The 56461-nt window shown below is 72.4% G+C and carries 52 protein-coding genes (1 of these 52 cut by a window edge); 27 read left to right on the top strand and 25 right to left on the bottom strand.

The window, feature by feature from the left end:
• Positions 1-934 carry the 3' portion of a xylose isomerase gene (xylA, locus tag FXF60_RS11385; RefSeq protein WP_151526088.1) on the top strand. 254 nt of this gene lie to the left of the window's left edge, so only the last 934 of its 1188 coding nucleotides appear in the window; its start codon lies beyond the left edge, outside the window; its stop codon occupies positions 932-934.
• 25 nt (positions 935-959) lie between these two features.
• Here xylA and FXF60_RS11380 read toward each other — a convergent pair whose 3' ends face one another.
• Positions 960-1727, bottom strand: a complete 768-nt coding sequence (locus FXF60_RS11380) for a sugar nucleotide-binding protein (protein ID WP_151526087.1) — start codon at positions 1725-1727, stop codon at positions 960-962.
• 80 nt (positions 1728-1807) lie between these two features.
• Here FXF60_RS11380 and FXF60_RS11375 point away from each other — a divergent pair, with 80 nt between their 5' ends.
• The gene (locus FXF60_RS11375) at positions 1808-3151 is read left to right on the top strand and encodes an MFS transporter (protein ID WP_151526086.1); all 1344 of its coding nucleotides are present in this window, start codon (positions 1808-1810) and stop codon (positions 3149-3151) included.
• A complete protein-coding gene (locus FXF60_RS11370) occupies positions 3148-4578 on the top strand; it encodes a pyridoxal phosphate-dependent decarboxylase family protein (RefSeq protein ID WP_151526085.1) in 1431 nt (476 codons plus the stop codon). The genes FXF60_RS11375 and FXF60_RS11370 overlap by 4 nt, the downstream gene beginning before the upstream one ends.
• 36 nt (positions 4579-4614) lie before the next feature.
• On the opposite strand, the gene FXF60_RS11365 is transcribed toward FXF60_RS11370, so the two are convergent.
• Positions 4615-6063, bottom strand: coding sequence for an MFS transporter (locus FXF60_RS11365; RefSeq protein WP_202879620.1), 1449 nt, complete (start codon positions 6061-6063; stop codon positions 4615-4617).
• 120 nt (positions 6064-6183) lie between these two features.
• Here FXF60_RS11365 and FXF60_RS11360 point away from each other — a divergent pair, with 120 nt between their 5' ends.
• Positions 6184-6570, top strand: coding sequence for a hypothetical protein (locus tag FXF60_RS11360; RefSeq protein WP_151526084.1), 387 nt, complete (start codon positions 6184-6186; stop codon positions 6568-6570).
• 47 nt (positions 6571-6617) lie between these two features.
• Here the strand turns inward: FXF60_RS11360 and FXF60_RS11355 are convergent, their stop codons facing one another.
• The gene (locus FXF60_RS11355; RefSeq protein WP_151526083.1) at positions 6618-6884 is read right to left on the bottom strand and encodes a helix-turn-helix domain-containing protein; all 267 of its coding nucleotides are present in this window, start codon (positions 6882-6884) and stop codon (positions 6618-6620) included.
• Between the two features lie 46 nt (positions 6885-6930).
• Here FXF60_RS11355 and map point away from each other — a divergent pair, with 46 nt between their 5' ends.
• The 13 genes from map to FXF60_RS11290 all read left to right on the top strand — a co-directional run bounded on the left by map (position 6931) and on the right by FXF60_RS11290 (position 18703).
• Positions 6931-7710, top strand: a complete 780-nt coding sequence (gene map / locus FXF60_RS11350) for a type I methionyl aminopeptidase (protein WP_151526082.1) — start codon at positions 6931-6933, stop codon at positions 7708-7710.
• Positions 7711-7901: 191 nt separating this feature from the next.
• On the top strand, positions 7902-9263 hold the full coding sequence (locus FXF60_RS11345; protein ID WP_151526081.1) for a recombinase family protein: 1362 nt from the start codon (positions 7902-7904) through the stop codon (positions 9261-9263).
• A gap of 250 nt (positions 9264-9513) precedes the next feature.
• Positions 9514-9843: a helix-turn-helix domain-containing protein gene (locus tag FXF60_RS11340; protein ID WP_192796709.1), complete on the top strand. Its 330-nt coding sequence runs from the start codon at positions 9514-9516 to the stop codon at positions 9841-9843.
• The gene (locus FXF60_RS11335) at positions 9840-12248 is read left to right on the top strand and encodes a hypothetical protein (protein ID WP_151526079.1); all 2409 of its coding nucleotides are present in this window, start codon (positions 9840-9842) and stop codon (positions 12246-12248) included. Before FXF60_RS11340 ends, FXF60_RS11335 begins: the two co-directional genes overlap by 4 nt.
• Positions 12249-12303: 55 nt before the next feature.
• Positions 12304-12918, top strand: a complete 615-nt coding sequence (locus FXF60_RS11330; protein WP_151526078.1) for a hypothetical protein — start codon at positions 12304-12306, stop codon at positions 12916-12918.
• A complete protein-coding gene (locus FXF60_RS11325; protein WP_151526077.1) occupies positions 12915-13187 on the top strand; it encodes a hypothetical protein in 273 nt (90 codons plus the stop codon). The genes FXF60_RS11330 and FXF60_RS11325 overlap by 4 nt, the downstream gene beginning before the upstream one ends.
• Before the next feature lie 63 nt (positions 13188-13250).
• Positions 13251-14291 (top strand): hypothetical protein, encoded by a 1041-nt coding sequence (locus FXF60_RS11320; protein ID WP_202879619.1) that lies wholly within the window; start codon positions 13251-13253, stop codon positions 14289-14291.
• Between the two features lie 236 nt (positions 14292-14527).
• Positions 14528-14941 (top strand): hypothetical protein, encoded by a 414-nt coding sequence (locus FXF60_RS11315; RefSeq protein WP_151526075.1) that lies wholly within the window; start codon positions 14528-14530, stop codon positions 14939-14941.
• On the top strand, positions 14941-15249 hold the full coding sequence (locus FXF60_RS11310) for a hypothetical protein (RefSeq protein WP_151526074.1): 309 nt from the start codon (positions 14941-14943) through the stop codon (positions 15247-15249). The genes FXF60_RS11315 and FXF60_RS11310 overlap by 1 nt, the downstream gene beginning before the upstream one ends.
• A complete protein-coding gene (locus FXF60_RS11305; protein ID WP_151526073.1) occupies positions 15246-16145 on the top strand; it encodes a WhiB family transcriptional regulator in 900 nt (299 codons plus the stop codon). The genes FXF60_RS11310 and FXF60_RS11305 overlap by 4 nt, the downstream gene beginning before the upstream one ends.
• Positions 16142-17086: a hypothetical protein gene (locus FXF60_RS11300; protein WP_151526072.1), complete on the top strand. Its 945-nt coding sequence runs from the start codon at positions 16142-16144 to the stop codon at positions 17084-17086. The genes FXF60_RS11305 and FXF60_RS11300 overlap by 4 nt, the downstream gene beginning before the upstream one ends.
• A 133-nt stretch (positions 17087-17219) precedes the next feature.
• Positions 17220-18047 (top strand): HipA domain-containing protein, encoded by an 828-nt coding sequence (locus FXF60_RS11295; RefSeq protein ID WP_151526071.1) that lies wholly within the window; start codon positions 17220-17222, stop codon positions 18045-18047.
• Entirely contained in the window at positions 18044-18703 is a 660-nt protein-coding gene (locus tag FXF60_RS11290; protein ID WP_151526070.1) for an HIRAN domain-containing protein, read from the top strand. The genes FXF60_RS11295 and FXF60_RS11290 overlap by 4 nt, the downstream gene beginning before the upstream one ends.
• A 334-nt stretch (positions 18704-19037) precedes the next feature.
• Here FXF60_RS11290 and FXF60_RS11285 read toward each other — a convergent pair whose 3' ends face one another.
• Positions 19038-19661, bottom strand: coding sequence for a hypothetical protein (locus FXF60_RS11285; RefSeq protein ID WP_151526069.1), 624 nt, complete (start codon positions 19659-19661; stop codon positions 19038-19040).
• On the bottom strand, positions 19658-20764 hold the full coding sequence (gene ychF, locus FXF60_RS11280; protein ID WP_151526068.1) for a redox-regulated ATPase YchF: 1107 nt from the start codon (positions 20762-20764) through the stop codon (positions 19658-19660). Before ychF ends, FXF60_RS11285 begins: the two co-directional genes overlap by 4 nt.
• 44 nt (positions 20765-20808) lie before the next feature.
• Between ychF and pdxY the strand changes: the two genes are divergently transcribed.
• Complete coding sequence (gene pdxY, locus FXF60_RS11275; RefSeq protein WP_151526067.1) at positions 20809-21675, top strand: pyridoxal kinase PdxY; 867 nt, start codon at positions 20809-20811, stop codon at positions 21673-21675.
• 16 nt (positions 21676-21691) lie between these two features.
• On the opposite strand, the gene FXF60_RS11270 is transcribed toward pdxY, so the two are convergent.
• Genes FXF60_RS11270 through FXF60_RS11225 form a run of 10 tightly spaced genes read right to left on the bottom strand, consistent with a single transcriptional unit; the run spans position 21692 to position 31828 of the window.
• Complete coding sequence (locus FXF60_RS11270) at positions 21692-23179, bottom strand: GntP family permease (protein WP_151526066.1); 1488 nt, start codon at positions 23177-23179, stop codon at positions 21692-21694.
• The gene (locus FXF60_RS11265) at positions 23176-24108 is read right to left on the bottom strand and encodes an alpha/beta fold hydrolase (protein WP_238335823.1); all 933 of its coding nucleotides are present in this window, start codon (positions 24106-24108) and stop codon (positions 23176-23178) included. The genes FXF60_RS11270 and FXF60_RS11265 overlap by 4 nt, the downstream gene beginning before the upstream one ends.
• Positions 24105-24839: a 3-hydroxybutyrate dehydrogenase gene (locus tag FXF60_RS11260; RefSeq protein ID WP_151526065.1), complete on the bottom strand. Its 735-nt coding sequence runs from the start codon at positions 24837-24839 to the stop codon at positions 24105-24107. The genes FXF60_RS11265 and FXF60_RS11260 overlap by 4 nt, the downstream gene beginning before the upstream one ends.
• The gene (locus FXF60_RS11255; protein ID WP_151526064.1) at positions 24836-25468 is read right to left on the bottom strand and encodes a TetR/AcrR family transcriptional regulator; all 633 of its coding nucleotides are present in this window, start codon (positions 25466-25468) and stop codon (positions 24836-24838) included. Before FXF60_RS11255 ends, FXF60_RS11260 begins: the two co-directional genes overlap by 4 nt.
• Positions 25465-27030 (bottom strand): class I adenylate-forming enzyme family protein, encoded by a 1566-nt coding sequence (locus FXF60_RS11250; protein WP_151526063.1) that lies wholly within the window; start codon positions 27028-27030, stop codon positions 25465-25467. The genes FXF60_RS11255 and FXF60_RS11250 overlap by 4 nt, the downstream gene beginning before the upstream one ends.
• Positions 27027-28169 (bottom strand): branched-chain amino acid ABC transporter permease, encoded by a 1143-nt coding sequence (locus tag FXF60_RS11245; RefSeq protein ID WP_151526062.1) that lies wholly within the window; start codon positions 28167-28169, stop codon positions 27027-27029. The genes FXF60_RS11250 and FXF60_RS11245 overlap by 4 nt, the downstream gene beginning before the upstream one ends.
• Positions 28166-29041 carry a branched-chain amino acid ABC transporter permease gene (locus FXF60_RS11240; RefSeq protein ID WP_151526061.1) on the bottom strand — a complete coding sequence of 292 codons (876 nt, stop codon included), beginning with the start codon at positions 29039-29041 and terminating at the stop codon, positions 28166-28168. The genes FXF60_RS11245 and FXF60_RS11240 overlap by 4 nt, the downstream gene beginning before the upstream one ends.
• On the bottom strand, positions 29038-29844 hold the full coding sequence (locus tag FXF60_RS11235; protein WP_151526060.1) for an ABC transporter ATP-binding protein: 807 nt from the start codon (positions 29842-29844) through the stop codon (positions 29038-29040). The genes FXF60_RS11240 and FXF60_RS11235 overlap by 4 nt, the downstream gene beginning before the upstream one ends.
• Positions 29841-30644 (bottom strand): ABC transporter ATP-binding protein, encoded by an 804-nt coding sequence (locus tag FXF60_RS11230; RefSeq protein ID WP_437440860.1) that lies wholly within the window; start codon positions 30642-30644, stop codon positions 29841-29843. The genes FXF60_RS11235 and FXF60_RS11230 overlap by 4 nt, the downstream gene beginning before the upstream one ends.
• The gene (locus FXF60_RS11225; RefSeq protein ID WP_151526149.1) at positions 30641-31828 is read right to left on the bottom strand and encodes a substrate-binding domain-containing protein; all 1188 of its coding nucleotides are present in this window, start codon (positions 31826-31828) and stop codon (positions 30641-30643) included. The genes FXF60_RS11230 and FXF60_RS11225 overlap by 4 nt, the downstream gene beginning before the upstream one ends.
• A gap of 199 nt (positions 31829-32027) precedes the next feature.
• Between FXF60_RS11225 and FXF60_RS11220 the strand changes: the two genes are divergently transcribed.
• A complete protein-coding gene (locus tag FXF60_RS11220; protein ID WP_151526059.1) occupies positions 32028-33290 on the top strand; it encodes a DNA recombination protein RmuC in 1263 nt (420 codons plus the stop codon).
• Positions 33291-33296: 6 nt separating this feature from the next.
• Here FXF60_RS11220 and FXF60_RS11215 read toward each other — a convergent pair whose 3' ends face one another.
• Both FXF60_RS11215 and FXF60_RS11210 read right to left on the bottom strand, forming a co-directional pair.
• Positions 33297-34337, bottom strand: coding sequence for a 4-hydroxy-3-methylbut-2-enyl diphosphate reductase (locus FXF60_RS11215; RefSeq protein WP_151526148.1), 1041 nt, complete (start codon positions 34335-34337; stop codon positions 33297-33299).
• A 123-nt stretch (positions 34338-34460) separates the two neighbouring features.
• Positions 34461-35183: an alpha/beta fold hydrolase gene (locus FXF60_RS11210; protein WP_151526058.1), complete on the bottom strand. Its 723-nt coding sequence runs from the start codon at positions 35181-35183 to the stop codon at positions 34461-34463.
• A 49-nt stretch (positions 35184-35232) separates the two neighbouring features.
• Between FXF60_RS11210 and xseA the strand changes: the two genes are divergently transcribed.
• Positions 35233-36468: an exodeoxyribonuclease VII large subunit gene (gene xseA, locus FXF60_RS11205; protein WP_151526057.1), complete on the top strand. Its 1236-nt coding sequence runs from the start codon at positions 35233-35235 to the stop codon at positions 36466-36468.
• 35 nt (positions 36469-36503) lie between these two features.
• Here xseA and FXF60_RS11200 read toward each other — a convergent pair whose 3' ends face one another.
• Positions 36504-37016 carry an antitoxin gene (locus FXF60_RS11200; protein ID WP_151526056.1) on the bottom strand — a complete coding sequence of 171 codons (513 nt, stop codon included), beginning with the start codon at positions 37014-37016 and terminating at the stop codon, positions 36504-36506.
• Between the two features lie 101 nt (positions 37017-37117).
• Here FXF60_RS11200 and FXF60_RS11195 point away from each other — a divergent pair, with 101 nt between their 5' ends.
• Entirely contained in the window at positions 37118-37444 is a 327-nt protein-coding gene (locus FXF60_RS11195) for an exodeoxyribonuclease VII small subunit (protein ID WP_151526055.1), read from the top strand.
• 10 nt (positions 37445-37454) lie between these two features.
• On the opposite strand, the gene FXF60_RS11190 is transcribed toward FXF60_RS11195, so the two are convergent.
• Entirely contained in the window at positions 37455-38060 is a 606-nt protein-coding gene (locus tag FXF60_RS11190; RefSeq protein ID WP_192796708.1) for a DUF4245 domain-containing protein, read from the bottom strand.
• Between the two features lie 91 nt (positions 38061-38151).
• Between FXF60_RS11190 and glpX the strand changes: the two genes are divergently transcribed.
• The 4 genes from glpX to FXF60_RS11170 are packed head-to-tail and all read left to right on the top strand — an operon-like array spanning position 38152 to position 41592.
• On the top strand, positions 38152-39174 hold the full coding sequence (gene glpX / locus FXF60_RS11185; protein WP_151526053.1) for a class II fructose-bisphosphatase: 1023 nt from the start codon (positions 38152-38154) through the stop codon (positions 39172-39174).
• The gene (locus FXF60_RS11180; RefSeq protein ID WP_151526052.1) at positions 39174-40100 is read left to right on the top strand and encodes a carbohydrate kinase family protein; all 927 of its coding nucleotides are present in this window, start codon (positions 39174-39176) and stop codon (positions 40098-40100) included. The genes glpX and FXF60_RS11180 overlap by 1 nt, the downstream gene beginning before the upstream one ends.
• 27 nt (positions 40101-40127) lie before the next feature.
• On the top strand, positions 40128-40637 hold the full coding sequence (locus FXF60_RS11175) for a beta-class carbonic anhydrase (RefSeq protein ID WP_151526051.1): 510 nt from the start codon (positions 40128-40130) through the stop codon (positions 40635-40637).
• A gap of 10 nt (positions 40638-40647) precedes the next feature.
• Positions 40648-41592, top strand: a complete 945-nt coding sequence (locus FXF60_RS11170; protein WP_151526050.1) for a MauE/DoxX family redox-associated membrane protein — start codon at positions 40648-40650, stop codon at positions 41590-41592.
• Here the strand turns inward: FXF60_RS11170 and glmM are convergent.
• The 3 genes from glmM to rplM all read right to left on the bottom strand — a co-directional run bounded on the left by glmM (position 41562) and on the right by rplM (position 44070).
• Positions 41562-42908, bottom strand: coding sequence for a phosphoglucosamine mutase (gene glmM / locus FXF60_RS11165; protein WP_151526049.1), 1347 nt, complete (start codon positions 42906-42908; stop codon positions 41562-41564). The genes FXF60_RS11170 and glmM overlap by 31 nt on opposite strands.
• 195 nt (positions 42909-43103) lie before the next feature.
• Positions 43104-43610: a 30S ribosomal protein S9 gene (rpsI, locus tag FXF60_RS11160; RefSeq protein ID WP_151526048.1), complete on the bottom strand. Its 507-nt coding sequence runs from the start codon at positions 43608-43610 to the stop codon at positions 43104-43106.
• Between the two features lie 16 nt (positions 43611-43626).
• A complete protein-coding gene (gene rplM, locus FXF60_RS11155) occupies positions 43627-44070 on the bottom strand; it encodes a 50S ribosomal protein L13 (RefSeq protein WP_151526047.1) in 444 nt (147 codons plus the stop codon).
• A 208-nt stretch (positions 44071-44278) separates the two neighbouring features.
• Between rplM and FXF60_RS11150 the strand changes: the two genes are divergently transcribed.
• Together FXF60_RS11150 and FXF60_RS11145 are read left to right on the top strand one after the other, a co-directional pair.
• Positions 44279-45460, top strand: a complete 1182-nt coding sequence (locus FXF60_RS11150; RefSeq protein WP_151526046.1) for an AI-2E family transporter — start codon at positions 44279-44281, stop codon at positions 45458-45460.
• Positions 45461-45462: 2 nt separating this feature from the next.
• Positions 45463-46026, top strand: a complete 564-nt coding sequence (locus FXF60_RS11145) for an ArsR/SmtB family transcription factor (protein ID WP_151526045.1) — start codon at positions 45463-45465, stop codon at positions 46024-46026.
• Here the strand turns inward: FXF60_RS11145 and pulA (FXF60_RS11140) are convergent.
• The 3 genes from pulA (FXF60_RS11140) to FXF60_RS11130 form a co-directional block, all read right to left on the bottom strand.
• Positions 45972-48704 carry a pullulanase-type alpha-1,6-glucosidase gene (pulA, locus tag FXF60_RS11140; RefSeq protein ID WP_151526044.1) on the bottom strand — a complete coding sequence of 911 codons (2733 nt, stop codon included), beginning with the start codon at positions 48702-48704 and terminating at the stop codon, positions 45972-45974. The genes FXF60_RS11145 and pulA (FXF60_RS11140) overlap by 55 nt on opposite strands.
• Positions 48705-48726: 22 nt before the next feature.
• On the bottom strand, positions 48727-54441 hold the full coding sequence (gene pulA, locus FXF60_RS11135) for a pullulanase-type alpha-1,6-glucosidase (RefSeq protein WP_151526043.1): 5715 nt from the start codon (positions 54439-54441) through the stop codon (positions 48727-48729).
• Between the two features lie 110 nt (positions 54442-54551).
• Positions 54552-56315, bottom strand: coding sequence for a stealth family protein (locus tag FXF60_RS11130; RefSeq protein WP_238335822.1), 1764 nt, complete (start codon positions 56313-56315; stop codon positions 54552-54554).
• Positions 56316-56461 lie beyond the last annotated feature (146 nt).

Genomic DNA, 56461 nt, shown 5'->3' with positions numbered 1-56461 from the left:
GCCCATGGTCACCACGAACACCTTCGCCCACCCCGTCTTCAAGGACGGCGCCCTGACGAGCAACGACCGGGAGGTGCGCCGGCTGGCCCTGCGCAAGGTGCTGCGCCAGGTCGACCTCGGTGCCGAGCTGGGGGCCGAGACCTTCGTCATGTGGGGCGGCCGGGAGGGTGCCGAGTACGACGGCGCCAAGGACTACGGCGCCGCGCACGAGCGGTACCGCGAGGGCCTGGACGCGGTCGCCGGCTACATCAAGGAGCAGGGCTACGGTCTGCGCATCGCCCTGGAGCCCAAGCCGAACGAACCGCGGGGCGACATCATGCTGCCCACGGTCGGGCACGCCTTGGCGCTCATCGCCCAGCTGGAGCACGGCGACATCGTCGGGGTCAACCCCGAGGTCGGGCACGAGCAGATGGCCGGACTCAACTTCACCGTCGGCATCGCCCAGGCCTTGTGGGCCGGCAAGCTCTTCCACATCGATCTCAACGGCCAGCACGGCCCGAAGTTCGACCAGGACCTCGTCTTCGGCCACGGCGACCTGCTCTCGGCCTTCTTCACCGTCGACCTCCTGGAGAACGGCTTCCCCTCCGGCGGCCCGCGCTACGAGGGCCCGCGCCACTTCGACTACAAGCCGTCCCGCACCGAGGACCTGGACGGGGTCTGGGCCTCGGCGGCCGCCAACATGGCCACCTACCGCCTGCTGGCCGAGCGGGCAGCAGCCTTCCGCGCCGACCCCGAGGTGCAGGAGGCCATGTCCGCCTCCGGCATCCCGGAGCTGGCCCGACCCACCCTGGACGAGGGTGAGACCGCGGCCTCCCTGCTGGAGGGCTACGACTTCGACGGGCTGGCGGCCGAGTCCGACCGCCTGGCCGAGCGCGGCTACGGCTTCGTGCGCCTCAACCAGCTCGCCGTCGAGCACGTGCTCGGCGCCCGCTGACCGCGGGCCTAGCGGGTCGGCTCGGTCACGGGCGGGCGGAGAGCGGTGCGATCAGGTCCTCGTCGCCGATGAGGCGGGTGTCGTGGTCCAGCTCCTCGTGCTCCTCCACCGTCCACGCGTGACCCGTGTGCCGGGCGACGTACCGGACGATCTCCGGGAAGGTCCAGCCGTCGGCGGCGTTGCTGTCGAGGTGCACGGTGCCGGAGCGATCGGACGCCGCCAGGGCCACCAGCGCGGCCGCCGTGTCCGCCATCCACGATGTCGCGGGTCGCCACAGCCTGCTGGCCCGGACGAGTCCGCCCGCGGCATCGGCCTGCGCGGCGAGCTGCGCCACCATGTTGTTGCCCAGGCCCTCGGGGTCGGCCTGCCACCCGATCCGCGCGACGACCGCCTCCGGGTGGGCCTCGCGCACCGCCGTCTCGCAGCGCGCCTTGTAGCTGCCGTAGTCGTCCCGCGCGGTCGGCGCGTCGTCCGGGCGGAACGGGCCGTCGGGATCGTCCGGCGCGTCGCCGAAGACGGACACCGAGCTGGTGACCACGATGGGCACGGCGTGGTCCCGTGCATACCCCGCCAGCCGCCCCGCCCACGCCTCGGCACCCATGCCGAGGTGGAAGATGCCGGCCGGGCGGACCGCCGCGAGGTAGGCCTCACCCGCGGCCACGTCGTCCGGTGGCACGGCGCCCCGGTCCCATCCGACGACGTCGCCGCCGAGCTGGACCAGCCGCTCGGCGACCTTCGGCGCCACCGTGCCGTTCAGTCCGGTGATCAGCCAGGTCCCGTCCATCCGCCTCATGGGGCCGAAGGCTAGCGGGCGGGTCCGCCCCCCGGCCACGTCGGCAGGACCTGCCGAGGGCACCGCTAGGCTGACGCGCCATGCAGCGTCGTGTCCCCCGCCCGGCCGTGCTCGGGTATGCCGCGGGCAGTGTCGGCACCGGCGGGTTCAGCACGCTGCCCGGCCTGGTCCTGGCCTACTACCTCACCGACACGCTCGCCGTCCCCGCGCTGCTGGCCACGCTGGTCGTCATCGTCCCGAAGGTGTGGGATGTCCTCATCGACCCGGTCGTGGGGGCCCGCAGCGACCGGCAGGCGGCGTCGAGGGCGGGCCGGACCCGGCTGATGCTGCTGGGGGCGCTCACCCTCCCCCTCGGGTTCGTGGGCATGTTCGCCACCCCGGAGGGTCTCGGTCCGGTCGCCGCCGGCCTCTGGGTGCTCGTCTTCTTCGTGCTGGCGACGACGTCCTTCTCCTGCTTCCAGGTCCCCTACATCGCGCTCCCGGCCGACCTGACCAGCGACTACGCCGAGCGCACCCGCGTCCTGGCGTGGCGGATCGCGACGCTGGCGCTGGCGATCCTGCTCGTCGGCGCCGGTGGTCCGGCCATCCGCGACGCGGCCGGCGGCGGCCACGCCGGCTACCTCTGGATGGCGCTCGGGATCGCGGTGCTGCTGCTCGCCGGCATGCTGGCCACCATCGTGGGCACCCGCCGCCACCTCTCCGGCACGACCGGGACGCAGGCCACCACCGCCCTGTCCGGCTACCGGGCCGGGCTGGTCGTCTGGCGCGAGGAGCAGGCCTACCGGACCCTGCTCACGGTCTTCGTGCTGCAGGCGCTCGCAACCGGCGTGATGCTCGCCGCGGCCCAGTACGTCGCGACCTACACCCTCGGCGACCAGGCCGCGCTGACCTTCCTCTTCGTCGCGCTCGTGGCGCCGGCGCTGCTGGTCATGCCGCTGTGGACGAGGTATGCCGCCGGTCGCGGCAAGCCCGCCGCGCTGCGGGCCGCCTCGCTCGTCTTCGCCGCCGCGACGGCCTGCCTGGCGGGGCTGGTCTGGGCCCCGGGGTGGTGGGTCTACCTGGCCGTGGGGGTGGCGGGCGTGGCCTACGCCGGCATGCAGCTCTTCCTGCTCGCCATGCTCCCCGACGTCATCAGCGCCGCGGGTCGCGAGCGCGGCGGGGCGATGAGCGGGCTGTGGACCGCCGGCGAGACGACGGGTCTGGCCCTCGGCCCGGTGGTCATGCTCGTCCTGCTGGGGCTCACCGGCTTCCGCTCCAGCACCGCCGGGGAGCAGCTGACCCAGCCCGAGGCCGCCTCCACCGCGATCGTGCTCGCCTTCTCCCTCCTCCCGGCCGCGCTGGTCGCCCTGAGCCTCGTCGCGCTGCGGCGCTACGTCGATCCGGCACCCGTGACCCCCGCCGTCGTGACGGAAGGCAGCCCGTGACCCAGCCCACCCCGGACCAGGTGCTCGCCCAGCTGGCGGCCTACCGCGAGCACGACGCGCCCACGCACGGCGGCCGGGTGCTCAGCTACGTCTACGACAGCGGCCTGGCCGAGCTGGACGAGCTGGCCGGCGCGGCCGCCGCCCAGGTGCAGGCCGTCAACGCGCTGGACCCGACGACGTTCGGCTCGGTGGCGCTGATGCAGGCGGACCTGGTGACCTTCGCCCGGGACGTGCTGGGTGGAGGGCCGGGCACCGTCGGGGCGGTCACCTCAGGCGGCACCGAGAGCATCCTGCTGGCGGTGCTGGCCGCGCGGGAGCGCTGGCGCGAGCGTCATCCGGGCAGTCGCGCGACCCCGCGCATCGTCGCCCCCAGCACGGCGCACGCCGCCTTCCACAAGGCCGCGCACTACCTGGGGCTCGAGGTGACCGCCGTCCCGGTGGACCCCGCGAGCGGCACCCTCCCGGCAGCGCGGCTGGTGGAGCACCTGGACGACGCGACGGCGCTGGTCGTCGCGAGCGCACCGGCCTACCCGCACGGCGTGCTGGACCCGGTCGCCGAGATCGCGGCGGCTGCGACCGCCCGCGACCTCCCGTGCCACGTGGACGCCTGCGTCGGTGGCTTCGTGCTGCCGTGGTGGCCGGGGGCGGAGGCGTGGGACCTGTCCGTCCCCGGCGTCACGAGCATCTCGGCCGACCTGCACAAGTTCGGCTACGCCCCCAAGGGCGCGTCGGTGCTGCTCTTCACCGACCCGGACCTGGACCGGGCGCGCTACTACGCGCTCACCGACTGGCCGGGATACCCGGTCGTCAACCCGACGGCCCTGGGCTCCCGCTCGGCGATGTCGCTCGCGGCGGCGTGGGCGGTGGTGACCCGGCTCGGGCCGCAGGGGTATGCCGGTCTCACCGCGTCGGTCGTCGAGGCGACGGCGTCGGTGCGCCAGGTGCTCGACCGGGTCCGCGGGCTGCGTCTGGTCGGGGAGCCGGTCGGTCCGTTGCTCGCGGTCACGACGGACCCGGGCCTCCCGGAGGCCGAGCGGGTCGACCCGCACGCCTGGGCCACCGCGGTCGCGCGGCGCGGCTTCGTCCTGCAGGGGCAGCCGGCCCTGACCCAGGCCGACGGCACGACGATCCCCCGGTCCACGCACCTGACCATCACCCCGGTGACGACCCGCGTGCTGGCCGAGCTCGGCCGGGCCCTGACCGACGGCGCCGACGACGTGCGCGGGCGGCCCCCCGGCCCGGCGGCCGCGGAGGGTCCGCCCGGTGCAGGCGCCCTTCCCGACCCGGTGGCCCTGGCGCACGCCGCCCGGGAGAGCGGGGAGCTGGACCTCGCCGCGGTGCTGGCGCTGATCGAGGGCCTCCCGCGCGAGCAGAGCGCCGGGCTGCTGGTCGACTTCCTCGCCGCGTTCACCGCGCCGCGCGCCTGAGCGGCGGGCGTGCCACGGCCCGTGGCCGGGTCCGGGTCAGCTGCGGCGTGCGCGCCGCCGCCACCCGTCCCAGACGGCTGCGCCGAGGGCCGCGAGCAGCAGCGCCAGCGCCGTCGCGATCGCCGCGCGGAGCCCGGCACCCGGGTCCTGGTCCGAGCCCGCACCGAGCTGGTAGGCCGTGATGAGCACGGCGGCACCGATGGCCGAGCCGACCCGCTGACCGGTCTGCAGCGCACCACCGGCCGCGCCGCCCATCCGCGGCGGCACCTGCGCCAGGGTCAGGGTGAAGTTCGGTGAGACGACGGCTCCGCCGCCCAGTCCGGCGAGCAGCAGCGGCAGCGCGAGAGCGGCCCAGAGCCAGGGCCGGTCCTGCGCCCAGCCGGCCAGGAGCGCCAGCAGCACCAGCCCGGTCATCATGACCACGAGGGCCCAGACGACCAGCGGACGACCCACCCGGGAGACGGCCCGGCCGGCCCACGGCGAGGACACGGCCGACCCGACGGCGAAGGGGGTGAGCAGCAGCCCGGTCGCCAGGGTCGAGTAGCCCAGACCGTCCTGCAGGTAGACCGAGAGCACGAGGAAGACGCCGGTGAAGCCGGTGAAGTAGAGCGAGCCGACCACGATGCCGTTGCCGTAGCCGGGGGTGCGGCGCAGCAGCGCGACGTCCAGCAGGGGCGCCCCGCCGCCGCGGCTGAGCCGCCGCTCCCAGACGACGAACGCCCAGCCGAAGGCCGGCACCCCGGCGAGCAGCACGAGCAGCCGGGTCTCCCCCGACTCGAGGGCCACCACCGGCAGCAGCAGGCACAGCACCGCGAGGCCGAGCAGCACGGCGCCGACGAGGTCCAGCCGTGCGTCCGCCGCCTCACCCTCGGCGCGCGTGTCCGGCACCATCCGGGCGATCGCCACGAGCAGCACCACCCCGATGGGCACGTTGACCAGGAAGATCCAGCGCCAGCCCCCGTCGTCGCCGGCGAGCGCGATGATGACGCCGCCGAGCACCGGGCCGACCGCGGAGGCCACCGAGACCACGAGGCCGAAGAGCCCGAAGGCCCTGCCGCGCTCCGCGCCGGAGAAGAGCTCCTGGATGAGGCCGGTGTTCTGCGGCGCCAGCAGACCGGCGGAGATGCCCTGGACCAGGCGCGCGGCCACCAGCACGCCGGCCGTGGGGGCCAGGCCGCAGGCCGCGCTGGCGAGGACGAACCCGGCGAGTCCGACGAGCATGAGCCGTCGCCGGCCCCAGGCGTCCCCGAGCCGTCCACCGGTGACCAGCATCAGGCCGAAGCTCAGGGCATACCCCGAGACGACCCACTGGATGGTGGCGGCGGAGGTGTCCAGGCCGCTGCGCATCGAGGGGATCGCGACGTTGACGATCGTCACGTCGAGCAGGGACATGAAGCCCACCGCGAGCGTGACGGCGAGGATCCGCCAGCGTGCCGGGTCCGGCTCGGGTGCGGTGTCGGTCTCGGTCTCCGGCTCAGCCGTCACGTCGCACCCTGGTCACCCGAGCATGCTAGGCGGCGGCACCGACATCCGCCTGCCGTCCGGGCCCGACGCTCGCCGCTTGGCTACGCTTAGACCTCAGCCGGGACACCGAGAAGGAGCACCATGCAGAACTCGTCCATGCCGCGCACCACCGTCACCCTGGGCGTCCTGCTCGTCGCGGTGGGGGTGATCGGCTGGATCGCCGCCGGCATGTCCAGCTGGACGGCCCTCATCCCGGCCATCCTGGGTGTGGTGCTGGCGGTCTGCGGCGTGCTGGGACGCAGCAACCCCAAGGTCTGGATCCACGCGGCCCTGGTGGTCGCCGTGGTCGGAGCCCTCGGGACGCTGCGCAACGTCATGGGTCTGGGCGACCTGGTCGCGGGCGAGGCCGAGCGGCCGCTGGCCGTCATCTCCGGCACCGTCACCTTCGTGCTGCTGGTGGGGTATGTCGTGCTCGGCGTCCGCTCGTTCGTCGCGGTGCGCCGCGAGCGCCGGTCCGCCGTCGGCTGAGCCCCAGCCACGGCGCCGATGACGCCGACGGCCTGACAGGTGTGCTGTCAGACCCGGGAGACGTCGTCCGCGGGAGCGGTCACCTGCGCCCACACCTCGTCCAGGGAGAGTCCGAGCACGCCCGTGACGGCAGCGACCGTCGAGAACGCCGGCGTGGCCACCCGGCCCGTCTCGATCTTGCGCAGCGTCTCGGGCGACACGCGGGCGTCGAGCGCGACGTCGAGGATCGAGCGCGGGCCACGGGCCAGCCGGAGCAGGGCGCCGAGGCGCTTGCCGCGTTCGATCTCCTCCGGCGCGAGCGGAAGTCTCACCATGTCCGGGATTCTAGTACCGGGATGATCTGGACGGTATAGTTATTGGGTGATCGAGATCCTCACCCCGACCCAGGTGGACCAGGCACGCCGGACCGGACGCCTCGTCGGCGAGATCCTCCGGACCGTCAAGGAGCGCACCCAGGTCGGCACGAACCTGCTCGACATCGACCGGTGGGCCCAGGAGATGATCCTCGAGGCCGGGGCGCAGTCCTGCTACGTGGACTATGCGCCCTCCTTCGGCGACGGCCCGTTCGGGCACTGGATCTGCACCTCCGTCAACGACGCCGTCCTGCACGGGCTGCCGCACGACGACCGGCTGGCCGACGGGGACCTGCTCTCCCTCGACCTCGCGGTCAGTCTCCACGGCGTCGCCGCCGACGCGGCCATCAGCTTCGTCGTCGGCCGGCCCCGCTCCCCCGAGGACCAGCGGATGATCGACACCACCGAGCGTGCGCTCACCGCCGGCATCGCCGCCGCGCGACCGGGAGCCCGCATCGGTGATCTCTCCCACGCGATCGGCACCGTGCTCTCCGACGCCGGCTACCCGATCAACCTCGAGTTCGGCGGGCACGGCATCGGGACGACCATGCACCAGGACCCGCACGTGGCCAACACCGGGCGACCCGGCCGCGGCTACCGGCTGCGCCCGGGTCTGATGCTCGCGCTGGAGCCCTGGGTCATGGCCGACACCGACCGGCTCGTCGTCGACGCCGACGGGTGGACGCTGCGCAGCGCGACCGGTGCCCGGACCGCGCACAGCGAGCACACCATCGCCATCACCCACGACGGTGCCGAGGTGCTCACCGCACCCGCTCTTCGTCGCTGAGCCCCCTCCCCGACCGGCCCCTCACGTGCCGACGGACGTGCACGATGCCGTGCGCGGCATACCCCACCGCAGGTCAGCGCCGAGTGATCGACATCGTGCACGTCGGGCGGCACGCCGAGCCATCGCCCGCGACCGCGTCAGGAGCTACACGTTGAAGCGGAACTCCACCTCGTTACGCTATCGTACAACATATGACCACACGCACCGCCATCTACCTCCGCGTCTCCCTGGACGCCACGGGGGAACGCCTGGCCGTCGCTCGGCAGCGCGAGGACTGCGAGCGCATCGCGGCGGATCGAGGGTGGGAGGTGGTCGAGACCTACACCGACAACTCGGTCAGCGCGAGCAAGCGCACCGTCGCCCGCCCTGCCTACGAGCGCATGGTGCAGGACTACGCCGCGGGCCGCTTCGACGCCCTCGTGTGCTGGGACCTAGACCGGCTCACCCGCCAGCCGCGCCAGCTCGAGGACTGGATAGACGCGGCCGAGGAGCGCGGCCTCATGCTGGTGACCGCCAACGGTGAGGCAGACCTGTCGACCGACGGTGGTCGACTGTTCGCCCGCATCAAGGCGTCGGTCGCCCGCGCCGAGGTGGAGCGCAAGTCCGCCCGCCAGAAGCGCGCCGCTGCCCAGAGGGCCGACCGGGGCAAGCCACCCGCGGGGGTCCGACTGACCGGCTACACGGTGGCCGGTGACGTCGTGCCCGACGAGGCCGAGACCGTCCGCGCCATCTTCGCCCGCTTCGACGCTGGGGACTCCCTACGAGGGATCACGGTGTGGCTCGCCGAGCAGGGCCACACCACGCGGCGAGGCGCGGCCTGGAATCCGTCGACGGTCCGCACGATCCTCACGAATCCCCGGTATGCAGGCCGCGCCGTCTACCGTGGCGAGGTGACCGGCCAGGCGGGCACCTGGCAGGCGATCGTGGACGAAGCCACCTTCGACAGCGTGCAGGCACGCCTCACCGACCCGCGGCGGATCACCAACCGCGCCGGGACCGACCGGAAGCACCTCGGCTCGGGCCTGTATCGGTGCGGCGTGTGCGGTGGTCGGGTGCGCTCGCACTCCGGAGGCCGCTACCGCTGCCCCGAGGGCGGGCACATCACGAGGATGGGTGCGAGCATCGACGCCTACGTCACGGCCGTGATCCGCGCCCGACTCAAGCGTCCCGACGCAGCCGAGGCCCTGGCGCCGCACAAGGACGAAGGCCGGGCAGCGCAGGCCGCGAGCGACGTTGCCCGCCTCCGCTCCCGGCTCGCGCAGGTCGAAGCCGACTACGACGCCGGCCACATCGACGGCCGCCGCTTCGCCGTCGCCAGCGAGAAGGTACGGGCCGAGCTCAGCGCAGCCGAGGCCGCTCGCGCCGCCCTGACAGGCCCCAGCCTGGCCGCCCTACTGACCGCCCCAGCTCCCGGTGAGGCATTCGACGCCCTCCCCCTCGGCAGCAGGCGCGAGGTGGTCGACCTGCTCGCCGCCGTCACCCTCAACCCCGCCGAGCGTGGGCGGAAGTTCCGCCCGAATGACGGGACCGTCGATATTGAATGGCGCTCCTGACCTGCAGACTCACTATTCGTGAGCATTCTTAGTGGGTTAGATCCCTTTTGACTCGCGATGACGCTGCTTGACATTCTTGCGAGCGCCGTGCATGCTTTGTATCAGCCGAATGGTCGAGGGCGAGATGCCTTCCCTTTCGGTCAGCGGCCCAAGTAGCCGCGAGGGTCAGGCGCGAGATGCGACCTCCCCGCACCGCCGGTAGCGAGATGCCGGGACGCGGTGCAGGAAGTCCGCATCGAGAGGCGCCATCGTGGCCCCGCAGACCGCTACATCACCCCCTCAGCTCGCCGAGCTAGAACTGGATCGTCACACCGGCGCGGCCCTGGCCGGCGTGTCCCTCCGCACGTTCGATCGCTTCGTCTCCGCTGGTCAGCTCCCCGCCTACAAGGTCGGAGGGCGCACCCGCTTCCGCCGCCGCGAGGACGTCGAAGCCCTCGTCCGACCAGTTGCCCGCGACGTCGACCCGATCGACGAGCACGTCGCCGCCCTGGTCGACGCCGCCCCCGTGCTGACTCCAGCCCAGCGTGACCGGCTCGCCGCCATCTTCGCCTCTGGCGCCAAGGCGGTGCAGTCGACGTGACCGCCAGCGACAAGGGCCGCGCCCTGGCAGGTAGCGCGGCCCTCATCTCCTCCGAAATACAGTCCCAGAATACCAGCCCGATAGCCGCCTGGAATGCAGCGCGTGGGATTCTTCCCAGCGAGACAGTCGCCATTGCCACGCTCGACGACGCCGGCCGATTCATCGCCACCACGCGGACGGCCGAGGTCGCCGACAAGGGCATCGCCGCCACGATGGCAGAGGCTGACTGCTGGGTCAGTGCCAACCCAGTCCGCGCCGGACTCCCGGAGGGCCGCAAGGGCACCGCTGGCGACGTCGTGCGGCTCGCCTGCATCTACGCCGACCTCGACGTCAAGCCCGGCGCCCTGCCGACCTGGACCGCGGCTGAGAACATCATCGCCGACCTGACGATGATGCTCGGAGTGGCTCCCGCGGCCGTCGTGATGACCGGCCACGGGCTGCAGCCGGTCTGGCGTATCGAGCAGGAGCCGGGCCGCACCGACTGGCCTGACGGCTCCTCATCGGAGCCCTTCCGCGCCGCCCAGGCCCTCACGCGCCGCTGGGGCCGCCTGGTCGCGCACGTCGCCTCGATGCACGGCGGCGAGGTCGACCCGGTATGGAACCTCGACCGGGTGCTCAGGGCACCTGGCACGACCAACCGGAAGGGGCAGCCGATCCCGACCGAGCTGCGCTCGACGAGCACAGACGTGCTCACCCTCACCCGGCTCGCCGAGACTCTCGACGAGTACGCCGTGCCCGAGGTCACGGAAGACACGATCGCCCTCGATGAGGTGCTGTGCCCCGCCGAGCACTGGCCCACCCCGGCCCGGTCCTGCTCCTACGCCGCAACGATGGTCAAGGGTTGGGCCAAGGACAAGCCCACCAGCGGCGGCCGGCACGGATGGTTGGTCGCGCAGGCGACCCGGCTCGCCGCCGCTCAGCGCTCCGGCTGCCTCTCGCTCGAGGATGCCCGGTCCGCGCAGGCCGCGCTGGTCGAGCGGTTCACGACCCGCCTCAACGTCGGCGCGAAGCGTGATCCCGCGCCCGGCGAGATTGCCGGCGCGCTCGCCTGGGGTCGGAACCGTGCCGCCGCGATGACGCACGACCGTGCCCGCGCTGAGCTGGGAGGGCACACACACCCCGACGAGCACCCCGTCGAGTCCTACGCGCCCGCGCCCCTGGCCGCAGTGGAGGAGCTGACCGCACAGTGGTTCGGACCCGGCTACGACCTCGACGTCATGCGCGCCACCCTCGCTGTGGCGGCAGGCTCGCTCTACCTCGATGACGCGCCGGCGTGGCTGCTCATCTGCTCCGGCTCCGGCGCCACGAAGTCAGAGACGATGGCGCCCCTGGCCGACCTCGGAGCCGTGTCCGCATCGACCCTCACGGGTGAGGCGGCGCTCCTGTCCGCGACGCCCGCCAATGAGCGGGCCGCCGATGCTACCGGCGGTCTGCTCGACGAGCTCGGTCCCCGCGGGCTGCTCCTGCTCAAAGACGTGACCAGCATCCTCTCGATGAACCGAGAGCGTCGTGCCGAGGTGCTGGCCGCGCTGCGAGAGATTCACGACGGCTCCTGGACCCGCACCGTCGGCGCCGAGGGCGGCCGCCGTGTCTCCTGGAAGGGCCGGGCGACCGTCATCGGCGCAGTGACGACCGCATGGGACGCCGCGCACTCCGTCGTCTCCCGGTACGGCGACCGCTTCCTCATCGTCCGCCCCAACGTGGAGGAGTCCGAGGAGCTGGCCGCGGCGGCGCTACGTGCGGCAGCAGCCGAGGGAGGCCTGGCCCGTATGCGGGCTGAGCTGACAGCCGCCGTTGGGGGGTTGCTGCAGAACGTGCAGCCTCGACATGTCGAGCTCGACGAGGGTCGGGAGGCACGGCTCCTGGCCGTGGCCGACCTAGTGGCCCTCTCCCGCACCGCCGTCGAGACCGACTACCGGGGCGACCCGACCGAGGCCCACGACCGGGAGGTGCATACCCGCCTGATCGTGCAGCTGCTCCAGCTCTATCAGGGAGCGGTCCTCATCGGGATGACGCCAGCGGATGCCGAGCGTCTGTGCATCCGCGTCGCCGCCGACACGATGCCACCGAGCCGCGCTCGCGTTCTCGACGCACTGCTAGCAGGTGGGGAGTCAGCCGGCCGCACCAGCTACGCCCTCGCTCGCCGGCTGGGGGAAGACCCCCGCACCGTTGACCGCATCCTTCACGCCCTCCGGCTGCTGCGCATGGTCAACGACAGCGACGACGGCACGCGCTCCTGGCACCTAACGCTCAGCACTGCCCGCCAGCGTGCGCTAGCCGTCATGGCGCAGGCGCGCGGTTATGTCCAGATGCCCGCCCAAGTGCTCGAAATGCTCCAAGTGCCTACCACTTCTAGCGAATCAAGAACGTTATCGGACGTTTCCGCGCGTCCTCGCTACCCCTAGAGCAAGCCCCACCGCTCGCAAGCCCGTGCACCACCTCACAGAGAAGGAACGACAGATGACCACACCGCAGAGCCTCATCCCCGCCCCGAACGGATGGCAGGTGGTCGAGACCTACACCGAGGACGGCCAGACCCTCCGGCACGACTACTCCCCTCTCGTCGGGTGGGTCGCCGTCACCGACGACGAGGGCCGCACCGAGCACTACCCCGCGTGGGTGGCTCCCGACTCCACCGACGGCGGCCTGGACGACACCCGCCACGGCGGCCTGGAGAACGTCGCCTACACCGTCCTCGCGCCCGGCCAGCAGCTCGACACCCGGCAGCAGCGGGAGAGCCTCGCGTCCCGGCTCCGGATAGCCGAGCACCGGCGCGCCGCACTCACCGTCGGCAGCGTCCTCGGTCCCGCAGTCAAGGGTGCGTATCAGGCTGGTGTCATCCGCCTCGCCCTCACCGGCCGGGATGGCGACACCCTCCGGCCGACCGAAGTCGCCATCATCACCGGCCACGGTCAGCAGACCGAACGAGTCATCCGCTCCGCCCAACACGCGCAGCGCATCGCCCAGGCCATCGCCGAGCACCACGGCACCAGGTGGCCGACGCTCGTCCGCGCGCTCGACACCGCCGACTACGCCGAGGAGTCCGGCGTCGACTTCGAAGGGCCCCGCTCATGAGCGCCACGACCGAACCGCCCGCCGCACCCCTGGTAGGCGCCACCTGGAGCGAGGACCGGCGCGGTTGGTACTTCGCCATCGAGTGCCCAGCGTGCCGGCGGCGTCACACCCACGGTGGCGGGCGCCACCTGCTCGGAGCGGACCGACTGCTCGGGCACCGCGTCGCCCACTGCGCCGACCCGCTCGGCTACGTCCTCACCGACCCGGCCGGTCTCATCGAGGCAGAAGTCCGCCGCGTCACCACCGAGAGGGCCGACGCCCTCGCATAGACCCACCCAGTCGCCGCCGGCCGCCCGGCCGTTGGCATCACCCCCGAAGGAAGGAACACCACAATGTCACTCCCCACCAACCGCCCCCAGCGCCATCCCGGCAGTCTTTCCGACGACGGCTGGAGCACGGCCGAGTCTGACGTCGTGGGCCGCCCCGAGCAGGCGGCCGACGACCTCGGCAGTCCTCTCGCCGGCATGACGACAGACACCGGCGAGGCCGACGCCATCTTCACCGACGGCCGTAACGTCGAGCAGGGCGGCCTCGGTGTCCGCGCCGGGACCAGCAGCCGGCGCACCGACCCCCTCACCGACGGCTCCACCAAGCGGCTGCTGCAAGGTCTGCTCGGCCGGCCGGCCTCGCAGCAGCTCGCCACGCCGGCCGCGCTGCGCAAGGCGTGGACCGCGGTCGAGGAAGCCGTCGAGGCTTCCCTGGCTGCCATCGAGGCTGTCCGCGGAGTCGACCGTGAGGAGTCGACCGCCCGATCGTCCTACGAGGGCGCCGTGAGGTCGTCGGCGGCGTCTGGCGAGCCGATGCCCGAGGCTCCAGCCCCGGTCAATTGGGAGGCCCGCCGGGCAGAGCGCCGGGCCTACGCCCGCGGCCTCGTGGACCGTGCCCAGCGCGCCCGGCGCGACTACGACAGGGCTGCCGAGGCCCTGTCCGGTGAGGACCGCACCAAGGCACTCTATGCGGCCTTGGCCGAAGCGCATGAGGCTGCCCTGGCCGCCATCGCCGAGGCTCGCGCCCAGGCCGCGACAGCAGCAACGGCCCTCGATGCCTACGTGGCCTCTGCTCCCGGCGACCGCATGCCCCGGCAGCGCCTCGACCGGGCCAAGATCACGGCGGCCCTGGCCGAGGCCGCAACGCAGGTCAGCAAGCTGGATCTGGCACGCCCGATCATGGCCGACACCAGTCAGACCCGGTGCGACATGCAGACCCGGCGCGCCCTGCACCAGACCGGAGACCTCGCCTCCCGCTACAGCCTGTGGCGCCTGGAGCGCAGCGAGGCCTTCAAGGTCACCGACCTGACCCGGGACTGGCCGCCCCTGGAGCGAATCAGCGGGGCGGTCAACTACGAGGCCGACGCTCGCGATCTCTACTACTGAGCCGATGAGCAGCCCCCACCTCCCCGGCCGGGCGATGAATGTCTCCATTGCACCGCCTGGCCGGGGGTGGGGGGATTCCCCCAGAGGCCCTCGCTCCTCTTCCACCGGGTCCCATACCGCCCAGCGTTCCGTACGCAGCCCTCACACCCGTATTTCCACATCGTGGACTACTTAGCACCACGCTAACTATCTACGCACTGCACATCCACCCAACTCCCTCAGAAGGAGCGGAGCAGATGACGACCTTCACCAGCACGACAGAGCCGCCGGACCCACCGGACGGCCTCAGCGACCGAGGCCGCCGCTACTGGCGCGACGTCACGAGCAGGTTCGAGCTCGCGATCCCGCACGAGGTGACCTTGCTGCACGAGCTTTGCCGGGTGCTCGGAGTGATCGACGTCCTGGCCGACGAGCTGCGCAAGGCCCCCTCTCTCCAGATGGCCGGGAGCATGGGCCAGCCCGTGGGGCACTGGGCACTCGCGGAGATGCGGGCGCAGCGTGGACAGGTGGCGCAACTCACGAAGGCTCTCGGTCTACCAGCCGACGACGCCGACGAGCAGGGCGCCGAGCCCGCCATCCCCGCAGCAACGAGCGAACGCGCACGCAGGGCAGCGAATGCCCGGTGGGCGCGCGAGAAGGGACCGCAGTGATGCCACGCAGACCCAGGCCGCAGACCACGGTCCCCCAGGCCGAGCAGTTCCGCCGCATCGTCGATATGCACCTGCAGGACGCCGAGGGTGCTGGTCGGCCTCCATCGCGCCCGTTGTGGGATGAGCTCGCCGAGCCGGCACAGATGGCCGTGGTCGAGGTTGCTGCCAGCGAACGCGGCATACCCGCGTGGCAGGGCTGGATCGTCGGTCAGCCACAGGACGAGGCCGACCAGCTCATCGGTGCCGTCAGAGCCACGCTGGCCGGTCACGCCTCGGAGCTGCTCGGCTGGACGGAGGCAGTCCGATGAGTGCCCAGCAGGTCGAGCAGCAGGACAGCAGCGACCGACTCACGGCCGAGCTGGAGGCCGTCGCACCGCCCCGCGACGAGCAGGAGCCGGTCCCGCAGCCGCGGGATGTCACCGAGGTCGCTGCGCTCACCGACGAGGAGCGGGCCGCGTGGCTCGAGCGGACGCCGCCGAAGCGACGTTGGGAGGCCCTCACCTCCGGCGACCTTCCCCACCGCGGCGCCCGCTGGCACGAGCAGGCGCAGTGCCAGGGCAGCGACGTCGACCTCGTCGACCTCGCCACGCAGACCGATGCACGGCCGCACGCGCTCGCGTTGTGCGCCCGGTGCCCTGTCCTGGCCGAGTGCGCGACCGAGGCCCGACAGCACCCCGCCCACGGCTTGTGGGCAGGTGTCGGGCTGGAGTTCGGCAAGCCCGCCCCGACGCAGCACCTCCCGGCCGGCCGACCGAAGGCGACGAGGCCGAAGGTCACCGATGACGAGGCCATCGAGTGGCTACGCAAGGCTCTGCGCAAGGAGGAGGGCACGGCCGCGGAGTTGCGCAGCGCTGCCCGCGACGCAGGCATCTTCGCCAAGCAGCTTGGACGTGTAGCCGACCAGCTCGGAGCCCGACGAGGGTCCGGCATCCCGTGGCGACTGCCCGAAGGCACAGAGCAGCAGGAGCAGGAGCAACCGCCCCCCGCTGGTCGGCCGCAGCGGGAGGAGAGGCCGTGCCCGTCGTGCTGGCTCACGTCGTGCGACTGCAACGCCCAGCCCGGCCCGCTGCCGATCGACCCGGCCGCGCGCACCGCATCCGAAGCCCTGCTCATCCCACGCCGGCCCGCTGGTCGGCACCGAGGGCAGCGCACCCAGCCACGCAAGCCACGACCACGATCCCGACGCAGGAAGGCGATCCGATGAGCACGGACGAGCAGCAGCAGGGCAGCACCGACGACAGTGCTGTCAACCCGACGACGCTGGAGGAGCTGAAGGTGGCCTGGACCGTGCGCCGCGACCGCCTGGACCGGCGCTCCCGGGTCCGGCTCTGGCGCACGCTAGGCCGCCAGGAAGCCCGCGAGCTCCGCCCCGACGGGCCGATCCCCCTCTACCGCGGCTGCCTCCCCGGCGACCAGCGCCGCATGTCCTGGACCGAGAGCTACTGGACTGCCCGCCGCTATGCGGACCGCCTCGGCCCCGAGGGCATCGTCTATGTCGCGGAGGCGCCACCGTCGGCGCTCATCGGCTGGCCGACGGCCGATGAGGTGGTCGTGATCCCGAGCAGGCTACGGCGCATCCGCCGCGCGAAGGAGCGCCAGGGCGGACAGTCCGACCAGCGCGCCACCGACCGCCAATCCCGGCGCCGCGGAGCCGCCCGCACCTGGAGGGCCGACTATGAACAAGGCCTCGCCGATCGTCACGGCAGCGGGGAGACGTTGGCCTCGATGGTGGTCGGCGCACGCCGAGACGCGAACCGGGGTCGTCCGGCCCGCAGGGGCGACAGGCCCGTCAGCGATGCCCTGTGGAGGCGCAGGCACGCTGCCGCCTACGAAGACGCCCCGCCCCGTCCGAGCCGCTGGGAGGCCGCCCAGCAGGCCGCAGCGGCCGAGGTAGCCGCCGCCGAGCAGACCATGGTCGACGCCGACGCTGCAGCCCAGCAGAGGGCCGCCGAGGTCGACGCCTACTTCGCCGGCATCGAGCAGCGGCAGCAGGACCGGCACGCGGCGCTCGCCGCCGAGGCCGCACAGTGGCAGGCCGAGCACGACGAGCAGCGCCTAGAGGTCAAGGCCCGCCGCGAGCGCGAGCGGCAGGCCCTCCAGCAGCGCGAGGCAGCCCTCGCCGAGCAGGAGGTCGCCCAGCGGTAGACGCTAAGCCTCTGGTCGGTCACGGTGTCTGCACACCGCCCACCGACTGAGAGGGCAGCTCGGCGGCGCAGTGAGGCAAGGTGGTCGGCGCGTCGTCCGAGCCCTCGGCAGCACGGCGTGCTCGGCTAGGACAGTGGAGGTCATCGACGTCACCGGCTGGTATGTCATCACGGATGAGCCGGACGGCCAAGACGAGAACAAGCTATGGCTCAGCAAGTCGCCCGGCGCCGACCGTGACAACTGGTGGCTATGGAAGCCCCGGCTCGGCACCGGGAAGGAGAAGGCACACCCTCGATACAGCGACGTCGCAGAGGTGCTGGCCTATCGGCTCGCGCAACGGATCGGCCTACCGGCGGCCGAGTGCGAGCTCGCCTTCCGCAACAAGCCGGGAGCCATCTCGCGCAACCTCACCCCGGACGGCACAGACCTTACCCACGGTGGCAATCTGGCACCCTTCCTGCCCTACAGCCTCGCAACCATCGACCTCATGCTCACCAGCGATATCGGCGTCCCCCCTCAGTGCGAGGGGATGAGCGCTCGCCAGGTGTTCGCCGGCTACCTCGTCCTGGACGCATGGATAGCCAATACCGACCGGCACGGAGGCAATTGGGCGGTGGTCGAGGACGACCAGCGCCGCACGACCCTGCTGCCCGCCTACGACCACGGGTCAGCACTGGGCAGCGGCCTCACCGATGAGCGGCGCCTCTCCCGCAGCCTCGCGGCCTTCTGCGAAACGGGCAGGACGCGCTACTTCACCGAGGGCGGGACGCTGCTCGAGCTCGCAGCGATAGCCGTAGAGAGGTCTGGCGCGTATTGGTGGCCCCAGCGCGTGGCCGATGTGCCCCCCGAGCACTGGCGCGGCATACTGGCAGACATCGACGGTATGTCAGACGTCGCGCGTACCTTCATGGACGGCATACTGACGATGAATCAGGAGAGGGTGAGCACGCTATGTCAATGATGACTCGGACGAGCACACGGCGCCTGTTGGTCACCCGCCGCAACCCGGACACCAGGCACTATGAAGCCATCGGCGAGCTGATCCACGACGAGGACGGCTACACCTTCACCTACCGCGACGGCATCACCCGAGCCCTGCCCGGCATGCCCCCTGGCGAGCCCCACCGCTCCGCCGAGCTGTTCCCGCTGTTCAGCCACCGCGTTATCTCCCCGCGCCGCGCCGACCACGACGACTACCTCGCCCGGCTCGACCTCCCGCCGACGGCTACACCGTTCGAGGTGCTGACGCGCTCTGGTGGCCGGTCCGCCGTGGACATGCTGGAGCTCACTCCCATGCCAGAGCCCGGCCCCGTCAGGCTGCCCTTCCTCGTGCACGGCATCCGCCACCTCACCGAGCAGGAGCGAGCGCGTATCGACACCCTCGCCGAGGGTCAGCGACTTCACTTGCAGGCGGCACCGGACACCCCGACCGACGAGCACGCCGTGCTGGTCACCGATGACGGGCACCGCCTCGGTTACGTGCCGCGCCCGCTGACCGAGTATGTCCACCCCATCATGGCGGGCGACCACGAGCTCACGGTCGAGCGCGTCAACCACCGCGACGCCGGCTTCCACATGCGCCTACTCGTCCAGTTGGTCGGCACCTACCCCGGCTGAACACCGGCCATCGCGCCGCTGTAGTTGGCAGGAGAGCTCTCGTGACCGAGGTATCCAATCGCGACACCTATCAGTCGCCCCCATGCCGCCTGTGTGCCTCCGAGACGTTCGTCGTCAAGTGGCTGGAGAACCGCAAGCTCGGCAGCCCCACGGTCACCTGGATCGCTGTCCGAGCGTGTTCCAACACGGACTGCGAAGCAAGCCGCAGCGACCGCATGTGCCCCGTCCAGCCGTAGCCAGGCTTCCGCTCGCAGGTGCCGCGGCCGCGTCGCCGAGGGAGCCATCGCCGCCGTGGTGGCAGGCGCGATCGATGGGGTTATGTAGTTGGGTGGGGCTAATCGTCTAGGTCCGAGACACCTGGCACCTTATCCGGAGGCGGCTCCCAGCCGTTCCTCTCAGCGACCGCCATCGCTGTATCGACGGCGAGCACTCGCAGTCGTTCCACCTTGTCGGGCTGGAATCCCTCACGGCGTAGAAGTCTGAGGTTGGAGAACAAGGCGGACACCCACGCCCAGGCCTGGCTACCCAACTCTACGTGATCCTCTGTGCTCAGCCCGCCCTTGTCGCGTCGCCGGGCCTCGCCGCGCTCCAAGGCCTCGCCCATCAGACTTGCGCCAAGCTGGGATTCTGCCGCAATCCACTGGTCGAAGCCAGGCCATTGCAGACGGTCAATCAAGAGTGTTGCTCGAGTGCGTAGCTCCGTCAGCAAGGGCCGCGCCCTCTCGTTTCCGTTCGGGTCGAAGGTTTGGAGAGCGGCGACTGCAACCAGCAGCGAGTCCCACGCGGCCTCTGTGGGCTGGGCCTCTGCGTAGGTCTGCGCGCGTTCTGCGATGTTGGTGCTCTTGCGCGCAGCAAGCCAGGCAAGCACGGCGATCACCACCGACACCACCCCGGCACTAAGCGAGACGTACTCGGGCCATGCGAGCACGCTCTCCGCCGCCATGGTGGTGGAGATCACTTCTTGCCCGTCCCTGATGTTCCCCCGTGGCGGAACTCCACGACGTCCCCGTCGGCCATGACGTAGTCCTTGCCCTCCATGCGCACCTTGCCGGCCTCCTTGGCCCTCACCATCGAGCCCAGCTCGTCGAGCGCGTCGAAGCTGACGATCTCGGCCTTGATGAAGCCGCGCTCGAAGTCGGTGTGGATGACGCCGGCCGCCTGGGGCGCGGTCGAACCCTTGCGGATCGTCCAGGCGCGGGACTCCTTCGGACCGGCGGTGAGGTAGGTCTGCAGCCCGAGGGTGTCGAAGCCGACCCGGGCCAGCTGGTCCAGGCCGGGCTCGGTGACCCCGACCGACTCCAGCAGCTCGCGGGCCTCCTCGTCCTCGAGCTCGGCGAGGTCCGCCTCGAGCTTGGCGGACAGGTAGATCGCCTCGGCCGGCGCGACGAGCTCGGCGAGGTCGGCGTGCAGCGCCTCGTCGGTCAGCCCGTCCTCGTCCAGGTTGAAGACGTAGAGGAACGGCTTGGTCGTGAGCAGCCCGAGCTGCCGCGCGACGGCGACATCCACACCCGCCGCGGCGCCACCGGCATACAGCGTGTCCCCCGCCTCCAGCACCTGCTGCGCCGCGAGCGCCGTGTCCAGGACCGCCTTGTCCGTCCGCTTGCCCTTGACCTCCTTCTCCAGCCGCGGGATGGCGTTCTCCAGCGTCTGCAGGTCGGCGAGGATGAGCTCGGTGTTGATCGTCTCGATGTCGTCGCGCGGGCTGACCTTGCCGTCCACGTGCACCACGTCGTCGTCGCGGAAGGCGCGCACCACCTGGCAGATCGCGTCCGCCTCGCGGATGTTGGCGAGGAACTTGTTGCCCAGCCCCTCCCCCTCGCTCGCGCCGCGCACGATGCCGGCGATGTCGACGAAGCTCACCGTGGCAGGGAGCACCTTGGCGCTGGAGTGGATCTGCGCGAGCCGGTCCAGCCGGCCGTCCTTGAGCGGCACCACGCCGATGTTGGGCTCGATCGTGGCGAAGGGGTAGTTCGCCGCGAGCACGGTGTTCTTGGTCAGCGCGTTGAAGAGCGTGGACTTGCCCACGTTGGGCAGGCCGACGATTCCGATGGTGAGTGCCACGGGGTCAGCAGTCTAGTCGCCGGGAGGAGTGCGAAGATCGAGGTATGCGCTTCCTCTCCATCCAGAGCCACGTCGCCTACGGCCACGTCGGCAACTCGGCCGCCGTCTTCCCGCTGCAACGCATCGGGCACGAGGTCTGGCCGGTGCTGACGGTGAACTTCTCCAACCACACCGGCTACGGCGAGTGGGGCGGCCCGCTCATCCCCGCCGACGACGTGCGGGCGGTCGTCACCGGCATCGAGGACCGCGGTGTGCTGCCCACCGTCGACGGCGTGCTGTCCGGCTACCTCGGCGGCGAGGAGATCGTCGACGTCGTGGTGGACGCGGTCGCGCGGGTCAAGGCAGCCAACCCGGAGGCGACCTACACCTGCGACCCGGTGATGGGCAACGCCACGTCGGGCTGCTTCGTGGCCGACGCCATCCCGCCGCTCATCCGGGAGCGGGTGATCCCGCACGCCGACATCATCACGCCCAACCAGTTCGAGCTCGGCTACATGACGCACACCGAGCCGGACGACCTCGAGTCGACGCTCGCGTCGGCGGACACGGCACGCGACCTCGGGCCGCGCACGGTCCTGGTCACCAGCGTGCTGCGCCCGGACCGGGAGGCCCAGCCGGACGGCGGCGAGACGATCGAGATGCTCGCCGTGGACGACGAGGGCGCGTGGATCGTCGCGACCCCGCGGCTGCCGATCAAGGCCAACGGCTCCGGCGACGTCACCAGTGCGCTGTTCACCGCGCACTACCGCGAGACGGGGTCCGCCGCGACCGCCCTGGAGCGGACCGCCTCCAGCGTCTTCGACCTGCTCCAGGCCACCCTCGACTCCGGCGAGCGCGAGCTGCGGCTGGTCCAGGCCCAGGACACCTTCGCGGACCCGCGTATGCAGTTCAGCGCCCGTCAGGTGCGCTGACCGGGCAGACCTGCTTCTAGAACGCGCCGAAGGCCGAGCCGAGCGCGACGACGACCGCGAGCGCCAGGACCGGTATGACCACGGCCACCATCCCGACGTCCTTGTAGGACTGCCTGTGGGTCAGGCCGCAGATCGCCAGCAGGGTGATGACGGCGCCGTTGTGCGGCAGCGCGTCCATGCCGCCGGAGGCCAGCGTGGTCACCCGGTGCATGAGTTCCATGTCGATCCCGGCCGAGGCGGCCATCGACTGGAAGTCCTGACCCAGCGCCTCCAGCGCGATCCCCATGCCGCCCGAGGCCGAGCCGGTGATGCCGGCCAGCACGCTGACCGCGATCGCGGTCGAGACGACCGGGTTGTCCGAGGAGCCCATGATCGCGTCCCGGACCAGCACGAAGCCCGCGAGCGAGGCGATGACGGCGCCGTAGCCGACCTCGCTCGCCGTGTTCATGATCGGCAGGAAGGAGGCGGTGGTGCCGGAGTTGAAGCTCTTCTTCGGGTTGGCCAGCCGCCGCCAGTTGAGGACGAAGGCGAGGACCACCGCGGTGGCGAGCGCCACGATGAGCCCCCAGTTGCCCTGCACCGTGGACAGGTCCGTCGCGCCGTACTCCTCCTGCGCGAGGTAGCTGGTGTCCATCATGGGGAAGACCACCCGCAGCAGGAACAGGTTGAGCCCGATGACGACGACGACCGGCAGGAAGGCCACCCACAGCGGGGGGAGGTCGCGCTCGCGGACGGCAGTGAGGGTGCCGCCGGCCTCGGGCTGGGTGCCGGTGCCCTCCTCCCCGCGGGACGTCGGTCCCTGGTCCTCACCGAGGTCGATGGTGAGCGCCGCGGAGTCGGCGCCGGTCGTCATGAGCGGACCGTCGTCATACCCCTCCCCTGCCGCGGCGGCACGCCTGCTGCGCCACGTCAACCAGCTGACCCCACCGACGAACATGATGAGCCCCGCGATCGCGCCCAGGCCGGGCGCGGCGAAGCCGTCGGTGCCGAAGTAGGGGTTCGGGATGGCGTTCTGGATCGCGGGGGTGCCGGGCAGGGCGGTCATGGTGAAGGTGAAGGCCCCGAGCGCGATCGCCCCGGGGATCAGCCGTTTGGGCACCTGGGCCTCACGGAAGAGCGCCGCCGCGATGGGGAACATCGCAAAGGCCACCACGAAGAGCGAGACGCCGCCGTAGGTGAGGATCGCGCAGGCCAGCACCACGGAGAGGATGGCCTTGCCGCCGCCCACCCGGCGCACCACCCACTCGGCGATCCGCAGTGCCGCGCCCGAGTCGGACATGACCTTGCCGAACAGCGCACCGAGCAGGAAGAGCGGGAAGAAGCTGACGACGAAGTTCCCCATCGCCGGCATGAAGACCTGGGTGTAGGTGGCCAGGATCGGCGCCCCGGCGAAGATCACGGCGATGCTCGCCATGATCGGGGCCAGCACGATGACGTTGAGGCCGCGGTAGGCCAGGACGATGAGCAGGGCCAGGGACAGCAGGATCCCGATCAGTCCGATCATGCGAGCCCCTCCTCCAGGTGCGGCAGCAGCTGGCGCACGCCGCGCTCGGCCAGCACGACGGTGTAGTGGTTGACGTCCTCGACCGGCACCATGCGCAGGTCCGGCAGGCGCCCGGTCCACCGGTCCCGGGCGCCGTCGGGATAGAGCGGCGGCACCTCGTCCAGCAGTCCGCGCGGCGCGACGAACCAGGTCGCCGGGTGGTGCAGCCCCTCCAGCGCCTGCTCGACCGAGTCGCCGTCGACGAGCTCGCGGATGTCCTCCGCGAGCGCCGCGGGACGGGTGGACGGCTGCAGCCGCGGGGCCTCGCCCACGAGGTCGTAGTCGACGTACGCCTCGACGAACGCGTCCCACCCCGGCCCCAGCGCCGGGTGCTCGCGCCAGAAGTCGTGGTATGCCTCCCGGCTGGGGAAGGTCATCCGCAGCCGGTCGGCCGCCGGGCCGAGCACCGCCGCCGCCATGTCCTCCGGCGCGACGCCGGGCGGCGGGAGCAGCGGCATACCCCCGTCGACGAGGAGGAGCGACCGCACCAGGTCGGGGTGCCGGTCCGCCAGCACGAGGGCGACGAAGGCGCCCATCGAGTGGCCGACCACCACCGTGCGGCGCACGCCCAGGTGCTCCAGCGCGGCCGCGACGTCGTCGGCGTGCCGCGGCATGCCGTAGGGCGCGGGGAGGTCCCGGGAGCGACCCCGGCCACGCAGGTCCGGCGCGACCAGCCGCACCCCGGGCAGCGCCTGGGCGAGGGCGGCCCAGGAGACGTGCGAGGCGGTGATCCCGTGGATCAGGACGGCGGTCGGCACGTCGGCACCCGCCGTGTCCTCGGGCTCCCACACCCCCACGTGCAGGTCGCCGCCCTCGACCGGCACCCGCTCGCTGCGGTATCGGGGCCCGACGACGGACCGGACCGACTCGGGCAGGGTCAGGGTGCTCACTGGGCGGTCCACCCCCCGTCCATCGTGTATGCCGTGCCGGTCACCATCCCGGCGTCGTCCGAGGCCAGGAAGGACACCAGGGCCGCCACCTCCTCCGGCTCGACCAGCCGCTTCACCGCGGACCGGGTCAGCATGATCTTCTCCACCACCTCGTTCTCCCCGATCCCGTGGGTCCTCGCCTGGTCGGCGATCTGCGCCTCCACCAACGGTGTGCGCACGTAGCCCGGGTTGACGCAGTTGCTCGTCACCCCGTGCTCGGCCCCTTCCAGCGCAATGACCTTGGACAACCCCTCCAGCCCGTGCTTGGCGGAGACGTAGGCCGACTTGAAGGCCGAGGCCCGCAGCCCGTGCGCGGAGGAGACGTTGACGATCCGGCCCCAGCCCCGGGCATACATGTGCGGCAGGGCAGCCCGGGCCAGCAGGAAGGGGGCCTCCAGCATCAGCCGCTGGATCAGCCGGAAGTCCTCGGGGTCGAACTCGTGGACCGGGGCCACCCGCTGCACCCCGGCGTTGTTGACCAGCACGTCGCACTCCACCGACGCCTGCTGCAGCGCGCCCGTGTCCGACAGGTCGACCGCCCACACCTCACCCCCGATGTCCGCGGCCACCCGAGAGGCCGCGTCGGCGTCCCGGTCGGCGACGACCACGCGCAACCCGTCGGCCGCCAGCCTCCGCGCCACGGCCGCGCCGATGCCGCTGGCCCCTCCGGTGACGATCGCCCTGCGTGTCATCTGCTCTCTCCGTCCGTCGGGGTGGGCGCCAGCGCGCCCTCGATCAACCGCATCAGCTGCTCGAAGACCGGGTCCGGGATCTGCCCGCCCTCTTCCCACAGCACCCACCGCATCCCGATCAGCTCGCCGGCACCCATCAGCGCCCAGGCCGCCACCATCGGGTCCAGCTGCCGGATCTCACCGGCACCCATCGCGCGGTCCAGGCCCGAGGCATACCCCGAGCAGATGTCGTCGTAGTGGGTCCGCATCACCTCGGGCGAGACGAACTCGGCCTGCCGGATGATCCGGTAGAGGGCAGGGTGCTCCGCGGTGAACGCGAAGAAGGCCCGGAAGCCGTCGCGCTCGGCCTGCAGCCGGTCGGGGGCGGCCGAGGAGGCCTCGCTCATCGCCTGCCGGACCCGGCGCGAGAGGTCGAGCACCACCTCGTCGAAGATCTCCTTCTTGCCGGTGAAGTGCACGTAGAAGGTGCCCAGCGCCACCCCGGCGAGCTCGGTGATCCGGACGATCGACGCCTCGGGATAGCCGACCGTGGCGAAGACGTCCTCGGCGGCCTGCAGCAGCCGTGCCCGGGTGCGCGCGCCCCGGGCCGTGCGCGGCGCGGGCCGGCTGGTGGACTCCTCGACGCTCACCGCCGCTCCCCCGTCCGCTCCAGGATCTCCTCGACGAGGGCGCGCACCGCGGACTGGTCGGTCTTGCCGATCCCGACCTCGGGCAGCTCGGGCACCGCCAGGACGCGCGTCGGCACCTTGAACGACGCCAGCAGCCCGCGGCAGTGCTCGAGCAGGTCGTGCTCGTCCGTCGCCACCCCGGACCGGAGCACCACCACCGCGACACCGACCTCGCCCCAGCGCTCGTCGGGCCGCCCCACCACGGCCGCCCGGGCGACGGCGGGGTGACGTCGCAGCGCCGCCTCCACCTCGGCCGGGGCGACGTTCTCCCCGCCGCTGATGTAGATGTTGCGGAGCCGGTCGACGATCCGCAGGTAGCCGTCCGCGTCCCGGAGGGCGACGTCACCGGTCCACAGCCAGCCGTCGCGCAGCACCTGGGCGGTGGCCTCGTCGTCGTGCAGGTAGCCGGTGAACAGACCCGGGCCCCGCACCAGCAGCTCCCCCGTGCCCGCACCCTCCACCCGCTCCCCCGTGGCGGGGTCGGCCAGCGCGACCTCGACGTGCGGGTAGGGCACCCCGGCCCAGCCGGCGCGCTCGGTGGCCTCGTGCGGGGGCAGGCACAGCACGTTGGGGCCGGCCTCGGTGAGCCCGTAGCCCTGGGTCAGCGCGACGCCGCGCGCGTGGAAGGTGCGCAGCAGCGGCGGCGGCATCGGGGCACCACCGACCACCGCGCTGCGCAGGCTGGACAGGTCGGCGTCGGGGAAGGCGGGGTGCTCGGCCAGCATGAGGTACTGCGTCGGCACCCCCATCACGGTGCTGACCCGCTGCTCGGCGATCAGCCGGAGCACCCGACCGGGGTCGAAGGTCCGCTCCAGCACCACCGTGGCCCCCGTCCACCAGGCGAGCAGCGGCTGGATGTTCCACCCGCCCGCATGGAACTGCGGCAGCACCGCGAGCACCACGTCCCGCTCGGTCAGCTCCAGGGTCCGAGACAGGGACAGGTTGGTCCACCAGCAGGTGCGGTGCGACAGCACGGCGGCCTTGGGGGCGCTGACGCTGCCCGAGGTGAAGACGATGAGCAGCGGGTCCTCGTCGGCGACCGGCTCCGGCTCGGCGGGCGGCCGCCGGGTCAGGTCGCGCAGCACGCCGCTGCGCTCCAGCTCGGTGAGGTATGCCGTCGGCACGGGGCGGGTGAGCCGCGCACCGACCTCGCGGGCCAGGGAGCCGGTCTCCTCCTCGGTCACGAGCAGGACCGGGTCGAGCAGCTGCACCTGACGCACCAGCTCCGGCGGCGTCAGCCGCCAGGACAGCGGGGCCAGCGCGGCCCCGACCCGGGCGCAGGCGAAGAAGAGCACCACGTGCTCGGCGCTGTTGCCGACCAGGGTGGCCACGCGCATACCCCGTCCGACACCGGCGCCGAGCAGGGCGCCGGCCAGGGACTCGACCCGGGACTCCAGCTCCCCGTAGCTCACCGTCACCCCGCGGTCGACGACGGCGGGGTGGCCCGGAGCCATGCGTGCCCGGGCGGTGGGCCAGCGGCCCAGCGTGTGCAGCCCGTCAGGGCCCGGATGCGTGGAGATCATGGGCGGGCCGCCCCCACCGTCTGGTCCTGCTCGTCGTCGTCCATCTCCTCCAGCCTCGCAGCCCCCTCCTCGGGGCCGCCACCGCTCCGGCGCCGCCCGCGCAGCCGGGTGACGGTGCCGGCCAGGCCGCCGGGGAGGAACATGACGACGAGGACGAACAGCGTGCCGAGGATGAACATCGGCTCCGAGAGCGGGATGCGCAGGACCGCCGGGAGGTCATGCACCCACTCCGCCTGGGCGAGGACGGTGAGCCGCTGGTTCAGCAGCACGTAGAGCACGGCCCCGCCGACCGCGCCCCACCGCGACCCGACCCCGCCGATGACCACCATGAGCAGCAGCGAGATGGTGAACTCGGCGCTGACGATGTGCGGCACGGCACCCGAGTTCAGGAGGAGGTGGACCATGCCCATCCCGATCGCGATGACGGACGCGGCGACGAAGATGGCGAGCTTGACGAGGAAGGGTCGCATGCCCAGCACCCGGACCCGCAGCTCGTTCTCCCGCACCGCCTCGGCGACGTGCCCGGCACGGCTGCGCTGCACCCACGTGGTGAGACCGAAGGCGAGCACCAGGGCGGCCAGGGCGAGCCAGTAGAGGTTGCGGGTGTCGGCGACCCCGACCAGGGCGTCCGGCACGTGCTCGGTGGGCAACCGCATACCCTCCTCGCCGCCGGTGACCCGGCCCGGGTCGCGACGGACGAGGACCGACCCCGCCTGGGCGAAGGCGAGCGTCACCATGGCGAACGGGATGCCGGTGACCCGCAGGCTGATCGCTCCGAGCAGCGTGGAGAACACCGCCCCGGCCAGCAGCACCACGACCACCGAGGGGACCAGGGCCAGCTCGAGCTCGGTCATGACGATGCCGAGCAGGTAGGCGCCGAAGCCGAAGTAGAGCGCGTGCCCGAAGGAGAGCAGACCGGCGACCCCGAGCAGCAGGTGGTAGGACAGCGCCAGCGCCGCCATCACCATCGCCAGGGCGAGCAGGTGCAGGGTTCCGGGGGTGTAGGTCGGACCCGGCAGCACGCCCGGGAGGTTCAGGTCGAGCAGCGGCAGGCAGGCCAGCAGCACGACCAGTCCCAGGGGGAGCAGCCGCCCGACCCAGGCGCGGCGGCCGGCCGACGCGTCGGTCGAGGTGCTCATGCGCGCCTCCCCATCAGTCCGGACGGCCTGGTCAGCAGCACCACGGCGAGCAGCACGACGACGGCGAGGTCGCCGGTGCCCCACAGGTAGTAGTTGGCGAACTGCTGGAGCAGCGCCACCAGCAACGACGCGACGGCCGCGCCGGTCAGCGAGCCCAGACCGCCGATCACCGTGACGATGAAGGCGAAGATGAGCAGGGTCTGACCCAGCAGGGGTGAGACGTAGCCGAAGTAGTGGCTGGCCAGGACGCCGCCGAGGCCGGCGGCGATGCCGCCGATGGTGAAGACCAGGGTGAAGGCGGTGCGGACGTCGATGCCGAGCGCGGTGACCATCGCCCGGTTCTCGACGCCGGCCCGGATGATCATGCCGTAGCGGGTCCGCTGCAGGAAGAGGACCATCCCGACCAGCACCAGGGTGGCGACGAGGATCGCCACGAACCGGTCGTTCGGCACGTTGGCGCCGAGGATGTGCGTGGTCCGGCTCATCCAGGCAGGCCCGGAGATGAACCGCGGGTCGGTCCCCCAGATCCCGTCGAAGAGGGCGACCGCCCCGAGTCCCAGCCCGACCGTGACGAGCACCTGCTCGATGTGCCGTTCGTAGAGGCGCTGCACCAGCACCCGCTCGGTCAGCGCGGCGAAGACCGCCCCGGCCAGTGCCCCGACGAGCAGCGAGGCCGCGAAGCCGGTCCACGTGCTCGCCCCCAGCCGGGAGGCCACCTCGAAGCCGAGGAAGGCCCCCAGCGACAGGAAGACGCCGTGCGCGAAGTTGAGGACGTGCATCAGGCCGTAGATCAGGGACAGGCCGGAGGCCACGAGGAAGTAGATCGCGCCCAGCCCGACGCCGGTGAACAGCAGCAGGACGACGGTGCTCATGCGCGCTCCTCCCCGGTATGCCCGGACCCGCCGTCGGTGGGCTCGCCGCCGCCCTCGGCGTGCACGCCCAGGAGGCGCTGGGTCAGGGCGTCGTCGGCCAGGAAGTCGGCGGCCGGCCCGTGGTGGACGCTGCGCCCGTCGGTGAGGACGACGGCGTGCTGGGCCAGATCGCGCACCACCTGCAGGTTCTGCTCGACGAGCAGGATCGGGGCGACCTGCGCCGCCCGGGCCAGCACCCGGCTCACCTCCTGCACCAGACGTGGCGCCAGGCCCTTGGTCGGCTCGTCGACGAGCAGCACCTGGTTGTCGTTGAGCAGGGCGCGGGCCAGGGAGACCATCTGCTGCTGGCCGCCGGACAGGGTGCCGGCCGCCTGCGCCCCTCGCTCCTGGAGCTCGGGGAAGAGGTCGTAGACCAGGTCGTAGCGGTGCCGGCTCCCCCGGCGCTCCGCCAGGCGGAGGTTGTCGGTGACGGTGAGGCCGGAGAAGACCTCGCGGTCCTCGGGCACGTAGCCCACGCCGCGCTGCACGATCTGGTGCGTCGGCAGGTGGACCAGGTCGGCACCGTCCAGCTCGACCGTGCCGGAGCGACCGATCAGACCGAGGACCGCCTTGATCGTGGAGGTCTTGCCGACGCCGTTGCGACCGAGCAGCGCCGTCACCCCCACGGGGGCGACGTCGAGGTCGACGTGCTCGACGACCTGCTGGCCGGCCACGTGCGCCGAGAGGCCACGCACCCGCAGGACGGGGTCGCCCGCCGGTGCGCCGTCGACGGCGACGTCGCCGCGCGGCTGGGTGCTCGTCATACCGACTCCCCCAGGTAGGCGCTCTGCACCGTGGGGTCGGCCATGACCGCCTCCGGCGTGTCCATCGCCAGCAGGTGGCCGAAGTGGAGCACCGCCACCCGCTCGACCAGACCCAGCAGCACCTCCATGTGGTGCTCGACCATGAGCACGGTGCACCCGTGGTCGCGGTGCAGCCCACGGATCACCTCGGTGAGTCCGGGGACGTCACCGGAGGCGACACCGGCCATCGGCTCGTCCAGCAGCACGACCTGCGGGTCGGTGGCCAGCAGCATGGCGATCTCCAGCTTGCGCTTGTCGCCGTGCGGCAGGTCCCCGGCACGGTGGTCGGCGCGGTGGCCCAGGCCGACCTCCTCCAGCAGCTCGGTCGCCCGGCGCGAGGCGGCGTCGCCCCGGCGGGGGAAGGTGAACAGCGAGATCGCCCGGCCCGCCCGCACCTGGGCGGCCAGCCTGGCGTTCTCGTGCACCGTGAGTCCCGGGAAGAGCGAGGAGGTCTGGAAGGTGCGGCCGAGCCCTGCGACGGCGCGTGCCGTGATGCTCGCCCGGGTGAGGTCCCTGCCGCCGAGGAGGACCTGGCCGGTCGTCGGCTGGTGCACCCCGGAGACCAGGTTGAACAGCGTGGTCTTGCCGGCACCGTTCGGTCCGATGACGCCGACGATCTCACCCGTCGGCACGGTGAAGCTGATGTCCTCCAGGATCTGCGCGCCACCGATGCGCAGCGACAGCTCCCGGACCTCCAGGGCCGGGGCGGCGCCGACCGGCCCCGCGTCGGCATCCACGCCCGGGCGTGAGCGCCCGGTCACTCGGCCGCGGTCTCCGGCGGAGCCACCTCGTCGGCCGGCACGGTGTCGATTACCTCCGGCACCCACGCGTCACCGTCCTGCACGAGCTGGGCGGTGAACATGTCCTGGACCAGCGCGTGGTCGCCCTCGCGGATCGTCGTCGTGCCCTTCGGGCCCTCGAACTCCCAGCCCTCCAGCGCCTCGATCATGGCGTCGACGTCGTCCCCGCCCTCGGCGACCGCCTGGGCGATCATCTGCCCGGCGACGAAGCCGTCGACCGTGAACAGGTCCGGGGTCCCGCCGGCCTCGGTGACCGAGTCGACGAGCGCCTGGTTCACCTCGTTGTCCGTGGCACCCGGGAAGTAGTGCGACAGGAAGGAGATCTGCTCGCCGGCCGCGCCGTAGGCGGCGAAGGTCGCCGAGTCGGCCAGCCCGGTGACGACCGGTGCCGCGTCGAAGACGTCCTGCTGGCTCAGGGAGGTCCACATGTTGCCCGCGGTGGCTCCCGCCCAGGCGACGAAGATGAGGTCGGGCTGCTCGTCCACCACCTGGCGGGCGAAGCCGGTGAACTCGGTGGCGTCCTCCGGCACGAGCACGCTGGCGACCTCCGCGCCCTCGGCACCCAGGACGGCCTCGACCGCGGCCAGGTTGCCCTGGCCGAAGGCGGTGTCCTGGGCCAGGACGACGACCTTGCCGGAGCTGTCGTCGAGCATCGCGCCGGCGGTGGCGACGTCCTGGTAGGTCTGCCGGCCGGAGCGGAAGGTGAACTCGTTGACGCCGGTGATCGCGTCGGTGGCCGCCGGCCCGGAGATGTAGAGGACCTCGTTCTGCGCGGCCTGCTCCGCCATCGCCGTGGCGATGCCGGAGACCACGGTGCCGCCGAGGATCTGGTAGTCCTGCCCGATGAGGTCGCGGGCCGCGGCGACGGCGGTGTCGGGGTTGCCCGCGTCGTCGCGGAACTCCAGCTCGATGGCGGTGCCGTCGACCTCGCCGGTGCCGTCCGTCGCGTAGTCGAGCCCGGCCTCCAGGCCCTGGCGGTACTGCTCGCCGTAGGCGGCCAGCGCCCCGGTCTCGGAGTAGATGATGCCGACCCGCGCGGTGCCGCCGCCCTCGGCCGCGCCGGTAGACCCGTCGGACTCCGCGTCACCCCCGTCCGTGGTCGACGGGGCGCAGCCGGCCACCGCGAGCGCGGCGGTGGCGGACATGAGGACGAACAGGCGGGTAGCGCGTGCGGTCACCGGGACACTCCTTCGTGAGCCAAACATGAAAGGTGATTCATGTTTCGTGTTGGAAGGTACGGGAGGCGTCCGCGCGTGTCAACGCCGGGGCACCGCCGTGATCGGATCGTGACCACCGCGCGGCCCGGCACGGGGGTATGTCGGTGCCTCCTGCCACGGTCGTGGCATGAGCACCACCGCACCGGCACTCCTCCTTCCCCTCGCGCTGGCCCTGCTGCTCGGCCTGGCCCTGGGCTGGCTGGTGGGCCGGTCCGGCATGTCCGCGCGGCTGGCCCGCGCCGAGACCGAGGTCACCCTCGCGCGGGCGGACCGCGACCGCGAGCGGTCCCGCGCCGCAGAGCTGCAGCTGCTGCTGGACGACGCCCAGGACAGCATCGAGGCGGATGGACGGACCGCCGCCGAGCTGGCGCCGCTGCGCTCCGCGCTGGAGCGGGTGGAGCGCCAGGTCCGCACCCTGGAGCGGGACCGGGTCGAGCACTTCGGCCAGGTCGGCGAGCACCTGGACCAGGTGGCCGCGCAGACCCGCGCGCTGCAGGAGCAGACGGCGGCCCTCTCCGGGGCGCTGAGCGCCTCGGGCACCCGGGGGACCTGGGGCGAGGTGCAGCTGCGCCGGGTGATGGAGCATGCCGGGATGCTCGCCCGGTGCGACTTCGACGAGCAGGTGAGCGCGATCAGCCGGCACGACGCCCGCGTGCGCCCGGACGCCGTCGTTCGCCTGCCGGGCGACAAGGTGCTGGTCATCGACAGCAAGGCCCCTCTGACGGCCTTCCTGCGCGCCCAGGCGCCAGGCCGTCCGGGAGACGAGGTGGACGCGCTGCTCCGCGACCACGCGGCCGCCCTGCGTGGCCACGTGGAGGCCCTGGCGGGGAAGGAGTACTGGACGGCCTTCACCACCTCCCCCGAGCTGGTGATCTGCTTCGTCCCGAGCGACGCCGTGCTGGCCGCGGCCCTGCGTGCCGCCCCCGACCTCTACGACCACGCCCAGGCGCGCAAGGTGGTGCTCGCGTCCCCGGCCACCCTGCTCGCGGTGCTCCGGGCGACGGCGCTGGCCTGGCAGCAGGACACCCTGGCGAGCAACGCCCAGGAGGTGCTCGAGCTGGGCACGGAGCTGCACCACCGGCTGAGCACCGTCGGCCGGCACACGCGCGCCATGGGCTCGGCCCTGCGACGGTCGGTCGAGACCTACAACCAGCTGGTCGGCACGCTGGAGTCGAGGGTGCTGGTCACCTCACGGCGGATGACCGAGCTCGGCCTGGCGCAGGAGGCGCCGGAGCCGCTGCCGACGCTGGCCGTCGCGCCCCGACCGGTCGGGGAGGACTGGCTCGCCGCCGAGCTCAGCGAGGGCACACCGGGTCGCGACGACGCCGATGACGCGGACCCTGCGCCGGCGGCACGGCCGCAGGGTCGGCCGGAGAGGGAGGTCGGCTGACCGCGGTCAGCGCAGGGAGCTCCCTCGGCCGCTCGGGATCGAGCTGGGGTCGTGCTGGACCTTCTTCACGTCCTGGCCGGCGGCCTTCAGGTCGCGACGGATCTCGGTCGGCAGCGCGAAGAGCAGCGACTCCTCGGCCGCGGTGACCGCCTGCACGTCCTCGTAGCCACGCTCGGCGAGCCAGTCGAGCACGTCCCGCACCAGCACCTCGGGCACGCTCGCCCCGCTGGTGACGCCGACGGTGGACACGCCGTCCAGCCAGGACTCGTCGATCTCGTCGGCGTAGTCGACCAGGTGCCCGTCGCGCGAGCCGTACTCCAACGCCACCTCGACCAGCCGCTTGGAGTTCGAGGAGTTCTGCGAGCCGACCACGATCATCAGGTCGCAGTCGGAGGCCATCTGCTTCACCGCCACCTGACGGTTCTGGGTGGCGTAGCAGATGTCGTCGCTCGGCGGGTCCTGCAGCAGCGGGAACTTCTCCCGCAGCCGGCGCACGGTCTCCATGGTCTCGTCCACGCTCAGCGTGGTCTGCGAGAGCCAGACGACCTTCTCCGGGTCCCGCACCTCGACGTGCTCCACGTCGTCCGGGCTCTCCACCAGGGTGATGTGGTCCGGAGCCTCCCCCGCGGTGCCCTCGACCTCCTCGTGCCCTTCGTGCCCGACGAGGAGGATGTCGAAGTCCTGGTCGGCGAACCGGACCGCCTCGCGGTGCACCTTGGTGACCAACGGGCAGGTGGCGTCGATGGTCTGCAGCGAGAGCTGGCGCGCCTCGGCGTGGACGGTCGGGCTCACCCCGTGCGCCGAGAAGATGACGCGTGCCCCCTCGGGCACCTCGTCGGTCTCCTCGACGAAGATCGCCCCCCGCTTCTCCAGGGTGCGCACCACGTGCTTGTTGTGCACGATCTCCTTGCGGACGTAGATGGGCGGACCGTAGAGCTCCAGGGCCTTCTCCACCGTCACCACGGCGCGGTCCACGCCGGCGCAGTAGCCACGGGGTGCGGCGAGCAGGACTCGCCGGTCGGACGCGTCGGCCGTCGGCACGGCCATCGCATCGCTCGGTCGGGTCGAGGGTGTCGCGGAAGTCACGCCCCCCAGTTTAGGTGCTGCGGCTGAGAGGTTCCCGGGCGCACCGGGGAGCCTCCGGCCGCGCGGCGGCGCACCGCACACCCCTCAGCGCGCCCGGTGCACCGCCGACCGCAGCACGTCGGCGACCTGCTCCGGATGCGTGGCGGGCATGAGGTGGGAGGCGCGGGGGATGGTGACGATCCGCACGTCGCCGGCGGCCGCGGCGAACCGCCGCACGTGGACCCGCATCTGGTCGAACTGACCGTTCACGAGCGTCACCGGACACCCCACCGCGCCCAGCAGGTCCGGCCGCACCTCCGACATCACCAGCTCCCACGCCGCGGGGAGCGCCGCGTAGGCGCGACCGTCCGGCAGCGCGTCGGCGTGCTCGCCCCGCGCGCCCAACCTGCGCATCAGGGCGTTCGCCCCTCGCGCCACGCGCTCCTCCCCCACCAGGGGCAGTGCGCGCGCGAAGCCGCGGTAGACCCCCGTGAGCGGTCCGCGAGGGTCGGCCGTGGCGCCGAGGAGCACCAGGGCACGCACGGCCCCGGGGTGCTCGCTGGCCCACACCGTCGCCAGATACCCGCCGAGGCTGTGCCCGGCCAGCACCGGTCTGGCGCCGGCCCGCCCGACGGCCTCGTCGATCGTGGCCAGCGCAGCCTCCCGGGTGAACTCCTCACCCACCCGCCGGCCGTGGCCGGGCAGGTCCACGGTGACCAGGTCGATCCCCGGCAGCAGGGCACGGTAGGGCTCCCACTGCGCGGCGCTCATCCGGGTGCCGTGCAGCAGCACCAGCGCGGGCCTCGGCGTCGAGCCGCTCGTCTCCATGCCGTGAGTCTGCCTCGCCGCGCCCCGGGGGCGGCATACCCTGGGCCACGTGCCGCCGCAGTCCCTGCCCCCCACCGCCCGGGAGACGACCGCCGCCTCCCCCTGGCCGGTGCGCACCCTGTCCATGAAGATCAGCGACTACGTCGACAAGATGTCGCCGCTGTGGGTCGAGGGCCAGATCGTCCAGCTCAACCGCCGGCCCGGCATGTCGACCGCGTTCCTGACGCTGCGGGACACCGACGTCGACATGTCGCTGTCGGTGGCCATCCCCACCGGCGCGCTGGACGCGATGCCGGCCGAGCCCCAGCCGGGCGCCCGCGTGGTCGTGCACGCCAAGCCGACCTTCTGGGCCAAGCGCGGCACGCTCCAGCTGGAGGCCCGACAGATGCGGCACGTCGGCGTCGGCGAGCTGCTGGCACGGCTGGAGCACCTGAAGCAGCTGCTGCGCAGCGAAGGACTCTTCGACCCGCAGCGCAAGCGCCCGCTGCCCTTCCTCCCCCGGCGGATCGGACTCATCACCGGTCGTGCCACCGCGGCCGAGCGTGACGTCCTCGCCGGCGTCTCGAGGCGGTGGCCGGCGGCCGTGGTGGAGGTGCGTCAGGTGCCGGTCCAGGGCACGGAGACGGTCACCGCCGTCGCCGACGCCCTGCGCGAGCTGGACGACGCGGCCGAGGTGGAGGTCATCGTCATCGCCCGCGGGGGCGGCTCCTTCGAGGACCTGCTGCCGTTCTCCAACGAGACCCTCGTCCGCGCCGTGTCCGCCGCGCGGACCCCGGTGGTGTCGGCGATCGGTCATGAGAGCGACAGCCCGCTCATCGACTTCGTCGCCGACCTCCGGGCGTCGACACCGACCCACGCCGCGGCCGCGGTCGTGCCGGACGTCACCGACGAGCTGCGCGGGCTCGGCACCGTGCGCGCGCGGTCCCGGCGGGCGCTGACGTCCCGGGTGGCACGCGAGCGCGAGCGCCTGCTCGAGCTCATGGCGCGCCCCGTGATGGCGGACCGGGCGGCGATCGTCGCGCAGCACCGACGGGAGGTCGTCGATCTGCACCGCCGGGGACGCGGCCTGCTCTCCGGGCAGGTGGACCGGGAGCGCGACCGCAGCGACCAGCTCGCGCGGCACCTGCGCGCGGTCTCGCCGCAGCACACCTTGGAGCGGGGGTATGCCGTCGTCCGGCACGCCGATGGCAGCATCGTCCGCGACCGCGAGGAGGTGGACGCGGACGAGCTGCTGCGGGTCACCGTGGCCCGGGGTGACTTCGCCGTCCGCCCGGTAGCGGGCTAGAACGCGTCGGGCGCCGGGCTCGGGGCGAGTGGGGCTCAGCCCTCGCGTGCGGGGTCGTCGGAGGGCTCGTAGGGCCGGAACCCGCCCTCGGGGGTGGTCGGCTCGGGCGGGGACGGCTCGGCCGGCCCGGGCGGGGACGGTGCCGGCTCGGACGGAGCGGGCTCGGCGGGCGCCGGCTCGGACGGAGCGGGTTCCGCCGGCAGCGGCTCCGCCGGCGTGGGTTCGGCAGGCGCCGGCTCGGCCGGGGTCTGCGGTGTCGGCTCGGTCGGGGTCTGCGGGGCCGGCTCCCCGGGCGCGGGCTCACCCGGCGTGGTGGGCTGCGACTCCTCCTCGGTCGGCAGGCCGAGCTGCTTCTCGACCCAGTCGCCGCCCCGGTCGACGGCATCGGCATACCGCCCGCCGGTCTTGTCGTCGATGAGGTCCTCGACCTTGTCGATCATGCTGCGCGCCTTGTCGGGGTTGTCCTGCGCATAGTCCCCCGCGGCGTCGCGCGCCCGGTCGACGTACTCCCCGCTCTTCCCACCGAACTGCTGCGGCTGATCGCTCATCGCCCACTCCTGTCGATAGATCGTCGATCTCCGCACCGTACCCCCGACGCGTCCGTCGCGCTCCGCATCGGCGCCTCGCTACCGGCCGTTACGCTGGCCCGATGAGCCAGACGCCCTCCGAGCCTGAGCCGGACACCCCCGTCGCCGACCTCACCTACGAGCAGGCGCGGGACGAGCTGGTCGCCCTGGTCGCGCGGATCGAGTCCGGCCAGGTGCCGCTGGAGGAGGCGATGCTGCTGTGGGAGCGGGGCGAGCAGCTCGCGGCCCACTGCCAGACCAAGCTCGACGCCGCCCAGGACACCCTGGACCGCGCCACGGGGCAGGGCAGGAGCGCTGAGCGGTCCGACACCACGGGGGGCGAGACCGACGACGACGGACCCGACGACAGCGAAGGCGACGGCGAGGGCGACGACGCCCCCGACGCCTAGGCGGGAGCGACTACTCCCGGGGGTCGACCGAGGCCAGCAGGGCGCTCGCCTCGTCCTCGCCCGCCGTGCCGTGCACGGCGACCGTCGCACCGCCAGCGGCCTCGGGTCCCAGCAGCCAGGCGCGCTGCGCGTTGCCGGACTCCGCCTCCCAGGTCTGCCACCGCCGCTCCCCGGTCGGGCCCAGCAGGTCGGCCTCACCGACCTGCGCCGCACCGGCGAGCACCTCGGCACGCCACTGCGCGGTGGTCCCGGACGCCTGGTGGATGGCGAGGTACTCACCCTGCGGGGTCACGTAGGAGATGTGCCATGTCGGCACGTCCGCGACCGGCTCGAACCACACCACGGTCGGCGTCCACGCCTCCCCGGGGTCCGGGACCCACACCGGCCAGTCGGCCTGCTCCGCGGCATACGACGCCGTGGCCGCGACCTCCACCTGCCGCGGCTGCGGCTCGGTCGGGTTGTAGGTGAGCGACCACCACACGAGCACCAGCGCGAGTACGATCAGCGTGGAGTAGACCATGTTGCGCACGGTGTAGGACGCCAGCCGCTGGCGCCTCCGGTCCGGCGCGGCACCGGGCGCGGGGCCACCTGGGCCGGTCTGCGGGCTGCTGCTCACCCCTCCATGGTCGCACCCCCGCGGCCCGGGTCGGGACGTCGGCGTACCCGATAGGGTGGCGAGCAGCACCGTTCCGACGAAGGAGGGGCCCATGGCCGACCGTTCACCGAAGACGACCGACCAGGTCCTCCCGGACCGCAACCTGGCGATGGAGCTGGTCCGGGTGACCGAGGCGGCGGCCCTGGCGGCCGGCCGGTGGGTGGGGCGTGGCGACAAGAACCTCGCCGACAACGCGGCGGTCGAGGCCATGCGCAAGGTCATCTCCCAGGTCGCCATGGACGGTGTGGTCGTCATCGGGGAGGGCGAGAAGGACGAGGCCCCGATGCTGTTCAACGGGGAGGCGGTCGGCGACGGCAACGGGCCTGCCGTCGACGTCGCCGTGGACCCGATCGACGGCACCACCCCGACGGCCAAGGGGATGGACAACTCGATCGCCGTGATGGCCGTCTCCGAGCGCGGCACGATGTATGACCCGTCCGCCGTGTTCTACATGGACAAGCTGGTGGTGGGCGCCGAGGTGGCGGACCGGGTGGACATCCGGCTGCCGGTGCAGGAGAACCTGCGCCGCATCGCCCGCGCCAAGAAGCGCTACGTCGAGGACCTCACGGTCATCATGCTCGACCGCCCGCGCCACGACCGCTACACCCACGAGGTCCGCGAGGCCGGGGCCCGGCTGCGGTTCATCACCGACGGCGACGTGGCCGCGGCGATCGCCGCGGCCCGCGAGGGCTCCTCGGTCGACATGCTCATCGGCATCGGCGGCACACCGGAGGGCATCATCACCGCCTGCGCCATGAAGGCCATGGGCGGGGTGATCCAGGGTCGGCTCTGGCCCAAGGACGACGAGGAACGGCAGAAGGCCATCGACGCGGGCCACGACCTCGACCGGGTGCTGTCCACCGACGACCTGGTGACCGGCGACAACTGCTTCTTCGTCGCCACCGGCATCACCACCGGCGAGCTGCTGCACGGCGTCCGCTACGGCTCCGGCACCGCCGTCACCCAGTCGCTGGTGATGCGGTCCCGCTCCGGGACGATCCGCGAGATCACCTCGCACCACCGCCTGGACAAGGTCGCCGCGATCTCCGACTCGCTCGCCCCGGACGCCGTCTGATGGCCGCCGTCCTCACCGTCGGCGAGGCTCTGATCGACATCGTCGTGCCGCACGGCGACGGCGAGCGCAGCGAGCACGTCGGGGGGTCACCCGCCAACGTCGCGATCGGGGTCGCCGCGCTCGACCACGACAGCCGGCTCACGGCATACCTCGCGCAGGACGAGCACGGGGACCGGGTGCGCCAGCACGTCGAGCGCTACGGCGTGCACCTCACCGAGGGGTCGATGGGGGCCGACCGCACCTCGACCGCCACCGCGCACCTGGACGCCGAGGCGGTGGCGACCTACGAGTTCGACCTGTCCTGGGCCGTCGGCCCGCAGGACCTCGACGGCGTCGGCCACGTCCACACCGGGTCGATCGCCGCCACCCTGGAGCCCGGTGGCTCGGACGTCGTGCGGCTGATCGAGCAGGCCCGGGCGACGGCGACGGTCTCCTACGACCCCAACGCCCGACCCTCGATCATGGGCGACCCCCGGGACGCGCGGCAGCGGATCGAGGAGTGCATCGGCCGCAGCGACGTCGTCAAGGCCAGCCTGGAGGACGTCGAGTGGCTCTACGGCGCCGACGCGGACGTGGTGCAGGTGGTCCACGAGTGGGGTCAGCTCGGACCGGAGCTGGTCGTCGTGACCCGCGGCGGTGAGGGGGCGGTCGTCCACCTCTCCCGCGACGACACCACCCTGGAGCTGCCCTCGCTCACCGTCCAGGTGGTCGACACCGTGGGGGCGGGCGACTCCTTCATGTCGGGGCTGGTCAGCGGGCTGCTCGACGCAGGGCTGCTCGGCTCCCCCGAGGCGCGCCGCCGGCTGGCACAGGCCGAGCTGGAGGACATCGCCCCCGCGCTGGAGCGGGCGGTCGAGTGCGCCGGGTTCACCGTCGCGCGGGCCGGTGCCGCGGCGCCCACCCGGCAGGACCTCGGGCTCGCCTGAGCGCGCACCCGGCTAGGCTGGCGCCTCATGAGCACCACGACCGCGTTCGACGACCTGCTCCGCGCCAACGAGGAGTATGCCGCCAGCCACGCGCAGGCGCTCCAGGGCTTCGACGGGGTGGCGCGGGCCGGGGTCGCCGTCATCACCTGCATGGACTCCCGCATCGAGCCGCTGCAGCTGCTCGGTCTCACCCACGGGGACGCCAAGATCTTCCGCAACCCGGGTGGGCGCGTCACCGACGCCGCCCTGGAGGCGCTCGTCCTGGGCGTGCACCTGCTGGGCGTCGACCGGATCCTGGTGGTCCCGCACACCCGCTGCGCCATGACCACCAGGAGCGAGAACGAGCTGCGCGAGACGATCTCGGAGCGGGCCGGGGTCGATGCGTGGTTCCAGCGCTTCCACGTGGTGCCGGACCAGGAGGCGGCGCTGGCCGAGGACGTGCACCGGGTGACCTCCCACCCGCTCATCCAGGGGCGGGCCGAGGTCGGGGGCTTCCGCTACGACGTCGACACCGGCCGGCTGACCCAGCTGGTCTGAGCAGGTCGCGATGGCCGCCCTCTCCCTGGCACCACTGGCCCTCGCGGCGGTCCTCGTCCTGTCCGGGGTGGCCAAGCTGCGCGACCGCGGTGCCACGGCGAGCATGGTGCAGGCCCTGCGGCTGCCCCGCTGGGTGCCGCCGACCACTGTCGGGTGGGCGCTGCCCTGGGTGGAGCTGACGACGGCGGCCCTGCTGCTCACCCCCTGGCGCTGGACGTATGCCCTGGGCTGCGGCTCGGCGGTGGCCCTCTTCGGCGCCTTCCTCGCGGTGGTGGTGCGCGCCATGGGCCTCGACCCGCGGCCGGTGTGCGCCTGCTTCGGCCGCGTCGGCAACCACCGGATCACGGGCCGCACCGTCGCGCGCAACACCGTGCTCGTGGGCCTGGCCCTCGTGGCCGGCTGGCTCGCCGTGACCGGCTCCACCACCGTCGGCCTCGTCACCGGCTACGCGTGGTCCGACGCGGTCTGGCTGGCCCTGGCCCTGACCCTCGCCGTCCTGGGCGTCCTGGCCGGTGGCGGTGCCTCCCCCGACCGTGTGCGGTCGGCCACCCCGCCGAGGTCCTCGGTGCTCGGCTCGTTGCTGGTGGACGCCGAGCTGGACACGATCCCGCTGCTGTCCCTGACCCTGGCCCGGCCCCAGCTGCTGGTCCTGGTGAGCTGCTGGTGCGGGTCCACCTTCGCCGTGCTCGAGCGCCTCCCCGGGTGGCGCGAGCGAGCCCCCGACCTCGGCGTCCACCTGGTCCACACGCAACCGCCGTGGTCGGAGCCGAGGGTGGGCGGCCTCGAGGACGTGTGGTGGGACCCCGGAGCGCGCCTGTTCACCGCGGTCGGCGCCGGCACCGGCCCGACCGCCGTCCTCGTCGGGAGCGAGGGGATGCTCGGCACCCCGGCGACCGGGGTCGAGGAGATCGAGCGGCTGCTCGACTACAGCGCGAGCCGCTCCTGGACGACCTGAGCGAGCCGGTCGGCATACTGCGCCGCCCGCTCCTGGGTGTCCGCCTCGACCATGACCCGCACCACCGGCTCGGTGCCCGACTTGCGGAGCAGGACCCGGCCCTGGTCGCCCAGCTCGGCCTCGATGCCGGCGACCGCGTCGGTCACGCCCTGGTCCTGCTCGACCCGGTCCTTGTCGACGCCCTTCACGTTGACCAGGATCTGCGGCAGGCGGGTCATCACCCCGGCGAGCTCGTGCAGCGCCTGACCGGCGGAGACCACCCGCTGCGCGAGGGCGAGCGCCGTGAGCACACCGTCGCCGGTGGTCCCGTGCTCCAGCATGATGACGTGGCCCGACTGCTCCCCACCCAGGGACAGACCCCGGGCGCGCATCTCCTCCAGCACGTAGCGGTCCCCCACGGCGGTCTGGATCACGGTGATCCCCGCGCGCTCCATGGCCTGCAGCAGCCCCAGGTTGCTCATCACCGTCGCGACGAGGGTGTCCTCCGTGAGCTCTCCGCGCTCGTGCAGGTCCAGCGCCAGGATCGCCATGATCTGGTCGCCGTCGACCTGCTCACCGCGGGCGTCGACGGCGAGGCAGCGGTCGGCGTCGCCGTCGAAGGCCACACCCATGTCCGCGCCGCGCAGCCGGACGGCCTCCTGCAGCTGGTCCAGGTGCGTCGACCCCGCGCCGTCGTTGATGTTGAGCCCGTTGGGGTCGGCCCCGATGAGGTCGACGGTCGCGCCGGCCCTCCGGAAGACCTCCGGGCCCACCTCGGAGGCGGCGCCGTGGGCGGCGTCGATGACGATCCGCAGCCCGTCCAGGCGACCCGGAGCCGCCTGGAGGAGGTGCTCGATGTAGAACTCCGCCCCGCGGCGGAAGGGCCTGATCCGGCCGACCCCGGGTCCGGTGGGCCGGTCCCACTCACCGCCGATGCGCTCGGAGATGCGGTCCTCGATCTCGTCCGCCAGCTTGTGGCCACCCCGGGCGAAGAACTTCAGCCCGTTGTCCGGCATCGCGTTGTGCGACGCGGAGAGCATGGCGCCCATCTCGGCGTTCATCCGCTGGGTGAGGTAGGCGATGGCGGGGGTCGGCAGCACCCCGGCGTCGAGCACGTCGACACCGGCGGATGCCAGCCCTGCCATGACGGCGGCGGAGAGGAACTCCCCCGAGGCCCGCGGGTCGCGGCCCACGACCGCGGTCGCGCGGTTGCCGCCGTAGACGCTCTGCCCGCCCAGCTCGTGCGCGACCGCCACGGACAGGTTCAGCGCCAGCTCGGCGGTGATGTCCCGGTTGGCCAGGCCACGCACCCCGTCAGTGCCGAAGAGCCGTCCCATGCGTCGTCCTTCTCGTCGTGGTCGTCCCGTGCGGGCTGACAGGGCAGTATCTCCCACCCGGTGCCGGGCGCTCGCCCTGGCGTGCCTCCGCGCGGCGTGGTCGAACATCGACGGCCCGCCGGAAGGGGTGCTCCTGGCGGGCCGTCGAGGGGGCGCGCCCGGTCGGTGGTGGCCGACCGGCGACGCCGTGACAGATCAGCGCTTGCTGTACTGCGGCGCCTTGCGGGCCTTCTTGAGGCCGGCCTTCTTGCGCTCGGGCACGCGGGCGTCGCGGGTGAGCAGACCGGCGCGCTTGAGCGCGGGCCGGTTCAGCTCGGCGTCGACGCCGTTGAGCGAGCGGGCCACGCCGAGGCGCACGGCCCCGGCCTGGCCGGAGGGGCCGCCGCCGTGCACGCGCACGAGGACGTCGTAGGCGCCGTCCAGCTCGAGCAGGGTGAGCGCCTCGGCCGCGATCTGCTGGTGCACCTTGTTCGGGAAGTACTCCGCCAGGGTGCGGCCGTTGATGCGCCACTGGCCGCTGCCCGGGACGATGCGGACGCGGGCGACCGCCTGCTTGCGGCGGCCGGTGCCGGCACCGGGTGCCGACGCGCTCGGGCGCTCGGTCGTGCCCTCGGCGGCGGGAGCGGACTCGGAGGTGTACTCGGAGACGGCGTTCTCGTCGAAGTCGGCGCCGTCGGTGGTGTCGATGTCGTTGACAGTCATGGGTCCTTCGGCTTCCTTACTGGGCGACCTGGGAGATCTCGAACGGGACGGGCTTCTGGGCGGCGTGCGGGTGGGTGTCGCCCGCGTAGACCTTCAGCTTGGAGAGCATCTGCCGGCCCAGCGAGTTCTTGGGGAGCATGCCGCGCACGGCCTTCTCCACCGCGCGGGTGGGGTGCTTCTCGAGCATCTGCTCATAGCTCTGGGCCTTGAGCCCACCCGGGTAGCCGGAGTGCCGGTAGGCCTTCTTCTGCTCCAGCTTGGAGCCGGTCAGGGCCACCTTGTCGGCGTTGATGATGATGACGAAGTCGCCGGTGTCCACGTGGGGGGCGAAGATCGTCTTGTGCTTGCCACGCAGCAGCGTCGCGGTCTGGGACGCCAGACGACCCAGGACGACGTCCGTGGCGTCGATGACGTGCCAGGCGCGGGTGATGTCACCGGCCTTCGGGGAGTAGGTGCGCATCGGCAGACCTTCTTCTCGGGAGTGGGTGTTTGGATCGGGCAACCGTTCTAGTCTACCGAGCCTTCGCAGGCACCCCAAAACAGACAAAAGCACAGGTCAGAGCCGGTATGTCGATGCCGCCGCACCCTGATGCAGCACTTTTGTGCACAGAAAGTGTGCATCGCGCACCACGCTCGCGTACGCTCGGCCTCGTCGAAAGGAGCACGTCGTGCCGATCCTGCCCTCCCTCCGTCGGCGAGCGGCCGAGCGCCGCGACGCGGACCACGTCGGCGCCGCCGCGGGCACACCGGCACCGGTGCCGGTCGCGCCGGAGCCGTGGCCCCGCGCCCTCCTGGTGCTGCTCGGCATCACCCTGGCCTTCGCCGTGCTCCTCGGCCTGCACCAGCTGCGGGACTACGTGGCCCCGGTGTTCCTGGCGCTGAACCTCGTCCTCGCCGCGGTGCCGCTGCAGCGCTGGTTGGTGAAGGTCGGGACGCCCAGACCGCTCGCCGCCGTGGTGACCGGGACCGCGATCTTCGCCTTCCTCCTCGGCTTCTTCACCGCCCTGGGCTGGTCCGCCGCCGCCATGGTGGAGGAGCTGAGCTCGCGGGAGTACCGGCAGCGGTACACCGAGCTCTACAACCAGGTGATCACCTTCCTGGAGGGCTACGGCCTGCAGCAGGACACGCTGACCGAGCAGCTGGAGTCGGCCCTCGACCCGAGCCGCATCATCGGCGCCCTCGGCGGTGTGCTCAGCAACCTCGGCGGCATCCTCGGGCTGCTGACCACCACCGTCATCGTCATCTTCTTCCTCATGATCGACACGCTCAGCGCCGGGCGCCGGATGGCGCTGGTCAAGGACCAGCACCCGAACGTCGCGCACGCGCTGGTGAGCTTCGGGCAGGGCGTGCGGCGCTACTGGGTGGTGACGACGGTCTTCGGTCTCATCGTGGCGCTGCTGGACGTCATCGCCCTGGTGTGGCTGGGCGTGCCCCTGGCGCTGGCCTGGGGCGTGCTCTCCTTCCTCACCAACTACATCCCCAACATCGGGTTCGTCATCGGCCTGGTCCCGCCCGCGGTCGTGGCCCTGCTGGCGAACGGCCCGGTGAACGCCCTGCTCGTGGTGGCGGTCTACAGCGTGCTGAACTTCGTCGTCCAGTCGCTCATCCAGCCGAAGTTCACCGGGGACGCCGTCGGGGTCACCCCGACCATCACCTTCATCTCGCTGGTCGTCTGGGCCTGGGTGCTGGGCCCGGTCGGCGCGCTGCTCGCGCTCCCGGCGACCCTGCTGGTCAAGGCGATCCTCATCGACGCCGACCCGCAGGCCAGGTGGGTCAACGCCTTCCTCGCCTCGAACCCCGAGACCGCGCAGGCGGAGACGACGCGGGAGAGCTTCGGGCAGGAGACCTGAGCGTGCCCGACCGATCCGCGCTGCGGACCCTGGCCCACCCGCTGCGCAGCCGGCTGCTGGCGGAGCTGCGGGTGCACGGCCGGGCGACCGGGACCGAGCTGGCCGACGCGCTGGGCACGCACACCGGGGCGACGTCCTACCACCTGCGCAAGCTCGCCGAGGTGGGCCTGGTCGAGGACACCGGCACCGGCACCGGGCGGCGGCGGGTGTGGCGTGCCGTCGACCTGGCTGCCGACGCACCGTCCGACGAGGAGCCGGTGGACGAGGACGATGCCCAGGCCGCCGACTGGCTGGCCCTGGACTACCTCGCCCACTTCGGTGACCGGGCGCGCGGCTGGCTCGCGGAGCAGCACGCCTGGGACCCGGTGTGGCGCCAGACGTGCGGCCTGGAGGACCACACCGTGCAGGTCACGACCGAGCAGCTCAGCGCGCTGCGGGCCGAGCTGCTCGAGGTGCTGGACCGCTACCGCCGCGTGGGCCAGGGCAACCCGGCGGCCAAGCGCGTGGTCGTCTACACCTGCCCGCTGCCCGTCGACCCGAGCTCGCCCGGCTCCAGCCGCACCTGACCGCGAGCGCGCTCGCGGACCAGCACCGCGGCCGTCAGCCCGGGCACCCGCACCTGCCCCTCGGCCAGCCGCCACCCGGTCGCCTTGACCTGCTCGTCCGCCCCTCCCCGGTGCACCGGGGAGAGCTCCCAGCGCTGCCCGGCCAGGGCCGGGACCGTGATGGTCGCCGCGTCGAGCGAGGCGTTGAGGACCACCAGCACCCCGTCCTCGAGGCTACGCACCGGCGAGCGCAGCAGCCGTCCGTCGACGAGCATGACCACCCGGTCCGCTCCGCCGTGCTCGGTGCCCGAGACCGGGAAGCTGACCGCCTGCTCGATCGCCTCGGCGCTGCCGAGCCGGAGCAACGGGTGCCGGGCCCGTAGCCGCAGCAGGTCCAGCGCCTGGTCCCGGGCCCCCGCCATCTGTGCGGTGGTGGGCCGTAGCGCCGGGTCGGCCAGCAACGGGCCCATCACCTCCCAGCGGGCGCCGTTGTCCGGCTCCGGCGGCAGGCCACGGGCGAAGCCGTTGTCCTGCAGGCCGGGGTCGAAGTGGTTGAACCAGTCGCCCGAGGCGTAGCTGTTGCGGTCCAGGCTCTTGCTCCGGAGGATCTCGGCACCGGCGTGCCAGAAGCTGATCCCCTGGGAGAGGGTCACCGTCGCGAGGGCCAGCGTGTTGCGCCGCAGGCGTTCGGCCATCGGGGTGTCGGCGGGCAGCTTGAGGACGAGCGTGTCCCACAGCGTCTCGTTGTCGTGCGCGTCGACGTAGTTGACCACCTCCTCGGGGGCGGAGGCATACCCACCCGGTGCGTCGCCGTAGGCCACCTGCGCACCGCGCACCCACTCCCCCGTCTCCTGGCTCCGCAGGCGCAGTCCGCGCAGCCCACCGGCGAGCCCGATCTGGAGCAGGTCGGTGTGCCGGGGGTCGCGACCGCCGGTGGCGAAGCCCAGCCCCGACCTCGGGTCGGGGTCGTGGACGCTGCCGCCGCGCACCGCGTCCCGCAGCCGGTCGTTGAAGGTGCCGATGCCGGTGCCGTCCAGCTCGCCCTGCCGGGCCTGCCGGAAACGCGCACCGCCTGCCACCTCGCCGAAGTCCCATCCCTCGCCGTAGAGGTGCACGGCGCGGCCGTCCACCCCGTGCTCCTCGGGGGTGAGCGCGTCCAGCGCCGCCCGGACGGCCTCCAGGTTCGCCCGGGAGTGATGGCCCATGAGGTCGAACCGGAAGCCGTCGACCCGGTAGTGCCGCACCCACAGCAGGCAGCCGTCCACCATGAGCTTGCCGGCGACCGCGTGCTCGGTCGCGAGGTTCTGGCAGCAGGTCGTGGTCTCGACCGATCCCTCGGCGTCCAGCCGGTGGTAGTAGCCCGGCACGACCCGGTCCAGCACCGAGGCACGGTGCAGCCCGGAGTCGGTCGTGTGGTTGTAGACCTGGTCCAGGACCACGCGGAGACCGAGCTCGTGCAGCCCGGCCACCATGGTGCGGAACTGCGCGGTGCGGGCACCGCCGTGCGCCTGGCCGGGCGCGGAGGTGTAGGACCCCTCCGGCGCGAGGAAGTGCCAGGGGTCGTAACCCCAGTTGAAGGCGTCGCGCAACGCGTGCGCCCGGATCCGGCGCTGCTGCTCGGGGCTGTCCGGTGGCCACGACCCCAGCTCGGCGGGCGCCTCCTGCGCCCGCAGCGCCGGGTCCTCGGGCACCGAGGTGAGGTCGTAGGTCGGCAGCAGATGGACCGTGGTCAGACCGGCGTCGGCGAGCGCGGCCAGGTGCCGGACACCCCGTCCCGGAGAGGCGAAGGCCAGGTAGGAGCCTCGCTCGGCCTCCGGCACCTCGGTGTCGTCCCGGGAGAAGTCCCGGACGTGCAGCTCGTAGATCGCCTGGTCGACGGCTCGGATCGGTGCCGGGACCGGAGCCTGGGTCCACCGCCTCGGGGCGTGCCTGGGGTCGTCCAGGTCGACCAGCACCGAGTGCCGGGAGTCGAGGGACAGCCCGACCGACCAGGGGTCGGTGCTGCGCACGACGCGTCGTTCGCCGGTCCGGGGCAGCACGTGGTCCAGCTCCAGCAGGTAGCAGCGGTCGGCCCAGGCCGCGGTGCCGGTCGCCGTCCACGTGCCGTCCGGCTCGCGCTCCATCGGCACCCGCATCGGGGACCCGGTGGGCGTCCACGGCTCGGCCCGTCCTGGGTCCGGCACGCCCTCCCACAGCAGCAGCTCGACCCGGCGTGCCGTGGGGGCCCAGACCTGCACCGTGGGCACCCGCCGCCCGAGCTCCCCCCGCCAGCTCACGCCCAGGCTCCGGCCCAGGACCGAGGGGGCGTGGAGGTCGTCGAGCACGCCTGGCACCTGCAGCGACGTGGCGAGGCGCAGGGACCCGGTCGCATCGTGGCCGAAGAGCGCGACCTGCCCGGTGAGCAGCTCCGCGGCACCGGCCGCGTCGGCCCCGCCCAGGTGCAGCGGGTGGTATGCCGACAGGTGCGGCCACCGCTCCGCCGCCTCGTGCGGCAACGCACCGTCGGCGAGCGTGAGGGTGAGCCGCTCGCCGGGACCACCGTCCGCCGCCGACGGATCGAGCCCGCCCTCCGCGGACACCGCGAGGGTCCACGAGAGGTCCTCGGCGGCGGTGCCCGGCGGCAGTGCCGTGGCCGGGACGGCGACCAGGTCCCGGGTCAGCCAGTGGGCGCGGGCGCGGAGCAGGTCGAGGGGATCCATCCTGCCTATCCTGCCTGCCGGCTCAGGGCTGGACGAAGACCGCCACGGTCCGGGCGGGCACCTGGGCGGTGCCGCTTGCCTCCTCCCACACCGCGTCCTTGACGACCTCGTCGGCGCCGTCGACCTGCACCGGGGACAGCTCCATCGGCACGCCCGCGAGCCCGGGGACGACCTGGTCGACCGCGGTGTCGCCGGCGTTGAAGACGACGACGAGGCCGTCGAGGTCCGCGTCCGCGTCGGGGCCGGTGGTGTCGTCGATGCGCATCACGATCACCTGCTCGTCCCCGGCGTCCGTGCCGGACACGGGGAAGGAGACCTTCTGCTCGATCTGCGCCGGGTCCCCGAGCCGGAAGAGCTCGCTGGAGAAGCGCAGCCGGAGCAGGTCGGCGGCCATCGCCGAGGCCTGCTCGATGTCCTCCGGCGCGGGCTTCAGGGCCGGGTCGGCGAGCAGCGGGCGCATGAGGTCCCACTTGTCCTCGTTGTCCGCCGCCGGCGGCAGGCCGCGGCCGAAGCCGTTGTCCTCGAGGGTGAGGTCGAGCAGGTTGAACCAGTCGCCGCTGTTGTAGGAGTTGCGGTCCAGGCTCTTGCTGCGCAGCAGGTCGGCACCACCGTGCCAGAAGCTGATGGACTGCGACAGCGTGGTGGTGGACAGGGCGAGGGTGTTCATCCGCACCCGGTCCGCCATCGGCAGGTCCTGCGGCAGCTTGAAGGTGAGGGCGTCGAAGATCGTCTCGTTGTCGTGGGCGTCCACGTAGTTGACGACCTCGTCCGGGTCCTCCGCGTAGCCGGCCGGCGAGCCGTTGTAGTCGACCTGCTCGCCGCTCACCACCTCACCGGTCTCCTGGCTGCGCAGCTCGAAGCCCCGCAGGTTGCCGGCGAGGCCGACCTGCACCAGGTCGGTGTCGTTGCCGCTGCTGCCACCCGTCGCGAAGCCCTTCTCCGCACCCGGGTCCTCGTCGAAGGGTCCGCCACCGCGGACGCCGTCGCGGAGCCGGTCGTTGAAGGTGCCGATCGAGGTGCCGTCGAGCTGGCCCTGCGTGGCCTGGTAGAACCGGGCGTTGTCGGCCACCTCGCCGAAGTTCCATCCCTCGCCGTAGAGCGTGACCTGCGAGCCGTCGACCCCGTCGCGGCGGACGGTGAGCTCGTCCAGCGCGGCACGCACCGCTTCCATGTTGTCCCGGCTGTGGTGACCCATGAGGTCGAAGCGGAAGCCGTCGACCTTGTAGTCGCGCGCCCAGAGGACCACCGCGTCCACCATCAACTTCTCGGCCATGGCGTGCTCGGTCGCGATGTTCTGGCAGCAGGTCGAGGTCTCCACGTCACCGACGGCGTTGAGCCGGTGGTAGTAGCCGGGCACGACCTTGTCGAGGACGCTCTTGTCCCCCTGACCCGACTGGGCGGTGTGGTTGAAGACCTGGTCCAGGACGACGCGGAGACCGGACTCGTGCAGCCCGCCGACCATCGTCCGGAACTCCGCCACCCGGGCACCGCCCTGGGCCGCCTCGGTCGTCGAGGCGTAGGAGCCCTCGGGCGCCATGAAGTGCCACGGGTCGTAGCCCCAGTTGAAGGCATCCGCGTCGGCCTGCGCCATGACGCACTCCTGCTGCTCGGCGCTGTCCGGCGGGAGCGAGTCGAGGTCGCAGTCCGGCTGCGGCACCGCGTCCGCGTCCGCCGTCGTCTCCGGGATGGAGGCGATGTCGAAGGTCGGGAGCAGGTGCACCGTGTTCATCCCCGCCTCGGCGAGCGACTCCAGGTGGCGGCGGCCGTAGCCGTCCTCGGCGAAGGCCAGGTAGGAGCCGCGCAGCTCGGCCGGCACGTCCGGGTCGGCCATCGAGAAGTCGCGCACGTGCAGCTCGTAGATCGTCTGGTCGACCTCGTCCTCGAGCGCCGGCGCCTCCGCCCGCTGCCAGACCCTTGGCTGCCAGCGCCGGTCGTCCAGGTCGACCAGCACCGAGCGCTCGCTGTCGAGGGTCAGGGCGACCGAGTACGGGTCGGTGACCCGGTTGGTCTCCACCGCCCCGGTCTCCGGCACGAAGACGTCGACCTCGAAGAGGTACTCGCGTCCCGTCCAGGATCTCTTCCCCTTGACCTCCCAGCTGCCGTCCTTCAGCCGGCGCAGGGACGACTCCTGCGGATCACCCTCCCCGCCTTCGGGCCAGGTCAGCAGCCGGACGTCCTGGGCGGTCGGGGCCCACAGGCGCAGGGTCGGGTTCGGCCCGCGCCAGCTCACGCCGAGCTCGGCGCGGTCGGCGCGCTCGGCATACAGGTCGTCGAGGACGCCCGGGACCTGGACGCCGGTCGCGTCGGCCAGCCGCCCGAGGTCGTCGTACATCGCGACGGCCACCTGCCCGGTGAGGATGTCCCCGGCGGCCCGGGCGCTGCGCCGGTCCAGCCGGAGGGCGAGGTAGCCCTCGAGGTGCGGGAAGTCCTCGAGCACCTCGTCGGGGAGCCCGTCCGGGTCGAGGGTCAGCGGGGAGGAGTCGCCCCCGGTGACGGCCTCGGCGTCGATCCCCAGGCCGCCGTCGGCGGACCAGTGCAGCCGCCAGTCCCGCAGCGTGGGGTCGTCGACCCCCTCGGCGGGCCACGCCACCACGCCCTCACGCACCCAGTAGGCCCGCTGTGAGCCGAGGTCCGGCGCCACGCCGGCCTCGGACGTGGTCACCGTCAGCAGGTGCGTCCCGAGCTCGTAGCTGAAGGTCGTGAGCACCCCGTCCGAGGGCACCGAGAAGCCGATGTTGGCGCCGTCCCGCTCGCCGCCCTCGCCGTAGTTCTCGTCCCAGGACAGGCCGTGCGCCACCTTGAGCTCGTAGTTGCCGACCGGGATCGCGGTGGTGGCATAGGTATACGTGCCGTCGCCGTCCGGGTCGATGAGCCACGGTGCCATGCACGACGGGTCCCAGTCACCGGGGCAGCCCAGCTCGCTCTGCATCGAGCCGGGAGCGGTGATGATCGGTCCCTCGGCGTCGGAGGTCACGTAGTGGCGGGCGTGCTCGTAGTAGAAGCTGACCGGTCCACCGTCGGCGGAGTAGCCGATGTTCGGGCCGCCGGGCACTCCCCCGGCGCCGTAGTTCTCGTCCCACGAGCCGTCGATCGCCGCCTTGTACTCGTAGTCGCCCGCGGGGATGGTGCCGTCGTCGTAGGTGCCCTTCCACACGGTGTCCTTGGCGTCGAGCGTGAGCTGGGCCTGGTCGCAGTCCGGCTGCCAGTCGCCGGGACACCCCATCGCGACGTTGTGGCTGCCCGGGACGCTCACGGCGTCCGGCTGCTCCACCGGCCCGATGGGGTCGACGCCGCCACCTCCGCCGCCGCCCGCCTCGCCGACGATCCCGTAGCTGGAGGAGGCGGAGACGTTGCCGGAGTGGTCCTGCAGGATCGCGCGGTACTCCAGGAGGGTCCCCTCCGGGAGGTCGGTGACGTCGTGGAAGACGCGGTAGGGCGCGTTGTCGTCGGTCCCGAGCACCGACCACTCCCCCACACCGACCGGGCGGTAGGCGAAGGTGACCTGCGCGAAGACGTTCTCCGGCACCGCTGCGCCGATCTCGGCGCGGCCACCGACCACCCCGCCGGCGGCCGGGCTGGTCATCGTGACCGGCGGCGCCTCACGACGCCCGCGCAGATCCTTCTCGGCCCGGTAGACCTCGACGGACAACGGGTCGACCTCCACGGTGAGACGACCTTCCGCTCCGGTGATGAACCGGCCCCGCTCGCCGTAGATCGCGCGGTAGAGGGTCCGGGCCCCGTACGTCGACAGGGTGGCCTGCTGGGGCTCGTCGGAGTTGTTGGCCACCACGAGGTACTCGACCTGCTCCTCGGCGTCGATCCGGGAGAAGGCGTAGATGCCGGCCTCGTTGCTCGCGTAGCGGTGGATCTGCGCGCCGTCGGCGAGCGCCGGGTTGGCGGCGACGAGATCGCTGAGCACGGCGACCTGGCGGTACAGCGGGTGCCCGGTGTCGTAGCGGTCCCTCGAGCCCGACGGGGCGCCGATGACCGGCTCGTCGGCATACTGCTGCACCTGGGTGGCGAACATGTCCTGCCGGGCGTCCTTGTCGCCGCCGCTGCCGATGAACCCCTGCTCGTCGCCGTAGTAGACGACCGGCTGGCCCCGGGTGAGGAACATCAGCGCGTTGGTCAGCTCGACCCGCTGCTGCAGGTCCTCCCCGGAGAAGTCGGCGGCCAGCATCATCGCGGCCCGACCCATGTCGTGGTTCCCGGTGAAGGTGGGCAGCTGGTAGGCGTTGGAGTCGGTGTCGGTGTAGTAGTCGTCCTGGGCGTAGAACGTCCGCAGGTCGGTGGTGGCCGCGCCTCGCGCGAAGGCGACCGAGCGGGCCTGGAAGCCGAAGTCGATCACGGCCTGAAGCTCGCCCTCGGTGGGGAAGGTGGACAGGTACTCCGGGTTGGCGTCGTAGACCTCGCCGAACATGAAGAAGTCCTCGTTGCCCTCGCGCGCCGCCTCCAGCACGCGCGGGCTGAACTCCTGCCAGAACTCCAGGTTGACGTGCTTGACCGTGTCGATCCGGAAGCCGTCGATGCCGAGCTCGGCCCAGGTGGAGTAGATGTCGACCATGCCGTCGACCACCTCGGGATTCTCGGTGAACAGGTCGTCCAGGCCGACGAAGTCGCCGTAGAGGCTGGACTCACCGGCGAAGGTGGAGTCCCCGCGGTTGTGGTAGAGCGACGGGTCGTTGAGCCACCCGGGGACCTTGACCTCGGCGTCCTCCTCGCTGCGGAAGACCGGGGTGTAGGGGAAGGAGGTCTCGGGATCCAGCAGGGGGAACGGCTTGTTGACGTAGTCCCGGTCGTCGAAGGTGTTGCCGGCGGCGTCACGGTAGGGCTCGGTCGCCTTGTCGACGTAGCCGTACTCCCCCTCCGCGTAGTCGATGACGTCGGCGGTGTGGTTGGTGATGATGTCGAAGTAGACCTTCATCCCGCGGTCGTGCGCCTCGTCGACGAGCGCCTTCATCTCCTCGTTCGTCCCCAGGTGCGGGTCGATCTGGGTGAAGTCGGTGATCCAGTAGCCGTGGTAGCCCGCGCTCGCGTCGGCCCCCGTCCCCTGCACCGGGCGGTTCTTGAAGCTCGGGGTGAGCCAGATGGCGGTCGTGCCCAGACCCTCGATGTAGTCCAGCTTCTGCTGGATCCCGGCGAGGTCACCGCCGTGGAAGAAGCCCTTGTCGGTCGGGTCGAAGCCGTGCTGCAGCCGGTCCCCGTCGATCTGCGCCGTGTCGTTGCCCGGGTCGCCGTTGGCGAAGCGGTCGGCCATGACGAAGTAGAACTGCTCCCGGGTCACCGGGGCGCGCAGGCTCTCCCCCGCCAGCGCCGCGTCCTGCTCCTCGTCCGGCTCGGGGAGGACCGGTACGAGTCCCACCTCGTCGGCCTCGTCGTCGAAGGAGAACTCGACCGTAGCCGGCCCCTGCACCTCGAAGGACAGGTTCTGCTCCGGGTATGCCTCGTCCCAGCCGCCGTCGAGCGCCACCTTGTACTCCCAGCGCCCGGCGGGGACGTCGAAGGTGCCGCGGTAGAGGGTGTCGCTCCCCTCGGCCGGTGGCAGACGGGTGGCCTCGCAGTCGGGGGCCCAGTCCTGCTCGCAGCCCAGCTCCTCCTGCAGGTCACCGACCAGCGTCACCGTCCGTGCCGGTGCGGCACTGGCGGACGAGGCCGGCGTGGACGGCAGGACACCGCTGGCCGCGGTGGTGACGAGCAGGGCGCCGCCGAGCGCAGCAGCAAGAAGTGGACGCGTCATTGCGATCTCCAGGAGGGCAGGGACAGAACCTGTGCCTCAACCTAGGGCGTCGCTGCGAGAAAGACAACACCTCTTCGCAAGATTTTGCAGAACGAGCCTCGTGGTCCCGCTCAGTTGGCGCCGCCGCGCCGCTCGAAGGGCGAGGGGAAGGGGAAGCGCGCGACGAGGAACTCGCGCATCATCTGCTGCGCCGCCTCCCGGGCCTCGGGCGGAGTGTCGACGTCGTTGAGGCAGAAGGTGTCCACCTGGGGCGACGCCTCCAGCCGGGCCAGCCGCTCTCGTGCGTCGTCCGCGCCGATGTCGACATAGCGCATGGCCACCTCACCCGGGACCGCCCGGCCGGTGAGCAGGGCGTAGTGGTGGTGCAGCGTGGCTGCCAGGGCGACGTCGTGGGGGGACCGGAAGCGCGAGCGCATGGTCGCCCCGAGCGCGTCCGGGTAGGCCGCCTCCAGGTCGAGGAGCACCTGGCGGATCTGCGGGTGCGGCGCGTGCTTGAACTTGTGGGTGATCCCCCGCCCGAAGTCGGCGGCGAGGAGCGACCGGGCGTTCTTCCCGGCCGAGTTGGGCGCGACCTCGCCGTCGATCAGCTCACCCACACCGAACTGAGACGGGGAGAACGGCACCTGGGCGATGCCGTTGGCGTGGAAGAAGTCCTCGGCCCGCATGGGGCGGGCCAGGAAGACGTCGTCGTTCAGGTAGAGGTAGCGGTCGGACAGCCCGTCGATGTGGTGCAGCTGACTCTCGATGGCGTGCGAGTTGAAGGTGGGCAGGGCCGACCGGTCCGTGAAGATGTCGCGGTGGTCGACCACGGTGATCCCCGGCGCGTCCCGGTCCAACCACTCCGGGCACTGGTCGTCGGTGACGAGATAGACGTGCCGGACGAAGGGTGCGTACATGTGCAGCGAGCGCAGGGAGTACCGCAGCTCGTCATGGCTGGCGAAGCGTGAGGCGTTCGCCGCGATCCCGACGTCCTGGTCTCCCCGGAACCGCGCCCGCAGGGCGGCGTGCGCCGCGTCCCCGCCGTCGACCCAGGTGTAGACGACGTCGACCGGGAAGGTGACCTCGTCCATCAGCGTCCAGGTGAACGGCTCGACCGTCGGGTGCTGCTTCCCGCCGACCTCGATGGTCGCCGGCCGCTGCGCCGAGGGGGGCAGCACGTCGGCGACCCGGTTGGCCCGGGGCGCGACCCGCGACCGGGCGAGTGCCTCCGGCGGCGTCTGGCAGCGCAGCTCCTTGATCTGCTCGGCCGAGTCGCGCTCCAGCACCGCGCCGCCGTCCCGCCAGAACTCCACGTCGCAGCCGTACTGCGCGCCGGCCAGCACCCGGCCGGCCGGGGACAGGAGCGGTTCGGCGAAGCGGATGACCAGGCCCTTCTTGATCTGGGGGTCCAGCGCACCGTCGACGTAGGCGCTGAGCACCTGCGCCTTGCCTCCGGCCCCCGGCCTGATCGCCCAGAGCGCGCTCGAGCGGTAGCGCTCGCGCATCTCCCGCAGCAGTGCCGCGCGGTCCGCCAGGCGCACCCCCACCACGTGCCGCGTCCGCGACCGTCCGCGGACCATGAAGTAGTCGATCCCCGCTGCGCAGAGCACGTCGGTGACCAGGCGCAGGTTCCGGTCGGCGGCGCCGGCCGCGGTGAAGGTCTCCACCACCCGGCCCGGCCCGTCCAGCCGCCCCTGGGAGACGAGCCGGACCTGGGGGTCGGCGGCGAGCAGGGCCTGGCGACGCTCCTCGACCCTGGCCCGGCGACGCTGCAGCTCCGCCTGCTCCTTCCGCGCGAGCCGATCCCGCTCTGCCTGCTCGGCCAGCTCGCGACGAGCCGCCTCGCGCCTGGCGCGCACCTGCGGTGGCACGAGGTGCCGAGCAAGAGCACGCACCCTGGAACGACGAGGCATGGGTCTCCTGGATCGTCGGTGGACCGGCGTGGATGTCGCCCCCGCCGCCCCGGTATAGCGCAAGGGCCCACCCGTGTGGGTGGGCCCTTGCGGGGGTGTGGTCCGGCGGTGTCCTACTCTCCCACACT

This window comes from Serinicoccus kebangsaanensis (assembly GCF_008919445.1).
GTDB classification, from domain to species: Bacteria; Actinomycetota; Actinomycetes; order Actinomycetales; family Dermatophilaceae; genus Ornithinicoccus; species Ornithinicoccus kebangsaanensis.
Note: the sequence above shows the minus strand (reverse complement) of the source record. Positions and strands in the feature narration are given on the sequence as shown.

Bases quoted from the DNA above. Each gene is read 5' to 3' on its own strand.
- FXF60_RS11195 (WP_151526055.1), top strand. From the start codon at position 37,118: ATGAGCCAGACGCCCTCCGAGCCTGAGCCGGACACCCCCGTCGCCGAC.
- glmM (WP_151526049.1), bottom strand. From the start codon at position 42,908: ATGGGACGGCTCTTCGGCACTGACGGGGTGCGTGGCCTGGCCAACCGG.
- pdxY (WP_151526067.1), top strand. From the start codon at position 20,809: ATGCGCTTCCTCTCCATCCAGAGCCACGTCGCCTACGGCCACGTCGGC.
- FXF60_RS11250 (WP_151526063.1), bottom strand. From the start codon at position 27,030: ATGATCTCCACGCATCCGGGCCCTGACGGGCTGCACACGCTGGGCCGC.
- FXF60_RS11345 (WP_151526081.1), top strand. From the start codon at position 7,902: ATGACCACACGCACCGCCATCTACCTCCGCGTCTCCCTGGACGCCACG.
- FXF60_RS11215 (WP_151526148.1), bottom strand. From the start codon at position 34,337: ATGGCCGTGCCGACGGCCGACGCGTCCGACCGGCGAGTCCTGCTCGCC.
- FXF60_RS11240 (WP_151526061.1), bottom strand. From the start codon at position 29,041: ATGAGCACCGTCGTCCTGCTGCTGTTCACCGGCGTCGGGCTGGGCGCG.
- FXF60_RS11260 (WP_151526065.1), bottom strand. From the start codon at position 24,839: ATGACACGCAGGGCGATCGTCACCGGAGGGGCCAGCGGCATCGGCGCG.
- glpX (WP_151526053.1), top strand. From the start codon at position 38,152: ATGGCCGACCGTTCACCGAAGACGACCGACCAGGTCCTCCCGGACCGC.
- FXF60_RS11375 (WP_151526086.1), top strand. From the start codon at position 1,808: ATGCAGCGTCGTGTCCCCCGCCCGGCCGTGCTCGGGTATGCCGCGGGC.
- FXF60_RS11210 (WP_151526058.1), bottom strand. From the start codon at position 35,183: ATGGAGACGAGCGGCTCGACGCCGAGGCCCGCGCTGGTGCTGCTGCAC.
- FXF60_RS11300 (WP_151526072.1), top strand. From the start codon at position 16,142: ATGAGCACGGACGAGCAGCAGCAGGGCAGCACCGACGACAGTGCTGTC.
- pulA (WP_151526043.1), bottom strand. From the start codon at position 54,441: ATGACGCGTCCACTTCTTGCTGCTGCGCTCGGCGGCGCCCTGCTCGTC.
- FXF60_RS11245 (WP_151526062.1), bottom strand. From the start codon at position 28,169: ATGAGCACCTCGACCGACGCGTCGGCCGGCCGCCGCGCCTGGGTCGGG.
- FXF60_RS11170 (WP_151526050.1), top strand. From the start codon at position 40,648: ATGGCCGCCCTCTCCCTGGCACCACTGGCCCTCGCGGCGGTCCTCGTC.
- FXF60_RS11330 (WP_151526078.1), top strand. From the start codon at position 12,304: ATGACCACACCGCAGAGCCTCATCCCCGCCCCGAACGGATGGCAGGTG.
- FXF60_RS11310 (WP_151526074.1), top strand. From the start codon at position 14,941: ATGCCACGCAGACCCAGGCCGCAGACCACGGTCCCCCAGGCCGAGCAG.
- FXF60_RS11320 (WP_202879619.1), top strand. From the start codon at position 13,251: ATGTCACTCCCCACCAACCGCCCCCAGCGCCATCCCGGCAGTCTTTCC.
- FXF60_RS11175 (WP_151526051.1), top strand. From the start codon at position 40,128: ATGAGCACCACGACCGCGTTCGACGACCTGCTCCGCGCCAACGAGGAG.
- FXF60_RS11355 (WP_151526083.1), bottom strand. From the start codon at position 6,884: ATGGTGAGACTTCCGCTCGCGCCGGAGGAGATCGAACGCGGCAAGCGC.
- FXF60_RS11325 (WP_151526077.1), top strand. From the start codon at position 12,915: ATGAGCGCCACGACCGAACCGCCCGCCGCACCCCTGGTAGGCGCCACC.
- FXF60_RS11200 (WP_151526056.1), bottom strand. From the start codon at position 37,016: ATGAGCGATCAGCCGCAGCAGTTCGGTGGGAAGAGCGGGGAGTACGTC.
- FXF60_RS11305 (WP_151526073.1), top strand. From the start codon at position 15,246: ATGAGTGCCCAGCAGGTCGAGCAGCAGGACAGCAGCGACCGACTCACG.
- FXF60_RS11220 (WP_151526059.1), top strand. From the start codon at position 32,028: ATGAGCACCACCGCACCGGCACTCCTCCTTCCCCTCGCGCTGGCCCTG.
- FXF60_RS11360 (WP_151526084.1), top strand. From the start codon at position 6,184: ATGCAGAACTCGTCCATGCCGCGCACCACCGTCACCCTGGGCGTCCTG.
- FXF60_RS11380 (WP_151526087.1), bottom strand. From the start codon at position 1,727: ATGAGGCGGATGGACGGGACCTGGCTGATCACCGGACTGAACGGCACG.
- pulA (WP_151526044.1), bottom strand. From the start codon at position 48,704: ATGGATCCCCTCGACCTGCTCCGCGCCCGCGCCCACTGGCTGACCCGG.
- FXF60_RS11315 (WP_151526075.1), top strand. From the start codon at position 14,528: ATGACGACCTTCACCAGCACGACAGAGCCGCCGGACCCACCGGACGGC.
- FXF60_RS11235 (WP_151526060.1), bottom strand. From the start codon at position 29,844: ATGACGAGCACCCAGCCGCGCGGCGACGTCGCCGTCGACGGCGCACCG.
- rplM (WP_151526047.1), bottom strand. From the start codon at position 44,070: ATGCGCACCTACTCCCCGAAGGCCGGTGACATCACCCGCGCCTGGCAC.
- FXF60_RS11270 (WP_151526066.1), bottom strand. From the start codon at position 23,179: ATGATCGGACTGATCGGGATCCTGCTGTCCCTGGCCCTGCTCATCGTC.
- FXF60_RS11225 (WP_151526149.1), bottom strand. From the start codon at position 31,828: ATGTCCGCCACCGCCGCGCTCGCGGTGGCCGGCTGCGCCCCGTCGACC.
- FXF60_RS11290 (WP_151526070.1), top strand. From the start codon at position 18,044: ATGATGACTCGGACGAGCACACGGCGCCTGTTGGTCACCCGCCGCAAC.
- rpsI (WP_151526048.1), bottom strand. From the start codon at position 43,610: ATGACTGTCAACGACATCGACACCACCGACGGCGCCGACTTCGACGAG.
- FXF60_RS11180 (WP_151526052.1), top strand. From the start codon at position 39,174: ATGGCCGCCGTCCTCACCGTCGGCGAGGCTCTGATCGACATCGTCGTG.